41 protein-coding genes and 1 tRNA gene are annotated in these 44,098 nt (G+C 32.8%); 9 read left to right on the top strand and 33 right to left on the bottom strand.

Annotated elements, in window-relative coordinates:
• Positions 1-436: 436 nt before the first annotated feature.
• A tRNA-His gene (locus OA93_RS21660) sits at positions 437-510 on the top strand.
• A 410-nt stretch (positions 511-920) separates the two neighbouring features.
• Here OA93_RS21660 and OA93_RS21655 read toward each other — a convergent pair.
• The 6 genes from OA93_RS21655 to panB form a co-directional block, all read right to left on the bottom strand.
• Positions 921-1,775, bottom strand: coding sequence for a neutral zinc metallopeptidase (locus OA93_RS21655; RefSeq protein WP_039116177.1), 855 nt, complete (start codon positions 1,773-1,775; stop codon positions 921-923).
• Positions 1,776-1,872: 97 nt separating this feature from the next.
• The gene (locus tag OA93_RS21650) at positions 1,873-5,901 is read right to left on the bottom strand and encodes a PAS domain S-box protein (RefSeq protein WP_240474775.1); all 4,029 of its coding nucleotides are present in this window, start codon (positions 5,899-5,901) and stop codon (positions 1,873-1,875) included.
• A 94-nt stretch (positions 5,902-5,995) separates the two neighbouring features.
• The gene (locus tag OA93_RS21645) at positions 5,996-6,793 is read right to left on the bottom strand and encodes a hypothetical protein (RefSeq protein WP_039116174.1); all 798 of its coding nucleotides are present in this window, start codon (positions 6,791-6,793) and stop codon (positions 5,996-5,998) included.
• 197 nt (positions 6,794-6,990) lie between these two features.
• Positions 6,991-8,319, bottom strand: coding sequence for an aldehyde dehydrogenase (locus OA93_RS21640; protein ID WP_039116172.1), 1,329 nt, complete (start codon positions 8,317-8,319; stop codon positions 6,991-6,993).
• A 72-nt stretch (positions 8,320-8,391) separates the two neighbouring features.
• On the bottom strand, positions 8,392-9,081 hold the full coding sequence (locus OA93_RS21635; protein WP_039116171.1) for an RNA pseudouridine synthase: 690 nt from the start codon (positions 9,079-9,081) through the stop codon (positions 8,392-8,394).
• A gap of 205 nt (positions 9,082-9,286) precedes the next feature.
• Positions 9,287-10,105 (bottom strand): 3-methyl-2-oxobutanoate hydroxymethyltransferase, encoded by an 819-nt coding sequence (gene panB / locus OA93_RS21630; RefSeq protein WP_039116170.1) that lies wholly within the window; start codon positions 10,103-10,105, stop codon positions 9,287-9,289.
• Between the two features lie 455 nt (positions 10,106-10,560).
• Here panB and OA93_RS21625 point away from each other — a divergent pair, with 455 nt between their 5' ends.
• The 8 genes from OA93_RS21625 (at position 10,561) to OA93_RS21590 (ending at position 22,332) form a co-directional block, all read left to right on the top strand.
• Positions 10,561-11,904 carry a sigma-54 dependent transcriptional regulator gene (locus OA93_RS21625; protein WP_165572128.1) on the top strand — a complete coding sequence of 448 codons (1,344 nt, stop codon included), beginning with the start codon at positions 10,561-10,563 and terminating at the stop codon, positions 11,902-11,904.
• Positions 11,905-12,230: 326 nt separating this feature from the next.
• Complete coding sequence (locus OA93_RS21620) at positions 12,231-12,512, top strand: hypothetical protein (protein WP_035626556.1); 282 nt, start codon at positions 12,231-12,233, stop codon at positions 12,510-12,512.
• 517 nt (positions 12,513-13,029) lie between these two features.
• Entirely contained in the window at positions 13,030-14,751 is a 1,722-nt protein-coding gene (gene kdpA, locus OA93_RS21615) for a potassium-transporting ATPase subunit KdpA (protein WP_039116167.1), read from the top strand.
• Between the two features lie 11 nt (positions 14,752-14,762).
• Positions 14,763-16,796, top strand: coding sequence for a potassium-transporting ATPase subunit KdpB (gene kdpB / locus OA93_RS21610; RefSeq protein ID WP_039116166.1), 2,034 nt, complete (start codon positions 14,763-14,765; stop codon positions 16,794-16,796).
• A 98-nt stretch (positions 16,797-16,894) separates the two neighbouring features.
• Positions 16,895-17,461 (top strand): K(+)-transporting ATPase subunit C, encoded by a 567-nt coding sequence (locus OA93_RS21605; protein WP_039116165.1) that lies wholly within the window; start codon positions 16,895-16,897, stop codon positions 17,459-17,461.
• Between the two features lie 479 nt (positions 17,462-17,940).
• Positions 17,941-19,017, top strand: a complete 1,077-nt coding sequence (locus tag OA93_RS21600; RefSeq protein ID WP_039116164.1) for a porin — start codon at positions 17,941-17,943, stop codon at positions 19,015-19,017.
• Between the two features lie 89 nt (positions 19,018-19,106).
• The gene (locus OA93_RS21595; RefSeq protein WP_039116163.1) at positions 19,107-20,234 is read left to right on the top strand and encodes a histidine kinase; all 1,128 of its coding nucleotides are present in this window, start codon (positions 19,107-19,109) and stop codon (positions 20,232-20,234) included.
• Positions 20,235-20,613: 379 nt separating this feature from the next.
• On the top strand, positions 20,614-22,332 hold the full coding sequence (locus tag OA93_RS21590; RefSeq protein ID WP_039116161.1) for an ATP-binding protein: 1,719 nt from the start codon (positions 20,614-20,616) through the stop codon (positions 22,330-22,332).
• 245 nt (positions 22,333-22,577) lie between these two features.
• Here OA93_RS21590 and OA93_RS21585 read toward each other — a convergent pair whose 3' ends face one another.
• The 27 genes from OA93_RS21585 to OA93_RS21455 form a co-directional block, all read right to left on the bottom strand.
• Positions 22,578-24,005, bottom strand: a complete 1,428-nt coding sequence (locus OA93_RS21585) for an L-serine ammonia-lyase (protein ID WP_039116159.1) — start codon at positions 24,003-24,005, stop codon at positions 22,578-22,580.
• 297 nt (positions 24,006-24,302) lie between these two features.
• A complete protein-coding gene (locus tag OA93_RS21580; protein ID WP_039116158.1) occupies positions 24,303-24,749 on the bottom strand; it encodes a carboxymuconolactone decarboxylase family protein in 447 nt (148 codons plus the stop codon).
• Between the two features lie 78 nt (positions 24,750-24,827).
• Positions 24,828-25,400, bottom strand: coding sequence for a Crp/Fnr family transcriptional regulator (locus tag OA93_RS21575; protein WP_039116156.1), 573 nt, complete (start codon positions 25,398-25,400; stop codon positions 24,828-24,830).
• Between the two features lie 151 nt (positions 25,401-25,551).
• Positions 25,552-26,007 carry a GyrI-like domain-containing protein gene (locus OA93_RS21570; RefSeq protein ID WP_039116155.1) on the bottom strand — a complete coding sequence of 152 codons (456 nt, stop codon included), beginning with the start codon at positions 26,005-26,007 and terminating at the stop codon, positions 25,552-25,554.
• A gap of 52 nt (positions 26,008-26,059) precedes the next feature.
• Positions 26,060-26,485 (bottom strand): DUF3995 domain-containing protein, encoded by a 426-nt coding sequence (locus OA93_RS21565; RefSeq protein ID WP_039116181.1) that lies wholly within the window; start codon positions 26,483-26,485, stop codon positions 26,060-26,062.
• A gap of 28 nt (positions 26,486-26,513) precedes the next feature.
• Positions 26,514-27,314, bottom strand: a complete 801-nt coding sequence (locus OA93_RS21560) for a class I SAM-dependent methyltransferase (protein ID WP_039116153.1) — start codon at positions 27,312-27,314, stop codon at positions 26,514-26,516.
• A 238-nt stretch (positions 27,315-27,552) separates the two neighbouring features.
• The gene (locus OA93_RS21555) at positions 27,553-28,017 is read right to left on the bottom strand and encodes an SRPBCC family protein (protein WP_039116152.1); all 465 of its coding nucleotides are present in this window, start codon (positions 28,015-28,017) and stop codon (positions 27,553-27,555) included.
• 25 nt (positions 28,018-28,042) lie between these two features.
• Positions 28,043-28,801 (bottom strand): methyltransferase domain-containing protein, encoded by a 759-nt coding sequence (locus OA93_RS21550; RefSeq protein WP_039116151.1) that lies wholly within the window; start codon positions 28,799-28,801, stop codon positions 28,043-28,045.
• Between the two features lie 293 nt (positions 28,802-29,094).
• A complete protein-coding gene (locus OA93_RS21545) occupies positions 29,095-30,834 on the bottom strand; it encodes a CocE/NonD family hydrolase (protein WP_039116149.1) in 1,740 nt (579 codons plus the stop codon).
• A 65-nt stretch (positions 30,835-30,899) separates the two neighbouring features.
• Entirely contained in the window at positions 30,900-31,649 is a 750-nt protein-coding gene (locus OA93_RS24285) for a DUF3667 domain-containing protein (RefSeq protein ID WP_052259560.1), read from the bottom strand.
• A 52-nt stretch (positions 31,650-31,701) separates the two neighbouring features.
• Positions 31,702-32,394, bottom strand: coding sequence for an aspartate/glutamate racemase family protein (locus OA93_RS21535; RefSeq protein ID WP_039116147.1), 693 nt, complete (start codon positions 32,392-32,394; stop codon positions 31,702-31,704).
• A 44-nt stretch (positions 32,395-32,438) separates the two neighbouring features.
• Positions 32,439-32,834 (bottom strand): DUF5367 family protein, encoded by a 396-nt coding sequence (locus tag OA93_RS21530; protein WP_039116145.1) that lies wholly within the window; start codon positions 32,832-32,834, stop codon positions 32,439-32,441.
• A gap of 12 nt (positions 32,835-32,846) precedes the next feature.
• Positions 32,847-33,359 carry a DUF1772 domain-containing protein gene (locus tag OA93_RS21525; protein WP_039116144.1) on the bottom strand — a complete coding sequence of 171 codons (513 nt, stop codon included), beginning with the start codon at positions 33,357-33,359 and terminating at the stop codon, positions 32,847-32,849.
• 88 nt (positions 33,360-33,447) lie between these two features.
• Positions 33,448-34,305 carry an AraC family transcriptional regulator gene (locus OA93_RS21520; protein ID WP_039116142.1) on the bottom strand — a complete coding sequence of 286 codons (858 nt, stop codon included), beginning with the start codon at positions 34,303-34,305 and terminating at the stop codon, positions 33,448-33,450.
• 16 nt (positions 34,306-34,321) lie between these two features.
• On the bottom strand, positions 34,322-34,714 hold the full coding sequence (locus OA93_RS21515) for an ACT domain-containing protein (protein ID WP_039116141.1): 393 nt from the start codon (positions 34,712-34,714) through the stop codon (positions 34,322-34,324).
• Between the two features lie 340 nt (positions 34,715-35,054).
• Positions 35,055-35,813 carry a hypothetical protein gene (locus OA93_RS21510; protein WP_039116137.1) on the bottom strand — a complete coding sequence of 253 codons (759 nt, stop codon included), beginning with the start codon at positions 35,811-35,813 and terminating at the stop codon, positions 35,055-35,057.
• Between the two features lie 37 nt (positions 35,814-35,850).
• Positions 35,851-36,231, bottom strand: coding sequence for a VOC family protein (locus OA93_RS21505; protein ID WP_039116135.1), 381 nt, complete (start codon positions 36,229-36,231; stop codon positions 35,851-35,853).
• Between the two features lie 140 nt (positions 36,232-36,371).
• Positions 36,372-37,616, bottom strand: coding sequence for a beta-ketoacyl-ACP synthase II (gene fabF, locus OA93_RS21500; RefSeq protein ID WP_039116134.1), 1,245 nt, complete (start codon positions 37,614-37,616; stop codon positions 36,372-36,374).
• A complete protein-coding gene (locus tag OA93_RS21495) occupies positions 37,616-38,173 on the bottom strand; it encodes a TetR/AcrR family transcriptional regulator (RefSeq protein ID WP_039116132.1) in 558 nt (185 codons plus the stop codon). The genes fabF and OA93_RS21495 overlap by 1 nt, the downstream gene beginning before the upstream one ends.
• 136 nt (positions 38,174-38,309) lie before the next feature.
• A complete protein-coding gene (locus OA93_RS25295; protein ID WP_082001861.1) occupies positions 38,310-38,858 on the bottom strand; it encodes a hypothetical protein in 549 nt (182 codons plus the stop codon).
• Positions 38,859-38,879: 21 nt separating this feature from the next.
• A complete protein-coding gene (locus OA93_RS21485) occupies positions 38,880-39,461 on the bottom strand; it encodes a TIGR00730 family Rossman fold protein (RefSeq protein ID WP_039116131.1) in 582 nt (193 codons plus the stop codon).
• A gap of 35 nt (positions 39,462-39,496) precedes the next feature.
• A complete protein-coding gene (locus OA93_RS21480; protein WP_039116129.1) occupies positions 39,497-39,811 on the bottom strand; it encodes a barstar family protein in 315 nt (104 codons plus the stop codon).
• 7 nt (positions 39,812-39,818) lie between these two features.
• Positions 39,819-41,213 (bottom strand): alpha/beta hydrolase, encoded by a 1,395-nt coding sequence (locus OA93_RS21475; protein WP_039116127.1) that lies wholly within the window; start codon positions 41,211-41,213, stop codon positions 39,819-39,821.
• Between the two features lie 106 nt (positions 41,214-41,319).
• The gene (locus OA93_RS21470; protein WP_052259559.1) at positions 41,320-42,042 is read right to left on the bottom strand and encodes a GNAT family protein; all 723 of its coding nucleotides are present in this window, start codon (positions 42,040-42,042) and stop codon (positions 41,320-41,322) included.
• A gap of 124 nt (positions 42,043-42,166) precedes the next feature.
• Positions 42,167-42,736, bottom strand: coding sequence for a Crp/Fnr family transcriptional regulator (locus tag OA93_RS21465; RefSeq protein WP_039116125.1), 570 nt, complete (start codon positions 42,734-42,736; stop codon positions 42,167-42,169).
• 3 nt (positions 42,737-42,739) lie between these two features.
• Entirely contained in the window at positions 42,740-43,408 is a 669-nt protein-coding gene (gene ribB, locus OA93_RS21460) for a 3,4-dihydroxy-2-butanone-4-phosphate synthase (protein ID WP_039116123.1), read from the bottom strand.
• Positions 43,405-43,626 (bottom strand): DUF2798 domain-containing protein, encoded by a 222-nt coding sequence (locus OA93_RS21455; RefSeq protein WP_039116121.1) that lies wholly within the window; start codon positions 43,624-43,626, stop codon positions 43,405-43,407. The genes ribB and OA93_RS21455 overlap by 4 nt, the downstream gene beginning before the upstream one ends.
• Positions 43,627-44,098: the final 472 nt, after the last annotated feature.

The raw sequence follows: 44,098 nt of genomic DNA, 5'->3' as shown, positions 1-44,098 counted from the left end.
ATAAAGGTGTAGTACTTCTTCTGTGTTAGTACTAGAAACTATTTCAAAGTGTTCTACTAAAAAATCAGGCAGCATAAATTTTAAAAGGTCTATAGGAGTCATCTCAAATTCTTAGATTACAAAGTTCTTATTTTATTTTGACATTCCTCCCCAGGTTTTGTTCTTGATCCATTTTACCGCAAAGAGTGCAAAGGGTTACACAAAGTTTAATGAATAGCTTTGCGAACCTTTGTGTTTTTTTGTCTTTGTGTGCTTTGCGTTTAAAATGGATTCTAAAGATTCAAAGGGATAAAGATTGTCTTATGCAAAAAAGATTTAACTGCAAAGGGTTATGCAGAGGTTCATAAAGTTTAATAAATAGTTTAGTGAACCTTTTTATTTTTTTCTTTGTAGAAGTAAAGTTTTACTTTATATTTGCACTCGCTAAGCAAAAATGGTGGTTGTAGCTCAGCTGGTTAGAGCATCGGTTTGTGGTACCGAGGGTCGCCGGTTCGAACCCGGTCATCCACCCAGAAATTTAAAGCCTTGAAGAAATTCAAGGCTTTTTTTGTGCGTTTATTTGAGATTCAGAGAGTTGAGGGCGGTACAAGTGTCTTATGCAAAAGATTTTACCGCAAAGAACGCAAAGGGTTACACGAAGGTTCGCAAAGTTTGATAGATAGCTTTGCGAACCTTTGCGTTTTTTTTCTTTGTGTACTTTGCGTTTAAAATGAATTCTAAAGAGGCAAAGATTCAAAGGGACAAAGGTTTTCTGTAGATACGCACCGCAGTGCATCTACGTTGTAAAGGTTTGTTTGGTTTGTGGAAAAACAGAAATGATATTACGAGACTTCGATTCTGCTCAGTCGGACAATATTGGGTATAAAAAAAGCATGATAATTATTTATCATGCTTTTTTTATAATTTGAGATTTTATCTTCTTATCTAATTTCTGCAAAGGTATCGCCCTGACTGATGTCACCAGATTTAAACCCTTTCATAAACCAAAATTTGCGTTGTTCTGATGTTCCGTGTGTAAAAGAGTCTGGAACAACTCGTCCTTGCATTTTACTTTGTATTGCATCGTCTCCAACTGCATTTGCTGCGCTTAAAGCTTCATCAATATCGTCGGGATCTAAATTTGCCTGATTGTAATGCGCCCAAACTCCTGCATAAAAGTCAGCTTGAAGTTCTAATGCTACAGATAGTTTATTGGCTTGAGCTTCGCTTTTGCCTTCTTGTGCTTTACGCATTTTGGCCGATGTGCCTAGTAATGTTTGTATGTGATGCCCAATTTCGTGCGCTATAACGTATGCAATAGCAAAGTCCCCACCTTTGGCACCAAATCTTGTTTTTAGTTCTTCAAAAAAGGCTAAATCCATATATACCTTTTGATCTCCGGGACAATAAAAAGGTCCTGATGCCGATGTAGCTCCACCGCAAGCAGTTTCTACAGATCCTCTAAAAAGTACTAGTTTTGGATTTTTATATGTCATTCCGTTTTCCGAAAATATTTTGCCCCATATATCTTCATTATCGGCGAGATTTACTTTAACAAAGTTGCCCATTTCTTCATCTTCTTTACTTAATGGTGCAGCAGCTTCGGTTTGGTTTGATTGAGAACCTTGCATTTGTTCTAAAACTGGAGTTATTAATTGTGCATTTTCGCCTCCAAAAACATTTACTAGTAAAATTATAATTCCGATGATTCCACCTCCCACAAGAGTTTTTCCACCTCCCGACATTCCTCTTCTATCTTCAACGTTATCGCTCTGTCTTCTACCTTGCCATTTCATAATTATATGGTTTTAATGTTTTTATTCGAAATTATATGTACACGAATTTATTGATATTTTTTGAAATAGTAGCTTTTATCTTCTATTTCTTTACTATTTAGGAAATCGATTTAATTATAGCTTTCTCGATACTGCCTTTAATAATTGGTTTAGATATATAACCAGTCATTCCGGCATTGATGCAATTTTGCTTTTCATCTTTTTCTGCGCCAGCAGTAACTGCGATTATAGGAGTTTTTTTACCTGATTTTAATTTACGTATTGCTTTTGTAGCTTCATATCCATTCATGACAGGCATTTGTATGTCCATGAATATAATGTCTGGATTAATTACTTTGTGTAATCTAACGGCTTCTTCACCGTTTTCGGCATCGTAAATAATAGCATTTACAAATAGGTTTTTTATAGTGGCTCTAAGTAATAATCTATTCACGTTATTATCCTCTACAACAAGGAACTTTATTTCTCTAGTGAGTAGGTCTTTGTTTAAAGTAGAAGTGCTATTACTGTTTTCAGTCTCATTTATGAAAATATAAGGCACATATGTATCGCAACTTTTTATATCTAAATCAAAATAAAAAGTACTTCCAATATTTAGTTTGCTTTCTAGTTTTAAATGGCTGTCCATTAAACTAAGTAGTTTATTAGAAATGGTTAATCCTAATCCTGTACCTCCAAATTTGCGGGTGGTCGAGCTGTCTTCTTGTGAAAACGCCTGAAAAATTCGTTTTTTGTTTTCTTCAAGAATCCCAATGCCAGTATCAGAAACCGAAAAGCGTATTGTGTATGTATCGTTAATCTTATCGAGTACAGACACATTTAGTTTTATAGTTCCTTTCTCGGTAAATTTAACGGCATTTGCTAGTAAGTTAATCAGGATTTGTTTTATTCGGAGTACGTCAATCCAAAAGCAATTTGGTACATCTTCGTTTATGTTTAATTCTAATGTAAGTTTCTTGAGATTAGATTCGTATAATATTAAATCGACTACTTGATTGAGTATTTCTCTAATATCATATTTATCGATATTTAGTTCTAATTTTCCAGCTTCTATTTTAGAAAAATCAAGAATATCATTTATAATATTTAGCAATGATTGAGCCGATTGATTAACGGTAATCATATATTTTTGCTGAATTTCCTGAAGATTAGTTTTCATCAATAAATTTGTAAAACCAATAATTCCGTTTAAAGGTGTTCGGATTTCATGAGACATATTTGCCAGGAAATCTGATTTTGATTTATTTGCAGCTTCTGCTAATTGCTTTGCTTTTATAGCATCTTCAGTTTCTTTTTTGCTTGTAATATCAAAATAAATTCCACCAACAAAATCAATTGTATTTCCTTTTTTAATTACATCACCAAATTCTTCTACCCAAATGTATTCGCCAGATTTTCTTTGTATTCTGTAAACACAATGTATTGGTATTCCTCTTTTTAAATCATTTATTTGGTTTTTAATGATGTTTTCTTTGTCCTCTGGATGCATTAAGGAAATAAAGGATAATCTGTTTTCGAGAAACTCAGTTTTTGGATATCCGGTTAAATTCTCGATTTCATCGTTTAGGAATACTTTGGAGCCTAATTCATCAAATTTGGATAAATAAACTGTACCAGGAATATTATTAGCGATTAGCTTAAATTTTTCTTCACTTTCGTGAATTCTAGCTTCATTTCTGTTTCTTTCTAAGGTCGAAGAAACGTTATTAGCAAGCGATTGTAAAATATAAATTTCGTCTTCAGACCATTTTTTTTCATTTGTACAATCATCAAATCCTATAAAGCCAGTAAAATCGTCATTAATATATAACGGAAGTATCAAGATTGATTTGATTTCATTGGCTATTAATAGCTCTTTAAAAAACGAATCTTTAAGTTTTCTGGTTAGTGTATTTAAGATTTTTTTGCTTTGAGCCTGATTGAATATCTCATGTAAATTATCGGAGGTAAAACCTCGTAATTCGGTGATTTGCTTAGTAATTCCTTCTCTTGCCCATTTGTATTTCTGACTTACAAGATGGGTGTCATTATTTTTTTCATAATAAAACATATGATCCACCTTTGTAGCTTTTCCTATTATTTCAAAGGTTTCTTCAAACATTTTAGAAGTGCTTTTGCTTAGTAAAAACTTTTCGGTACATAAAGCAAGTGCGGATAATAGCTGACTTTTGAATTCTAATTTTTTCTCGGTCATTAACCTCATTTGCGAAGAAATTGCTAATGAAATAATATCCGAAATGGTTCGGGCAAAATTGATGTCTTCATTATCCCAAATCCGTTTGGTTTTGGTAGATTCAAAACAAAGAATACCTGTTAGTTGTCCATTCGTAAAAATAGGAACATCTAGCATCGATTTAATATCGTTTATTAAGAAAGCTTCTTTTGTAAATTCTGATATTTCTAAATGATTAAAAACATCTGGAGCATTGATGATGGTTTTGTTTTTTATTGAGTTAAAATAGATAGGGTATAATTCTCTTTTTAAAATCTTTTTTTTCTCTAGTTTGTGATTGTCTACGCTAAATAAATTAGTACAAGTAATTATATCTTCAGTATATTTCCAATGGCTAACCCGATTGGCTTTAGAAACAATTGCGGCTTCTTTTATGATCAGTTCTACAACACTATCTATGTCATCGTAATTACTGAAGTTTGTGGTCGATAATTTTTTGGAGACAGTATTGTAATCTTCAATTTTTTCATGCCTGATCTTATTCTCGTTTTCAATATTTTTTAATTTTGTAATATCTCTGGCAATACCTGAATAACCAATTATTTGGCCTGCATCATTTTTACGGATAATTACTTTTAGGGAAACCCATAATTCTTCGCTATTTTTTTTCAATAACGGAATTTCTATAGCAGGAAAATCATTTTCCTTTTTCTTTAAGTTTTCTTCCAGATTTTCATAAAAATTCACCGTATTTATGGTGTAATCAACGTGAATGAATTCTGAATAATTATGAGAAATAATTTCTGACTCTGAATATCCTAATGATGAAATTGCAAATTCATTGATGAAAGTAAAGTTACCGTCATCATCGGCTTCAAAAATTAAATCGGTAGCGGTCTGGATTAGATTTTTATATAAATCTTTAGTGTTTATTTGCTCCGTTATATCTTGTCCTATACTAATTATTAGGTCCTCTGAGAATTTTTTATCTTTCCATTGAATGTATTTATATTCTCCGTTTTTACATTTTAATTTTCGGATATAGAGTTTGTTGTCGATATAAGTTAAATGGTAATCTTCGCCAATAAACTCGGGATCTTCTGTAAGATTCCAGAACCCAATTCCCATAACTGCTTCGGGTGAATATCCTAAAATATCGATTATAGTTTCACTACAAAATAAGATTTCTCCTTTGCGATTACTGGCAATTGTAAGAGAGTTTCCTTTATGTACTATTTCGTTAGAAAACCGAAATTTGTCGTTTTCGTTTAATAAAACAGCATATTTTACGTAGTTGACAACAAATACAATAAGAGAAAAATTAATTAAAATTACAGATGTTTTTAAAGGAATAGAATGTGAAATAGTAACATCAACTAAAAACAAAAATAATAAGGCTGTAAAAAACCAATATAATTTTATAGGTTTTAAAATAGTATACGAAAAGTAATAGGCTACAACAAAACTAATTATTGGGGTTATATCATTAGGAAGAGAAATGATATTGCGTAATATATAACCAAAGAATAGTAAAAATAATACAATGAAGATAAATTGTACTTTTTTACGTAAGTATTTAACTTTACTAGTTATAAAGTAGAATAATAAAAAGAAAAGACCAATCGAGGTGTTAATGATAAGTAAGCTTTTGGGCCTAATTTTAAATAGCTCATTAACAATCTCTATTACAATAATGGTAATCCCAAAAAACAAAAAATAGAGAAGATACTCTTTATCAGTAGTATCATTTTCTTTCTCTTTTTCGATAAAATTACCTAGTTGCTTTTTTATATTGAAAAAATGATAACCCAAAAAAATAATAAAGCCCAATAAAGCCAGTCCTAGTGCAGGAAATTTAGGATTGTTGTAAGAAACAATCCATTGGAGGTTTACGTCGCTAAATAACAATAAATTATGGGCCAAGCCTGTTAGGTTTGGCCATGAGGATATCATTGTTATAAAACTACAGTAAAATACCATAGATTTTTGGTTAATTTAGGTTTAATTAAATAGATTCCTGGAGAAATTATTATATCAATTCTATCTGTTATAAAAATGTTTTTGGTCCTGATTTAGATTCTTCAATTTCGTCTAATGTATCTACACCGATAATTGCACAATAAATTGCATAGGTCATAGAATAAATAAAAGGAAGGGTAAAAACTACCCCAATACAGCATCCTATAAATCCTACCATTGCTGCGATTCCGGCAACAATTAATAACCCAATAAGAATTAGAGGTTGTTTTGAAACAAGCATAAAGCTAGTTTTAATAGCATCAATGGCATTAAAATTTCCAAAGACAATTAATGGAATTGTTAAGTAAGTAAAAAGCGAAATTAGTAATGAAATTACTGTTCCATAAATTGATAGATTTATCATTTCTGTCGCTATTGATATGGCGATACTTATAACCGATATAATAAAAGTAGCTCCTATGATATTTGTTAAGTATGGTAATTTGTAGTAATAAAAAATTGTAGCAAAATTAAATTCTTTGTCTTTATCTGCACAATCGGCCATTTTTAAAAATCCAGCAGTAAAGGGAGCAATAAATACAGCCAATAAAATCATAGATGTCATATATATTATAAGGAAATTTCCAGATAATTTTAGATGTTGTAAGTTTTCTATAGATTCTTTTGTTAGACTTCCGATTCCAAATAAAGAAATCACAATACTCGAACCGAAAATAGCAAGTACAAAGTAAAAAATAAGAAGAATAGATCCTGCGTAAAGCGCTATTTTTTTATAATTTTCGAAAGCATGGTTAAATACATTTGAAAAGTCTAATTGATAACCAATTTTGTTGATTTCTTCTATTCGTTGTTGCGTACGATTCATAATTTTTGAAAGTAGTTATTCGTTATATTTTGGATTTTTTTTAGATTATCTTTTTATAAAATATCAGAAGTAAATATAGTATATTTTTTAAGTCGGCAAAGTTAAAATCGGGTTTTTAGCAAAATGATTTAACGCAATTATCTGATTTAGTTACGGAAAATAATTTTGATTAACTGATTGTTTAAACTAAGATAAATTTAGATCCAGTCTAATAATTTTTTAATAGTCGCTAATTTATCTTTATATGGTGCATATCGCATTGGTAAATCGAGCCAGTTGGCTTTTTTTACAATGCTTTTATGATGAGAGAAAGTATCAAAACTTAATTTGCCATGATAGGCTCCTAAGCCACTATGACCAACACCTCCAAACGGAAGCCTGTTATTTGAAAAATGAACAACGGTATCATTAATGCATCCTCCGCCAAATGAGTAACGTGTAATTATTCTTTTTGTAAAATTCTGGTTGTCACTAAAAACATATAAGGCAAGAGGTTTTTCGTATTGCTCGATAATGTTTTTTATATCAGCTTCGGTTTTGTAAGCAAGTATAGGTAATAATGGTCCGAAAATTTCTTCTTGCATAATATTACTTTCCATACCTGGTTCGTCGATAAGAGTTGGTGCGATATAAAGTTTTTTCGCATCGGTATGTCCTCCAAAAACCACTTTGCCAGGTTCGATCATGCTATCTAATCGTACCCAGTTTTTGGTATTTATAATTCTGGCAAAATCTGGTGATTCTTCGGGATTTGCGCCGTAAGCTTTATTAATTTCATCTTTTAGATATCCTATAAAATGAGTTTTCATATCTTTATGAATCAAGATGTAATCGGGGGCTATACAGGTTTGTCCTGCATTTATAAATTTTCCCCAAACAATTCTTTTTGCCGCTAGTTTTAAATTGGCAGTTTCATCTATAATACATGGGTTTTTTCCGCCAAGCTCCAGCGTAACAGGAGTAAGGTGTTCTGCAGCGGCTTTTGCTACAATTTTCCCAACGGCTACACTTCCTGTAAAAAATATATAATCCCAACGTTTCTCTAAAAGTTTTTGCGAAACATCAACTCCTCCTTGTACCACTTCGACATGATTAATGTGAAATGTTTTCTGAATGATTTCGGTTATAATTTCGGCAGTTTTAGGAGTAAGTTCTGATGGTTTTAAAATGACTTTGTTTCCTGCTGCTACAGCTGATATTAATGGGCATAAAGCTAATTGAAAAGGATAATTCCAAGGAGCAAGAATCAATACTTTTCCGTAAGGTTCTTTGTAAATATAATCGGTAGAAGGAAAGTTAAGTATCGATGGGAAAACACGTTGTGGTTTTGCCCAACGATAAATATTTTTAATGGTATCTTTTAATTCCGAAATAACATAATTGGTTTCGGTTAGAACGGCTTCAAAAGCAGGTTTTTTGAAATCATCATACAAAGCTTTAATGATTAAATCTTCGCTTTTTTGTATGTTGAACAATAGTTTTTTAAGCGTCTCTTTTCTGTAACCGATGTCATTTTTATAGTCCATTTTAAAATCTGCTTAGTTTTTACTATGCAAGTTAATTTTAAAATTTTAAATAAAAGTGATTTTATCTAAAAATCATATGGCATTCCATATCACTTCATCTGGAGTAGGAGCAATAATGGTAAGTGGTTCTTTGGTTACTGGATGTATAAAGGTTAATTTTCGGGCATGAAGATGTATTCCTCCATCAGGATTACTTCGGTCAAAACCATATTTTAAATCTCCTTTTATAGGTGATCCAATAGCCGATAGTTGTGCTCTAATCTGGTGGTGTCTTCCTGTATGTAAATTAATTTCGAGGGCTACGTAATTCTGAAGTTCTTTAAAAACTGTATAATCTAAGCTTGCCAATTTGCTATCTGGAACTTCTTTTAAATGCGCTTTTGAAGTATTGTTTTTCTCGTTTCTTTTTAGAAAATGAACCAATTTGGCGCTTGTTTCTACAGGCTTATTCTTTACAACAGCCCAATAGGTTTTTTGAGTTTCGCGATTACTAAACAATTCGTTCATACGCGTTAATGCTTTGCTTGTTCTGGCAAAAACTACAATTCCAGTTGTAGGACGGTCTAATCGATGTATTACACCTAAAAATACGTCACCAGGTTTATTGTATTTGTCTTTTATGTATTCTTTTACAACATCCGATAGTGGTTTATCGCCTGTTTTGTCACCTTGTACAATATCGCCTACGCGTTTGTTTACAACAATAATATGGTTGTCTTCGTGTAGAACCTGGAGATTATCTTTATTGGAAATGATTTTCATAGTTTATTTTTGGAGTTCCTAAGTGGCTAAGTTTCTAAGATGCTAAGAAGAAACCTTAGAACCTTATTTCTTTAGCATTTTAGGACCTTAAAGAAGTTTGGCTAAAGCCTGATTAACTTAAAATATTCCTCCTGCTTTAGCAGGAGGCTATTCAATTTTAAAACCTTTGAACCTTTGTTGCTTAGAACCTTAGTGCCTTAAAAAATTAATATTGCTCACCAGAGTTAGGGAAATCTCCAGATTTTACGTCATCAACATATTGGCTAATTGCAGTTGTCATTCCTTCGTATAAGTTCATGTAGCGTCTTAAGAAACGTGGACTAAACTCATTGTTCATTCCTAACATATCGTGAATTACAAGAACCTGACCATCTACCTGACCACCAGCTCCGATTCCGATTACAGGAATAGAGATGCTTTCGGCAACTTTTTGAGCTAAATGTGCAGGGATTTTTTCAAGAACTAAAGCAAAACAACCAATTTTTTCTAGCAATTTTGCATCTTCAATTAGTTTTTCGGCTTCGTCTTCTTCTTTGGCACGAACGGTATATGTTCCGAATTTATATATTGATTGTGGTGTTAAACCCAAATGTCCCATAACTGGAATTCCTGCGTTTAATATTTTTTTAATTGATTCTTTAATTTCTTTTCCACCTTCTAATTTTACTGCGTGACCACCGCTTTCTTTCATGATTCTGATAGCAGAACGCAATGCTTCTTTGGGGTCTGATTGGTAACTTCCGAAAGGTAAATCAACAACAACCAAAGCTCTTTCGATAGCTCTTACTACAGACGATGCATGATAAATCATTTGGTCTAAAGTAATTGGTAAGGTAGTTTCGTGACCAGCCATTACATTCGAAGCTGAGTCTCCTACAAGGATTACATCGATTCCGGCAGTATCAACAATTTTGGCCATTGTATAATCGTAAGCCGTAAGCATTGAGATTTTTTGCCCATTGGCTTTCATCTCAATTAATGATTTGGTAGTAATTCTTTTGTAATCTTTTTTTGCTACAGACATTGTAATCTATGATTTAGTACCGATAGAATCGGGATTGATTTATATTTTGAATCTGTAAAAGTAATAAAATGAATTTTTTTAAAATGAATTTTGGTAGGGAATATAAAAAATGAGAAGTAAAATTAATTGAGAAGAGTATATGCATTAAGTTTTGAATTGTCTCTAGCTTTAACTGGAGTCAATTCAAAACTCGTAGTAACTGAAAGTATCTCTGTGCTATCGTTCTGTTGATATTTTAGGGTCTGAGCAATCTGTTTTGTTTCTAGCCCTGATGGGAACGGCATCCTTTTATGGCTGTCCCGATTGCTATCGGGATGCCATAAAAGATATAGTGTACAGCGGGATTAGCTCCTAAATAAAAGGGTAGATTGTTTTATGCTAAAAAAGTATTTGGAAGTATTTAATTGACAAATGGGTAAAATAACTAATTTTGAAAAACTAATTCACAAATCCCCATTTTGAAAAATATTCTTATTATTGACGACGAAGAAAAATTACGCCATCTTCTCGCCAGAATTATACGCTCGGAAGGTTTCGAAGTTTTTGAAGCAGCAGATTTAAAATCGGGCTTCAAAAAGTTAGAACATAATGATATTGATGCTGTGTTGTGTGATGTAAAACTTCCTGATGGAAATGGTGTTGATTTTCTTCAGAAAATAAAAGCGGCTTTCCCGTTTACAGAAGTTATCTTATTGACGGCTTTCGGTAAAATTTCTGATGGTGTTCAAGCCATGAAAAATGGCGCTTTTGATTATATCGTAAAAGGTGATGATAATGATAAAATTATCCCGCTTTTATACAAAGCTTTGGAGAAAGTACAATTGCAAAAGAAAGTTAAACAACTTGAAAAGCGAATCTCCGATAAATACTCATTTGATAATATTATAGGAAAATCTAAAGGGCTTGAGCAGGTTATCGATTTGGCTCAAAGGGTTTCTAAAACAGATTCGACTGTGCTTTTGATGGGAGAAACCGGAACTGGTAAAGAGGTTTTTGCTCAGGCAATTCACGAAAACAGTAACAGAGTTGGTAAGTCGTTTGTGGCTTTAAACTGCAGTACTTTTAGTAAAGAAATTCTGGAAAGCGAATTGTTTGGACACAAACAAGGTGCTTTTACGGGAGCGATTAAAGATAAAAAAGGATATATTGAGGAGGCTAATGGTGGTACTTTATTTCTGGATGAGATAGGAGAGATGCCATTAGAACTGCAAGCTAAATTATTACGTGTTCTGGAAACAAGCGAATACATTCAGCTTGGAGATACGAAGCCAAGAAAATCGAATTTTAGATTAATTGCAGCTACCAATCGAGATTTAAAGTTAGAAAGTGAAGAACACCGTTTTCGTTCGGATTTATATTTCAGGTTGAATATTTTTGAAATTAAGATTCCGCCTTTGCGAGAAAGGGTTAAGGATATTTTGCCGTTGGCACATTATTACGTAAAGCAATTTTCTGAAAAAATAAATAAGAAAGCTTTATCTATTGATGAAGGGTTTATGCAAAAAATGGAATCGTACCAATGGCCAGGAAACGTTAGAGAATTAAAGAACGTTATTGAGCGCTCAGTTATTCTGGTAAATGGCGATGTTTTAACTCAAGATGTTTTGCCTTATGAAATGCAACACCAAGTAGTTAAAACGAATAAAAGTGTGTCGGCTTTTTCTATGCAAAGTGTAGAAAAATTGCATATTCAGAAGGTATTTAATTATACAAAAGGTAATAAAGCCGAAACGGCACGATTACTCGAAATAGGGATTGCAACTCTTTATCGAAAATTAGACGAATATAATATTCAATAATAACTTAAAATTCCAATGCTGATAGTTATCGGGATAAATTCCAAATTCCAATTTAAAAATTCCATCGGAGCGATACATATTTTGATTACGTAATGTTTGTCTACTAATTTCTAATTTTTCTATAAATATATTGTCCCAATGGGACTCAAAACTAAAAAATTAAAATCCTTATCATTTCAATAAAAGCCTATCATTTTGATAGGCTTTTTTTATGCCTGAATTTTAAGTAAATTTGATAAGGTGTTAGTTTATAGTGTATTGTGTTAAAAGTTTTTTTTTGGAATGTATTTTGGCATAAGGGAGGAAGAACAAAAAAAATCATTCTTATGAAAAATCAAGTCACCACGATTTATAAGCAAGCTGAACGGTTTGCCGAAATCACTAAGACAGCAATCATTAGCGGGAATATTGTCAGAGCAAAAAAATGTCTGGCGCTTGCCGAGCGATTATATACTACAGGGAGTTACGAAACTAAAAGTGCCATTTCGAACGTATACGTTTTCTCGGTTTCTTCTTTCATGGAATTACGGCATTGTACGATTTCGGATTTATTTCCAAAATCATTGAAGGCTGAATATATAAAGCAAATTAATGCGTCGGGTGTCTAGGAAAGACTGATAGAGTCAAGAGAATAGGGTTAAGAGAATAGAGCCAAGAGAATAGAAACAAGATGTTAGGAGGTAGAAGAAAGACTAAAGTTGTTTTTTGAAATCTATTATCTATAAATGTTTAATCTATAATCTTTAAGTCTTGCCTCTTGTTTCTCCTCATCTTTAAATCTTGCCTCTTGCTTCTCCTAGTCTAGTTTCTTCTAATCTCGGAGTCTAAAAAATAATAATCCAATAATCTAAATAAATCAAAACCTATGTTAATCCCTATTCTTTTACTCGCACTGGCAGTTTTGCTCTTTGCGATTTGTTTTAAATCTGTCGAATTTTTTGAAAAAATTTAAATCATGACTGCATTATTTATTATTGCCCTTGCCGTTTTCGGCTATTTGGTTTACGTATTAATCAAACCCGAAAAATTTTAATGATGTTAAAAGTTATAAGTGAGATGTTAGATGTTATACGTCGGTCTCCTTTTACAAATCACATCTGACATTTTACTAAAATTTAAAAAATTATGAACACAGAATTATTTGGCGTCATCAGTATTTTTATCATTACGATAGTTTTAGCCATTCCTTTGGGAAAATATATTGCTAAAGTTTATTTGGGTGATAAAACATTACTTGACCCGATTTTCAATCCAATTGAAAAACTTATTTTTAAAATCAGTGGAATAAATTCCACCGAAGAAATGAACTGGAAGCAACACTTAAAAGCACTTTTAAGTATAAACATGGTTTGGTTCTTTCTTTGCTTCTTTATTTTATTGTTTCAAGGGTCACTATTCTTAAACCCCGATAATAATCCATCGATGAGTCCAGATTTGGCATTTAATACTGCCATTTCATTTATAGTAAACTGTAATTTACAGCATTATTCGGGCGAAAGCGGTGTGTCTTATTTATCACAAATATTCTTGATGTTCTTGCAATTTGTTTCGGCTGGTGTCGGAATGGCTGCTGCAGCAATGGTTTTTACTGCAATGAAAGAAAGATCTACGGATAAATTAGGTAACTTTTATAATTATTTTATCAAAAGTTGTACTCGCGTTTTATTACCATTAGCTGCTATTGTAGCTACTGCTTTGGTATTTAGCGGTTCACCAATGACTTTTGAAGGTAAAGATGCTATCACTACTTTACAAGGTGATAATGTAGAGGTTTCTCGTGGACCTGCTGCAGCATTTATTGCCATAAAACATATAGGTACAAATGGTGGTGGTTTTTTTGGGGCTAACTCGGCTCATCCGTTAGAAAATCCTACTTATTTTACTAATGCTGTCGAATTATGGGCTCAATTAATTATTCCGTTTGGGATGATTTTCGCCCTAGGTTTTTATCTAAAGAAAAGAAAATTATCATACGTTATTTTTGGCGTTATGACGGTTGGATTCTTATTACTGGTTATCCCAACGGTTATTAGTGAAATTAACGGAAATCCTGCTATCGAAAGAATGGGAATTACCCAGGCAACAGGAGCAATGGAAGGCAAGGAGGTTCGTTTAGGGCCAGCTATTTCAGGTTTCTGGAGTATTGCAACAACAGTAATTTCTACAGGTTCTGTTAATAGTATGCATGATAGCTCGATGCCAGTATCTGGTGCTATGGAATTGCTTGCTATGATGGTTAATGCATTTTATGGTGGTTGTGGTGTTGGTATTCTTAACTTTTATGTTTTCATTATTCTGGCAGTATTTATTTCTGGTTTAATGGTTGGTCGAACACCTGAATTTTTAGGAAAGAAAATTGAAGCTCGGGAAGTTAAGATTGCTGCTTTTGTTGCTATTCTTCATCCTTTATTAATATTATCAGGAACAGCTTTGGCTTCGTATTTTGCTGCACATGATACAGCAATGGGATGGTGGTTTAATGGGAATGCAACAGGTTGGTTAAACAACCCGGGAAATCATGGATTTTCAGAAATGTTATATGAATATACTTCTAGTGCAGCCAATAATGGTTCTGGGTTTGAAGGTTTAGGAGATAATAATCCGTTCTGGAATATTACTACAGGAATTGTATTACTATTGAGTCGTTTCATTCCTATAATCGGGCCATTGGCTATTGCAGGATTATTGGCTAATAAAAAATATATCCCAGAAAGTGCAGGAACTTTAAAAACAGACACTTCTATTTTTGGAGTAATGGTTTTTGCAGTAATTGCAATTATCGCCGCCTTATCATTCTTCCCAGCGTTGGCTTTAGGTCCATTGGCAGAATATTTTACATTAAAATAATATAAAAGAAAATGACTAACAATAAATCCAATTCATTGTTTGAAAGTAAGCAGGTAAAAGATGCCTTAGTGCAATCTTTTGTGAAGCTTAATCCAAAATTGATGATTAAAAATCCGGTAATGTTTACCGTAGAAATTGGGACTGCCATTATGTTTGCTGTTTGTATTTCCATTTTGATGGGAGCAAACGATCAAGGTAGTTTTGCATATAATTTAATTGTGTTTTTAATTTTACTAGCAACTCTTTTGTTTGCCAATTTTGCCGAAGCAATTGCCGAAGCAAGAGGTAAAGCTCAAGCCGATAGTTTAAGAAAAACACGGGAAGAAACACCAGCAAGACAAATCCTTGCTAATGGAGAAATCAAAAATATTAGTTCTTCGGAATTAAAAAAAGGAGATGTTTTCGTTTGTGAAGCTGGAGATTTAATAGCAACTGATGGTGAAATCATCGAAGGTTTGGCAACTATTGATGAAAGTGCGATTACTGGAGAAAGTGCTCCTGTAATTCGTGAAGCTGGTGGTGATAAATCATCGGTAACTGGAGGTACAAAAGTATTGTCGGATAAAATTAAAGTAATCGTAACATCTGAGCCTGGCGAAAGTTTTCTTGATAAAATGATTGCTTTGGTTGAAGGAGCAAGCCGTCAGAAAACGCCAAACGAAATTGCATTGACTATTTTGTTGGCAGCATTTACTCTAATCTTCGTGATTGTTTGTGTTACCTTAAAACCATTTGCAGATTATGCTAATGCGCCAATAACAATTGCTGCTTTTATCTCTCTTTTTGTATGTTTAATTCCAACAACAATTGGAGGTTTACTTTCAGCAATCGGAATTGCGGGAATGGATAGAGCGTTGCGTGCTAATGTAATTACAAAATCTGGAAAAGCGGTAGAAACTGCTGGAGATATTGATGTATTACTTCTTGATAAAACAGGAACGATTACTATTGGTAACAGAAAAGCAACTAATTTTTATCCTGCTAAAGGTGTTACAGAAAAAGATTTTATAGAATCTGCAGTATTAAGTTCTCTTGCAGATGATACTCCTGAAGGAAAAAGTATTGTAGAGTTGGCTGGTTCAACTGTAGCTCAAAACTTATCTATTGAAGGTGCTACTTTAATTAAATTTACTGCTGAAACCAGAACTAGTGGTGTTGTCTTAAAAGACGGAACTAACATTAGAAAAGGGGCTCAGGATGCTGCAAAAAATATTGCACTTCAGGCTGGGAATAATTTCCCTGAAGATATTGCTCAAAAAGTAATTGATATTTCGTCTAAAGGTGGAACGCCGTTGGTAGTGGTTAAAAATAACCAAGTACAAGGGGTTATCGAATTGCAGGATATTATTAAAACTGGAATGAAAGAACGTTTTGACCGTTTGAGAAAAATGGGTGTAAAAACGGTAATGGTTACCGGAGATAATCCTCTTACGGCTAAGTTTATTGCTGAAGCTGCTGGTGTTGACGATTTTATTGCCGAAGCGAAACCTGAGGATAAAATGAACTACATTAAAAATGAGCAACAAATGGGTAAACTTGTCGCGATGATGGGTGACGGTACGAATGATGCACCGGCTCTTGCGCAAGCAGATGTAGGTGTTGCAATGAATAGCGGAACTCAAGCTGCTAAGGAAGCCGGAAACATGGTCGATTTAGATAATGACCCAACTAAGTTAATTGAGATTATTGAAATTGGAAAACAGTTGTTGATGACCAGAGGTACACTTACAACATTTTCTATTGCAAATGACGTAGCGAAGTATTTTGCTATTGTTCCTGCACTTTTTATCACTGCGATTCCTGCTTTACAAGGTTTAAATATCATGCATTTGCATAGTCCTGAGAGTGCCATTTTATCGGCTGTGATTTTTAATGCGATTATTATCCCAATATTGATCCCGCTTGCGTTAAGAGGTGTTGATTATAAACCAATCGGGGCGAGTGCAATCCTTAAAAGAAACTTGTTGATTTATGGTTTAGGAGGATTGATTATTCCTTTTATCGGAATTAAATTAATTGATTTGGCAGTAGCTTTATTTATGTAATCTAAAAAAAGGTTCTGAGATACTAAGTTACTAAGGTTCTAAGGTTTTTCTTAGCGTCTTAGAAGCTTAGTTCCTTAGAAACTCAAAAAATAAAAACAATGAAAAATATATTTTCAATAGTAAAATTTACCCTACTTACGGTGGTTCTGTTTGCAGTTATTTATCCTCTGGCAATTTATGGTATTGCTCAGCTTGCACCTAACCAAGGTAAGGGAGAAACTATTTCGGTTAATGGTAAAGTGGTAGGGTATCAAAAAATAGGTCAGAAATTTGATAAATCTAATTATTTCTGGGGACGCCCTTCGGCTGTAGATTATAATGCTGCTGGTAGTGGTGGAAGCAATAAAGGACCAAGTAATGCTGATTACTTAGCTGTGGTTCAAAAGAGAATTGATACTTTCTTAATTGTTCATCCTTATTTAAGAAAATCAGAAATTCCTGCCGATATGGTTACTGCTTCAGGGAGTGGTTTAGACCCAAATATTTCCCCTCAAGGCGCTTTGGTTCAGGTGAAACGGGTTGCTAAAGAAAGAAAATTAGCTGAGGATAAAGTTAAGGCTTTGGTTGAATCTAAAATTAATACTCCTAAGGTTATGGGAACCGCAATGGTAAATGTTCTGGAATTGAACATTGCTCTTGACGAACTTTCTAAAAAAGGTTCTTAGGTTTTTATCCTGCAAGGTTTCTAAAACCTTGTAGGTATGATATTCAGTAATCAGTACTTAGATATCTAACAGGTTTTGGAAACCTGTTAGGATAACAAAAATACTTGTAAATATGATGATTAATACTAAACCCAACAGTCCCGAAATTTCGGGATAAAAACCTGTTGGCAAGGTTGCTAGTGCCTTGTATGTATGAAAATTTATGGACAAAATATAGATAGACTTGTAGTTGTTTTATCTGAGTTTGCCCTTTATTACCTAACAGGTTCCGAAAACCTGTTAGGATGACTAAAGCCCTTGTTGCCCCAAGTGTTTTAGCCTAGATGGAAGCGGTATCCTTTTTCTGTCCGCCGCGGCGGACAGAAAAAGATATAGCGGACAGCTGGTCCCGAAGCTTCGGGAGCTCCTAAAAAAAACTAATAACAAATAGAATAATTAAGAGAACGAGATTATTTCGTTTCTCGCAATGATAAAATAAAATGAAAAAAATAATACTTACAGCTTTAATAGCTTTCGGATATACAACAATGAATGCTCAGGAAGAATCTAAAAGTCCGTTTACGTTTTCGGGTTATATAGATACTTATTACAGCTATGATTTTGGAAATCCTGATAATCATACTCGTCCAAGTTTTCTTTATAATTATAACAAACACAATGAGGTAAATTTGAATTTAGGTTTGGCAAAAGTGAATTATGCTAAAGACAATGTTCGAGGGAATTTTGCAATTATGGCTGGAACTTATGCAGAATATAATATGGCTGCTGAACAAGGCTTATTAAAAAATGTTTATGAAGCTAATGTGGGAGTAAAAATCTCAAAAGAGCATAATCTTTGGGTTGATGCGGGAGTTATGCCTTCGCACATTGGTTTTGAAAGTGCAATCGGGAAAGATTGTATGACTTTAACCAGAAGTATTCTTGCGGAGAACTCTCCATATTATGAGGCGGGTGTTAAGTTAGGATATACATCTAAAAGTGAAAAATGGTATTTGGCTGTAATGTATTTAAATGGCTGGCAACGTATCCAGAAGGTTGAGGGAAATCAGACTCCGGCTTTTGGAACACAGGTTACTTATAAACCAACTTCGGCAGTTACATTAAACTGGAGTACATATGTTGGGAATGAACAACCGGATGTGGATAGAAAATGGAGATACTTTAATGATTTTTACGGACAGTTTAAAGTGTCTGAAAAAGTAAACCTGATTGCAGGTTTTGATATTGGATTGCAGCAAGCTACTAACGGAAGTTCTGATTATGATGTTTGGTATTCGCCAATTGTGGTGGCTCAATATAAACCAACAAATAAAATTATGGTTGCTGCAAGAGGAGAGTATTATCAGGATAAAAAAGGGGTAATCATTGCAACTGATACTCCAAACGGTTTTAAAACGTATGGTTTCTCGGCAAACTTTGATTATTTAGCCGCAGAAAATGTAATATTTAGATTAGAAGCACGAACTTTGAATAGTAAAGATGATATCTTTTTAAAAAATAATGATCCAACAGATAGTAACGTATTTATAACGACTTCTTTGGCAATTACTCTTTAGACTTTAGGCTATAAGCTTTAAGCAATAAGCTTTTTTAAAAGTTTGTATTGCTTAAAGCTTACTGCTTATAGCATAATGCAAATAAAATTATGGATAACGAAAAGGAAAATAATGTTAAGCACTTTCTCGATTTAATTCAGAAATCCCGTAAAGGAAAGTTTAAGGTCTACATTGGCATGAGTGCTGGTGTAGGCAAAACTTTTCGTATGCTACAGGAAGCGCATACATTATTAAAGAATGGAATAGATGTAAAAATCGGATACATAGAAACGCATAACCGTAAGGAAACGCATGAATTGCTGGATGGTTTGCCTGTGATTCCGCGTCGTTCTATTTTTTACAAAGGAAAGCAACTGGAGGAAATGGATGTGCAAGCCATAATTAATTTGCGGCCAGAAGTGGTTATTGTAGATGAGTTGGCGCACACAAACATAGAAGGTAGCAAGAATGAAAAGCGCTGGCAAGATGTTCTGGAGATTTTAGAATCTGGAATAAACGTGATTTCGGCAGTTAATATTCAGCATATCGAGAGTTTAAACGAAGATGTAAAACGGATTACCAATGTTGATGTTAAAGAACGGATTCCTGATAATGTACTGCGATTAGCGGATGAGGTTGTAAACATCGATTTGACTTCGGAAGATTTAATTGACCGATTAAAAGAAGGGAAAATTTATACGGAAGATAAAATCCAGACTGCGCTGAATAATTTTTTTAAGTCTGATCAGATTCTACAATTGCGAGAATTGGCTCTTAAAGAAGTAGCGAGTCAGGTGTTGCGAAAAGTAGAAAATGAAGTTCCTAAAACTCAGGCGCTGCGACACGAAAAATTATTGGCATGTATAAGTAGTAATGAGAGAACGGCAAAGAATATTATCAGAAAAACGGCTCGATTGGCTAGTTATTATAATAGCGATTGGTATGTTTTGTATGTTCAGTTACCAAGAGAAAGCAGTGATAAAATAGCGCTGGATAAACAACGCCACTTAATTAATAATTTTAAATTGGCGACTCAACTCGGTGCCGAAGTAATTAAAATAGAAAGTACCAATATTACTGATACGATGCTTAAGGTTGTAGAACAAAAAGAAATTACAACGGTTTGTATTGGGAAACCTCATTTTAATTTTTTTAAGGTAATTTTGGCGACATCGATTTTTAGACGTTTATTGACTCGTCTTTCTTTATCGAATGTTGATCTTGTTATTTTGTCTTAGGTGTTGAGAGTTGTTAGATGTGGAGAAGCAAGATTTGAGATTTTTGACGTGAAAAGAGTTACCATATAAGTTATGTAAGTTCATTTAAGTTGTTTGAGGAGAGTTACTTTATAGTTTTAAAGTATTTTAGGAAACTTATATTTTCTTAAATGTCTTATATTATATGTTTAAAAAAGATTAATGTTGTTTGATGTGAAGAGATTAACCATATAAGTTATGTAAGTTCGTTTAAGCTTAGTTTTGGATAGGCTTATATTTTCTTAAATGTCTTATATGTTTAAAAAAAGATTAATCACTTAAGTTATGCAAGTACTTATTAAGCTGTTTAGAAAAGTTAGATACTTGGATAAAAAATAAAATGTTTTGTAAATCATAGGAAATGAAAATTAAAACAAAATTAAACTTGGGCGTGGGATTGTTATTTTTAATGATAATTATCCTTGCATTAGTTAGTGCCTTTTATATTTTTTTGATAAAAGGAGATACCGAAAATATTTTGAAAGCCAATTATAACACATTGGAATATTCTAGAAATATGCTCACTTCGCTTGATGAAATAAGTGGTAATGAAGATAAAGCAATTGTTTTTTTTAAAGACAATTTGGACAAACAAATTATCAATGTAACCGAAGCTGGAGAAGATAAGGTAACGACTAATTTACAAATGAGTTTTAATAAATTAGAAAATAACTGGGAGGATCAAGCTGTTAAAAGTCAGATTCGTCAGGATATTTTTGCAATAATGAAACTCAATATGAATGCCATAAAACAGAAAAGTGATATTGCCAAACAAACTGCCGAAACAGCTAATTTTTCGATTGCAATTGTAGGCACACTTTGTTTTTTGATTGCTTTTAATTTACTAATTAATTTGCCTAATAATATTGCAAATCCCATAAAGGAATTGACCGAAAGTATTAAGCAAATTGCGAATAAAAACTATTCAGAACGGGTGCATTTTATGAATCATAACGAATTTGGGGATCTAGCAAAATCGTTTAATACAATGGCCGAAAAACTCGAGGAATATCATGATAGTAATTTGTATAAATTATCATTTGAAAAGAAACGACTGGAGACTTTAATAAATAATATGCATGACCCAATTATTGGGCTTGATAATCAAGGGAAAGTTTTATTTGTAAATAATGAAGCACTTAAGATTATTGGAATGAAATCAGAGGAAGTAATTGGAGAATTGGCTACAACGCTGGCTTTGAAAAATGATTTGATGAAATCTTTAATCATCAATGATCTCGAAAGTACAAAAGCACACCCGATGAAGATTTTTGCCGATGGTAAAGAAAGTTATTTTGATAAAGAGACTGTTAATATTACTATTACGCCAACAGGTGAGGATAAAACGATTAATATTGGCGATGTAATTATTTTACGAAATATTACGCTGTTTAAGGAACTTGATTTTGCCAAAACTAATTTTATTGCAACTGTTTCGCATGAATTAAAAACGCCTATATCATCTATTAAATTAAGCCTTCAGTTATTAGAAAAGCCGAACACGGGAAGTATTAATGAGGAGCAAAAACAATTAATAGATAGTATTAAGGATGATAGCCAACGCTTGTTGAAAATTACGGGTGAGTTGCTAGATATGGCACAACTGGAAACAGGTAATATTAAGCTAGATATTGGACAATGTAGTCCGTATAAAATTATAGATTATGCTCTTGAAGCAGTAAAAGTACAAGCTGAGCAAAAACAAATTGAATTGATTGTTGAAAGCGAACCTAATCTTGCAGATATAAAAGCTGACTCGGAGAAAACAACTTGGGTGATGATTAATTTTTTAACGAATGCTATTAGATACTCTTATGAAAAAAGTAGTATTACAGTTAAACTGAAAAAAGAAAAAAATCAGATTGTTTTTGCAGTAGTCGATACTGGTAAAGGAATCGATAGCCATTATAAATCCAAAGTATTTGATAAGTTTTTCCAGATTCCGGGAAGTCATAAATCAGGAACGGGATTGGGATTATCTATTAGTAAAGAATTTATCGAAGCACAAAACGGAACAATTGGCGTAGAAAGCGAGTTGGGATTAGGAAGTTCGTTCTGGTTTAAACTTTTGAAAGCGTAGTTTTTAGTGTTCAGTACCAGTTTCAGTTTTCAGTTTCAGTTGTTTGCGGGTAAAAAAAAATAGTATTCAGTTGCAGTTTTTAGTACCAGTGACAGTTTACAGTTTTGATAATTGTAAAGGTATAATTAAAAAAAGTGTTCAGTACAATCTGTAGTTTTTTAAAACTGCGACTGCAACTGAACACTTTTTTTATTGAATACTGAATACTGTGACTGTAAACTAAAACTGAAAACTGCGACTGAATACTAACAATCCGCCATATTCACGGCAATTGCTAATCCTCCTTCGGAGGTTTCTTTGTATTTAGAGTTCATATCTTTTGCTGTTTGCCACATCGTATCAATTACTTTATCGAGAGGTACCTTTGCATTTTTAGAGTCTGTTTCTAGTGCTAATTCGGCTGCATTGATGGCTTTTATAGCTCCCATTGTATTTCTTTCTATACAAGGTATTTGTACTAATCCACCTATTGGGTCACAGGTTAATCCTAAGTGATGTTCCATGGCAATCTCAGCAGCCATTAAAACTTGTGCTGGAGTTCCGCCCATTAATTCGCAAAGTGCTGCTGCTGCCATAGATGACGAAACACCTATTTCGGCTTGACAACCACCCATTGCGGCAGAAATTGTAGACCCTTTCTTAAAGATACTTCCTATCTCGCCAGCAACCATCAGGAATTGTTTGATTTCTTTTTCGGCTGCATCATGGTTTTCGATTACCAAATAATACATTAAAACGGCAGGAATTACACCAGCACTACCATTGGTCGGGGCAGTAACTACACGTCCTAAAGCGGCATTTACCTCATTTACGGCAAGTGCAAAACAACTTACCCATTTTAGGATTTGACGAAATTTAACCTCAGTTTTTCTTATTTCTTCTAGCCACGTTTGTGGAGAATTATAGTTGGATAAACCGATGAGATTTTGGTGCATATCAAATGCTCTACGACGTACATTTAGTCCACCAGGAAGTATTCCTTCAGAATGGCAACCGATATACATACATTCGAGCATGGTATTCCAAATACGCATTAATTCGTTATTAATGAATTCTTCAGAACGCATCGATTTTTCATTCTCATAAACAATCTCCGAAATGGATTTGTTTTGAGTAATGGTATATTCTAAAAGTTCTGCTGCGTTTTGTATAGGAAACGGAAATGCACATTTTATCTCCGATTTTATTTTAGCATTTTCGCGTTCTTCTTTCACTACAAATCCACCACCGATAGAGTAGAAGATAGATTCGTATTCGGAATCATCTTTGGCGTAAGCCGTAAATTTTAAACCATTGGCATGAAAAGGCAAGAATTCTTTATTGAAAACAATGTCTTGTAAAAAGAAAAACGGAATGGTTATCTCGTTTCCAAGTATAATTGTATTGGTTTCTTCGATAGATTTGATAATTCCTGCAATGTCGTTTATAGGAATATATTCGGGATCCTGACCGCTTAATCCTAACATAACTGCCAAATCTGTAGCATGACCTTTTCCTGTTAAAGAAAGAGAGCCATACAAATCGACTTTGACACGAGTGATTTGAGAAAACAGATTTTCACTTTTTAATTCAGCAAGAAAACGTTCTGCTGCACGCCAAGGTCCAAGGGTGTGTGAACTTGATGGTCCTACACCAATCTTAAGCATATCAAATACCGATATACATTCTTCCATTATACTATAATTTTATTATCACAAAGATAATTGAATAACGCAATGAAATTAAAAGAAAAATTGTTAATGTTGCGTATTTATTAAAATTTGTATTTAATATTAATAATTTGGCAATAAAATAATAATGTAAAAAGTATTGATTATAATTTTTTGATTATCTTAAAATAAGGGTTTTAACAATAACGAGTAGGAAAAATCAGTTAAATAAGAAAGAAAAGATGTTTTTGTCAAACCATTAAGAGATTAAGTAAATTAAGAATTAAAACTTAATATCTTAATGGTTGGAACCTTTAATTTTTAACGAGTTAAAGCTGGTTTCATTTCGGTTGTAACCCCAATTCTGTTCCAGGCATTTATTGTAATAATCGCCATTATAATATTTGATAAATAGTTTTCATCAAATAAACTAGCTGCTTTTTGATAGGTTTCGTCTGAAACTCCTCCATTACTTATTAATGTAATTTCTTCGGTCAAAGCCAAAATTGCTCTTTCTTCTTCAGTATAAAAATCTACTTCTCTCCAAGCATTCAATAAATAAATGCGTTGTTCGGTTTCGCCATATTTTCGGGCATCTTTTGTATGCAAATCGATACAATAAGCACAACCGTTTATTTGTGATGTTCTAATTTTTATTAATTCGTGATGTGTGTGGGTTAAAGGAGTTGAGTCTAAATAGGTATTCAAATCCAATAATGGTTTTACAGCAGTTGGTTGAGTCTGTGCAATTTTAATTCTCTTGCTCATGATTTCTTTGTTTTTAATTATTAAGCAAAGATATTTATAGGAACCATGAAAAATCTTAAGCTGGTTTAAGAAATGAGATTAAAGTGCGTTTTTTCTTATCTCGCTTAAATATTCCGGAGTAAGATTTAAGTAGGATGCTAACATATATTGCGGAATTCGTTGCACAAACTCAGGAAATCTGGTAATAAAATGCTGGTAACTTTCTTCTTTTGTAAAGTCGTATAAATACTTCATTCGCAATTGGGCAGCCGAATAAGCTCTATGCAAAACAAGTCGGAAGTAGCGTTCTAGTTGAGGTAATTGGCTAAAAACTTTTTCCTGATTGTGATAATCAAAAACATAAACTTCGGTATTTTCGATTGCCTGAATGTAAAACTGTGATGGCGATTGTGTATCAAAACTCATATAATCGGCAATCCACCAGTTTTCGATTGCAAATTGTGTGATCTGTTCTGTTCCTTTATCATTGATAAAAAAGAAACGTAAACAGCCTTTTTCTACAAAATAAAGCGAAGAACATATTTGTCCTTCTTCTAGTAAATAACTTTTCTTTTTTAGGGTAATCGGCTTCATATTAGCCAGAACTAATTGGGTTTGTTCATCGTTTAATTCGACGTACTTTTTTATGTGTTCAATTAGTTTTGGTTGCATTATTGTTTATATAAGTGTTGTAGTTATAAATTCTCGCAAAGACGCCAAGTCGCAAAGAAAGCTAAATTTTAACTTGGCGTCTTTGCGACTTTGCGAGAGAATCTAGAAAATTAAAGCATTTTTTTGAAATTAACTGATATGAGTAAATTCACTAAATAGCTATAAAAATAGGCACTTCGGCATTTTCTGGATTGGATGCCTTTTCTCCGTATATCTCAAAATCGGCAGTATATTTTCTGTTAAGATCAGTATTCCAAATTTCTATCCATTTCTGGATTACAACACCGTCGGCTAAATTTCCTTTGGCTGTAAATTGTTTGTAGGTTTCTTTTGCAATGGTTTTTCCAATCATTCCGGTTGGGATATTCTCTAAACTTGAAACTTTACAGCCTAAAATTGTTGTGTATGGTTTTGTATAATCCTTTTCATATTCGGTGTAAACAGCATAGATTGAGCTATCTATTTTATTTGGAATATTTTCGATTGTATTTTCAGACATAAATTTGTTCCAAAGCGCTGGAATATCCGTTGCAGATTGTTCTTTTTCATTGGTAGTTCTTATCGATAATCCGATAATAAAAAACTCTTCGATAGTAATTAATTCCATGTTTTTTGATTTCAATTTATATTGTTATTCTATGTAAAAGTAGCACAAAAAATTATGCTGTTAATGCTAATGTTGTTGCTAAAATCGAAATAAATAAGCATAATGGTGAAAAGTATTTGGTATCCATTTGTGCAAATTTTGTGGTTTTGACTTTTTTAAAAAATCCAACGTATTTGAATTCGCCAATTGCTCTCACAATAAACAATATCGAAATAATCCAAAGTCCATATTCTTGTAACCAATTAGGCAAACTAAAGACTATTATTTCTGATTTTATTAAAATTAAAACCGAAAGACTCAGTAATGCAATTGCAACTACCATACATTCTTTTAGTTTCGGATTGATAACTTTTTCATTGTTTGCGGTTGTTGGTATAGCGGCATCATTTCCCCATTTTCCACCAAATCCCCAAAATATATGAATTCCTGCCAGGAATAGAAAGATGGTTACTAGAATTAATCCAATTGCTGTTTGCATAATGTGATGAGTTATATTTTTTTGTCTACTACTTTTTTGTGGCAACTATCGAATATACCATTGGGATTTTATTGTCCAAATGTTTTATTCTGTATTTTTTTGGTTCAAATTCGATGGTGTTATTGAAGCAATTATATGGCGAGTAATCATATTCATTTAGGGCATTTAGTTCTAGTCCGTTTTTTATCAGACTATTTACAACTTCGCTCATACTATGATTCCAACATACGTACTCTAGTTCTATTGGAGCTTCTCTATCTGCGTAGGTTCCTTCTTGGGTTTCTATTATTGCTCCCGAATTGAAATAATTATATCCTACTTTTTCAAAATTATCATCGAACATCCAAACTACTGGATGAAATTCTGCAAAGACTAATTTCCCATTCGGGTTAAGGAAATCAGAAATTAATTTTGCCCATTTATCAAGGTCTGGCAACCACGGGATTGCTCCGTAACTTGCAAATACGATATCGAATTTCTGGTTTAAATGGTTTGGTAAATCATAAATATCACAACATATAAATGTAGCTTCAGCATCAGCTTCTTGAGCAAGTTTGTTGGCGCTATCTATTGCTTTGTCAGACAAATCGACTCCCGTAACATTTGCGCCAAGTCTTGCCAAAGAAATTGTGTCCTGACCAAAATGACATTGCAAATGCAGGATTGATTTTCCTTTTACATCACCAAGTAATTCTAACTCGATACTATTTAATGAAGTGTTTCCTTTTAGGAAACCTTCTAAATCATAAAAGTCAGATTTAAGATGTGACTCAACCCGACTATTCCAAGATTGTTTATTAACTTCTATATAATTGTTTTCTAAGCTCATTTTGTTGATATGAATTAAAATGTGTTTTTTGCAGGTTATCTATAAAAAGGAACGCGGATGAAACGGATTAGCTAAGGCGAAAATAGGATCCCGAAGCGTCGGGATTGCGCCCTTTGCGGTTAATTTTTCCGCCACTCCCGATAGCTATCGGGATAAAAGGATTACATGGTTTTTTTATGCTTTGCAACCTTTGCGTAAATCATTGCGACTTTTGCGGTTAATTTTTCCGCTCCGTTTTTTATGTATTAAAAGCTTCTTTAGGAAATTTATCGGCTATAAGATTCAGGTTGATATTATGCTCTAAATAGGCTTTTAGCCCGTCTAGAACAGTGGTAAATCCGCCTGTAGAATCTTTGATTGTATTTAAAAGTTCGTCGCCTTCTTTATCAAAACCATAATTTTTGATAACCACATAAGTTGTATCGTCTGTTATTTTTCTGAATTCAAAATCAACGGTTGTTTTAGGTTCGTTCCATTCGATAGTAATCTTTTCGTTTTCGATAATTTCTTTTACAAAAACGGTAGTTGATACTTTGTACATTTCCCATTCCCAGATTATATTTTTGCCTACAGCCAGTTTATCACTTCCTTTTGTAAACCAAAAGTTCTTGGTTACATTCGGGTCTATAAAAGCATTAAAAACAATTGCAGCTGGTTTTCTTATCAGCATTTGGGCTTCAACAGATTTTGGATTACTACTCATATCTATATTTTTTCTAGTTATGTTTTTAGAATTTTGCGTATAAAAGGATTCTTTTGAACGCGTATAATGATGGCGTTTTACTAAACCTTTTTTCTATTCTCTTTTTAAATTCTTTGATGAATTGTTCTTTAATTGCACCTTCTAATCTCTCGAAATAGGGAACTAATGTTGAGCCCAAAATAAACTCATATAATTCGTCATGCGACTTGGCTATCATAGGATATACCTTTTGGTAAATAACTATATCTGTACCGCCATTCTCGAATAAAATTTGAGCATAATCGTCCATTGTAAGAACAGGAGAAAGTCGTTTCCAATTATTCAATGCGCTTTTATATGGTTCTTCCTGCACTAATTCGATTACAATCTGATTGAGTAAATTCTCGTTCTGACAAGGCATTTGGATTGCTAATTGTCCATCGGGATTTAATAATGATATAATTTTAGGAAATAATTTTTCGTGATTATCAACCCATTGAATGGATGCATTTGCAAAAACTAAATCCCATTTTTCTCCCGTATTAATTTGTTCTTCGATTGTTTTTTGATCAAATTGTATCGAAGTAAATTCTTTGGCTTTCTCCAGCATTTCTTTCGAGGAATCGATGCCTTTTACTGAAGGATTGGTTAGCTTTTCGGATAGCATATTGGTTAACTCTCCAGTTCCGCAACCTAAATCTACGACTTTCATATTTGGTTTATCCTGAATATGGGCAATCAAATCGAAGAAAGGTTTGTATCGAAGTGTTTTAAACTCGTTGTATTTTTCGGGATTCCATGCCATAATTTTCAGCGTTTTTATGTAGTAAACGAAGTTAAGGAAATTAAAGTTTTTATTTAGTTAAAAACAATAAACTGTGGTAGAGAAATTAACCGCAAAGGGCGCAAATTGTTTTGAATCTCTGACTGAAAAAAGGGACGCGGATAAAACGGATTCGCTAAGGCGAAAACGCGGATAAAAACGGATTTTTTTCTATTTTTTTAATCTGTTTTAATCTGCGTCTTTACTTTTGTAAATCCGTTTTATCCGCGTCCCATTTATAGATTATCTATGGCAGCAAATAGAGGTTATCTTTCCTAATCTTTCCAGATTGGAATTTTGACAAAACTATCGTTATACCATTTTATTTTTAGAGGTTCTTTGGCATCTTTAATGGTTTCATCGCTTACGTCTTTACCAGTTCCATAATTTAGTTGGGCGAAAGCATTTTTATTTACATTTATTACCACAACCAAGCGGCTTCCTTTGCTTAATTGCTTGCTTACTAATCTGGTATTTGTAAACGGGATAGATTCTATTTTGTTAGGAACAAGAAGATTTCTGGTTGTAATATCTTTTGCATAACTGGCTCTGCCTAAAAAATAGGATAAGTGAAAGTATTCGCCGTTAGGCATCAATTCATATAATACTACACCTAAATCCATATCTTTTTTGTTGATAAGCGCTTTTATTTCGCCTTCAAAAGCACCATTAACCAAAATAGGTTTATCAAGGGGTTCGCTTATAAAAAAATAGCCATTTATAGTATCGAGTTCTTTACGAATTATTGGATCTGGGTAATAGTCATTATTACTAATTTCTCTGTTGGCAAAATCTACTTCCTGAGGTAAGAACCCAGATTTGGCTGGTTTTTTATCTGATAATAGATATTTATCTTTCGATTTGGTATTGGTTAAATATAATTTAAGAAAACCGTTACTCATTTTTTCTAATGATGGTGCATGTCTCCATTCATTAGCACCCATTACTTCATAGTTTATTTTATCTTTTAAAACGGCAGGTTTAGGACCACCTTTAAGAATGTAGTTAAACCATTCGTAGGTTAGTTTCTTGGTATTAAAAATCGCTATAGGGTCAACTTTATATTCGTTTATGGTAGGGTCTCCACCTTTTTGAGCACCAAAATGTCCATAAGGTCCGATAACAAGATAATGCTCAGCATTTTTATTGTATTTAACGTGCTCTCTTAAATAGTATAAACTAGATATTTGGGAATCGTTATAATAACCATCGATGGATAAAATAGGGATGTTTATTTGGGCAAATTCATCTTTATATGGAACCATATCTTGCCAGTATTTGTCATAGCCAGGATGTAATAACCATTTTTGTAAATATTTATTTGGCGTACCATCAATGCTGTCAATTTTGTGATAAGCAGTACCTGAATTCCACCATTTGTCCTGCATGGTTCGGAAACGTTTCCTGTCGTATCCTACAACTGTATCTAAGGTTTTATTATTGGTTACATAAAATGCCCATTCGTAATTAGGATTTATAAATACGCTATTTTCCATTGGTAATCCCATTCCTGGTCTGTTGGCAACATAAGGAACGATTGTTTTAAGTGCTGGATGCAATTTTTTTGCCGATGCCCATTGTGTAAAACCGTTATAGCTACCGCCAAACATTCCGATTTTTCCGTTACACCATGATTGCTTGCTTGTCCAGTCAATAACATCATAGGCATCTTTGCCATCATGCTCATACGGAAATATTTCGTCGGGACTTAATCTTTTCCCTCTTGAATATGCTATAACTCCAACATAACCATTATCTGCGGCTTCTTTTAAACCTTTAATATCTCGATCGCGTACATAGATTGTAAATTGTAAAATAACGGGTTGTGGTGTCGTTATTCCTTTTTTGCGAACTACAATTGCGGAAATTAATGCTCCATCTCTGGTTTTAATTAAAACATCGTCCTGAATGTCATAAAGCATTTTGGAATCTTCAGGTTTTGTACCATTTGCTTGTTGTGCTGATGTGTTGAGAACGATTAGGAAGAGAAACATAAATTTCAGAAGTACTTTCATTAAGAATTATTTTAAAGTTTGTTTAGGTTGTTAAATATTTAAATGTTAAACATGAAATATGGTTATTAATTGTGTAATTTGTTTAAAATTGTGATAATTATGGATAAAATTAACACAGAGCTAACAAGGAATATTACGTGACTCAATACAGATAATAGAAAAGCTTTGGTTTTAGTGAGTTTATTAAAAAATTGAACATTTGTCCAATAAATTAATATGATATCTATAACATATAGAATTTGGGTTATGGTTTTTATATTGGGAGTTCCATTATAATAATAAAGCAACGGAAATAAAGCAATATGTACAAAGAGTCGTTGCGAGGCTTTAAAGGTGTTGAGTATAAAATATTCGATATAGTTGTATCCTTGTTTTCTAAATGCGATATATGTTCCCAATGAGTAAAATGGTATTGTTGCTAATGTTATCCATGAAAAATGAGTCGCGACCCATTCATTTGCTGCTTTGGGATTAATTATCGATAGTGTCTCACTATCTGTGGGAGCATCGGCAATTAGGTTGATATGAAAGTAATGATAAAGAACTCCATAAAGAGTTGCGAGAATAATTACTAAGGAAAGTGGTTTAAAATGTTTAATTCGTTTTCCTTCTATAAACTCTCTTATGGTATTTCCGGGACGCGTAAAAAGTTGTTTAGCGGAGTATAAAATACCTTTATCAAAATGAATTAATCCGTGTTGGATTTCATGCATCAGGAAATGGAAATCGAGTTTGTGAGTTTCGGCTGGCTGTCCGCAATTACTACAATAATGTCCTTTAAAATGCTGATTACAGTTCTTACAGATTATATTCATCTTGATTATTTATTATTTAATCATTTATTTATGCTGCTTTATATGATAAACTTTATGTATTTAATGAAAATGCTACTGCAGCTTTCGAGTGTAATAATACAGTATCAAATGTTGGGATGGTTACATCTTCGGGTTTTATAACAAGCGGAATTTCGGTGCAACCAAGTATGATTCCTTCGGCTCCGTTTTGTATCAATTTATCAATAATTTCCAGGTATCGTTTTTTGGTTTTTTCAGTAACAATTCCTCTTCCTAATTCTTCAAAAACTGTCATGTGTACAAAGTCCCTGTCTTCATCATTAGGGATAAGTGTTTCGATACCTCTATCGGTAAGTTTAGATTTGAAAAAATCAAGTTCCATTGTAAATTTAGTTCCCAGTAATCCCACTTTTTTTAGTCCAGTTTTTTCGATTTCTTCGGCTGTTACTGTGGCAATATGAATTAGTGGGATTCCGATTTCTTTTTCGAGTCTATCAGCAATATGATGCATAGTGTTGGCACATAATACAATTGCCGTTGCTCCCGAAGATTTTAAATGTTTGCAAGCTTCATATAGCATCTGAAAAGTTTTCTCCCAATCATTATTATCATTATTTTTTTTGATGTCTTCATAATTAAATGAATAAATAATACATTGAGAAAAGTTTAATCCGCCCAATTTTTCATTTATTCCTTCATTAATAAGTTTGTAATAATCGACTGTAGATACCCAACTAATTCCGCCAATAAGCCCTAATGTTTGCATATTTTGTTTAAACTTTATATTGTTTATACTGATTTAAAAACTAATTATATGTTTTGTAATTTGGTTTTAATCTTTAATTTCCAATAAAAGTATACAATAGTAACCACCTCTGCAACAAGAATCCAGAGGAATTTACTAGTGAAAAAACTATGGTAATTTCCCTGATTCGGGATTATGGTAAAAGGTACAGTTATGAGTACATCTAGTGTTAAAGCAGTTGTAACTATAATTAAACCGAGAATGAATCCGTTGGTTTTATTTCCGTTTTTATAGAAAATATAAGCACCAAGAATTGTAAATGGAATTGCCAATGGTGCAACAACTAAGAATTGTTGTAATGCAGAATCTTTAATGTTTGGAAGATAACTTAATATACCGAAAGTACTAAATATTAATAGCCAGATTAACGCTCCAACTAAAATTGCTCTGATTTTTTTCATTTTATTTTAATATTAAAAGTTACTATTTCTAAACAAACACACTATAATTAATAAGAAGAATGATAGTGCTGATGTTATGGTTCGAACCAAATGCAGATTATTCCATTTAAGTTCAAATTGATCTCTCAAATTTTTGGCATTTTCCAGAGAAATATTGGTTAAGTCAGTTTTGTCTAAAAGATTATTTAGCGGAATATTGCCCATAATTGTTACCAGAAATACGCCTACAAAATATAGTATTGCTGCAATTAGTAATAACCAGAAAATATAAGGATGATTAGATTTATAAAGATAAGCTGTAGCAAAAGATAAAAATACTGGCCCCATAATTATCACTAAGAATAATGGGTTTACAATAGTACGGTTCATGTTCTGGAAAGCTCTTAGATAATTAATATCATCAAGCCTGCCAATACCTGGAGTTATAGCATTAGACCAAGTAAAAAAGATCCCAGCCAGAAGTCCGGTTAATAATGTGGTAAATAATAAAACAATAGTTTTTGTGTCGATAATAAATGGTTCCATGATTATGATGTTTAGTTAACAAAATAAAATTAGAACTATTGATTATCAGTTGTTTGTTTTAAAAGGATTAAAGTTTGTTCGAAAAGAATTATTTTTTTAGTTCGCTTGGTCGTACTCCAAATTTTTTATGGAAAGCATTCGAGAAGGAACTTAAACTTTCGTATCCCACAAACCATGCAGTTTCCTGAATGTTCTTGTCGGTATTGCTTAATAATTCATGCGCTTTATTTAGTCGTTGTTCCTGAAGGTATTTAAATACAGGAATACCAAAAAGTTCTTTAAAATTCTTTTTGAGTTTGTTGTTGTTAAGACCAATTTGCTTAGATAACTCACTTAATGAGGGTGGAGTAGCAATATTTTGGGTCATGATTTCTTTTGCGTGAAAAAGTTTATCACGGTCAATTTTGTTGGTGGTTTTTTCTTTTTCGGTAGCAAGATGTGCAAAGAAATGTGCCAGTAATTCGGTTATCTGGCTTTTAAGAAACATTAATCTTGTGTCTCCTTTGTATTGGGTATTAAATATTTTTTGAACTGCATTTTGCATATCGGGTGACATATAAAAACTAGGACCTTCTACAAAATTGGCTTCGGGATTAAGGAGTTGTTGTAAATACTCAGAGAAGATTTCGCTTTCACGTTCTGGCAGCATATTAAGATTTTTTATCTTCATAAATACGCTAATAGATTGTAATGGTTTATTAGGCGAAATTTTATGTGCAAATCCGACTTTGCTGTTTCCAAAAAATGAAATTGCAATTCCTGTGGTATTGTTTATAATTATACTATTGTTTTCATACGTAATTTCCAATTCGACATTTCCTGAACCATAGAAAGCAAAGCCAACAGCATCTCCATCGATTTCACATTTTTCGATAATCGTTTTATCAGCATTTGATTGCTCTATTAAAACGACGAAGTTGTTTATTTCTATGATATCTGTTGTCATCGAATACTAATTAATTCTATTCAGAAAATTTATTTAAAATAGTAATGGCATTGTCTGTATCTTTTTTATTTACAAAGATATGGTCGTGATAAAATGCAGCTACAACATTGCAACTAATGTTATTGTCTGATAACGCTTTCGCGAAAGCGGCAGTTAAACCCACAGCTTCTAATGATGAATGTACAGTTAGCGTTATCCACGACATTACAACCGAATAACTTAGTTTAAGTTCATCGGCAATTTCTTTTTTTATGATTAATGTAATGCCTTCACTTTCTGTAAATGACATTACAATATCTTCGAGAGCTATATTTTCAAGACTTTTAACGGTACAAAAAACATAATCACCAACATTGTGTTTAGGTTTCATGCTTTTGAGTAACTTCTCTAAATCTTTTTCTCCAGACATTTTTAATGGATTGTTTTTATTTTATTAACCCTTTGGGCGCAATTATTTTAAACACATAGAAACATAGATTTAGCACTCTCAAAAATAGACGTTTCACTTTATATACAGCCGCATAGTAACTATATCTTAGATGCACTGCGGTGCATCTCTACCTTCAAATGTATTATCTCAACTAGTTACTATGTGAGAGAAATGTTTTTCTTTTTGTATCCTTTTTTGCACATAAAATCTGTGTTTCTATGTGTTAAATCAATTCTATAATTACATAATTATTTATTAGTCATATGCAATGCAATCCTGTTTCCTTCGCAGTCTTTAAATTCAGTGAGTACGATAATTATTATTCGATTCGTTTTACAACATTATCAAGATTATCAACTACTAAATTTAAAACGATTTTGTTATTAGGGAATTCTTTTTGCATTTCACTTCTTAATAGGACAAAAGGAATTTGTGATTCAGGGATGTCTTCAATAGTTTGATTACATGGAATAGAAACTTCATAAGTAGAATTACTCTTTTTTATGTACACATATTTTTTAGTTGTATTTTCAAAAAATGCATTTTTTTCAAAGCCTTCTGCTAGTTTGTCTACTTCTGTTACGGGTATATTATCTTGATAAACAATTTCGTTTTTCATAACGCCATATTCTTTTGTTATTCCATCAAATTGTTCATTTTCTGTAAATAACACTACACATATAATAACACTAAATGTGATTAAAAGGGCAATAAAGCTGATTCCAATTGTTCGCCACCAACCAAAAAATGAACCACCAGAATTTATATGTTCATTTATTTTTTGTCCCTGAAAATGTTGTACGAAATAAAAAGCTATTCCAGTATATATTAAAGGGATTATCTGATTTGGGACTTTTACATCTTCAGGAATTAAAAAAGCGCCACCAAATATTGCTATTGTGGCTATAATAGCTATTATCCATGTTGTTTTTGCTTTTTTTGTGTCATTAAATGCCTTAAAATTCTCAGCTATCAAATATCCAGCTGCAAGTGGTCCTCCTAAAAATGTTCCAACCCAGATAGCTCGGTCTTTATAAATTTTTTGTGTAGGCACTTCATTCTCTTTTAATTCTTCCATTTTTATTGTAAAGTATTGTTTTGTATAAGTTGTTATATTATTTATTAGCCATATGTAATGCAATTCTATTTCCTTCGCAGTCTTTAAATTCTGCTACAGAACCATATTCACCATTTGATGTTATTGGAAATAAAACTTCGGCACCATTTTGCAATGCGAGATTTAAAGTTTCCTCGATATCCTCTGTATTAAAATAAATAAGTGTTCCGTTTATCGTTGGGTTGTATATTTCTCCTTTTGCTAAAGCTCCCGTGATTCCGTTATTGCCTTCGGTAAGAGGGAAAAATGCCATTTCGTTATCATGAATGGTATCACGTTCAAAGTCAAAATTAAATACTGCCGTATAAAATTGCATAGCTCTTTCTATATCGGTTACAGGAATCTCAAAATAGACTACAGGATTTGATTTGTTTTTCATTTTATTGTTTGATGATATATTTTATTACCAACGAAGTTATGGAAATTTTTATTTCGATTTGGTATTGTAATGCTATATATAGAAAAACCTCGTTTAAATTACTTAAACGAGGTTGCTGCATTTTGATTTAATTACTAAAATCAGTCTGTAAATTTTTTAAATATTGAACTTGCTATATGTCCACCAAAGCCGAACGTATTGCTCATTGCATAATTAACTATTCTTGGTTGTGCTTTACCGAGTGTCAAATTAAACTTATTTAAAAATTCAGGTTCTACCGTTTGTGTATTTATTGTTGGAGGAACAATATTTTCCTGAATAGCTTTTATACAAGCAATTGCTTCAATTGCTCCTGCTGCGCCAAGTAAATGTCCAGTCATTGATTTTGTTGCACTAATATTGGCATTTGGATTTATTCCAAATACTTTTTCCATTGCCTTAAGTTCACTCAAGTCGCCAGTAGGAGTTGAGGTAGCATGAGCATTTATATAATCGATTTTGTCTGATGTTATCTGAGCTTCCTCAAGAGCAAGTTCCATTCCTAGAATAGCACCTTCGCCGTCTGGGTGTGTACTTGTTAAGTGATAAGCATCTCCAGCTAATCCACCGCCAACAATTTCGGCAAGAATAACAGCATTTCTTTTTAATGCATGTTCATAGCTTTCTAGTATAATGGCACCAGCACCTTCACCCAAAACAAATCCGTTTCTTGTTGCATCAAATGGGCGTGATGCTTTACTACAATCCTCGTTTAATGTTGATAATGCTTTTGAGGCATTAAAACCTCCAATAGATGATTCTGTGACAGAAGCTTCAGAGCCACCACTAATTATCATATCGGCTTTGCCCCAACGAATGTAATTAAATGCATCAATGATTGCTGTATTACTAGCAGAACAGGCAGATACTGTGGTATAATTAATTCCGCGAAGCCCGTATTTAATTGAGATTGCTCCCGAAGCAATGTTAATAATCCTCTTTGGAATGAAAAACGGGCTAAATCTAGGTATGCCATTACCTAATTTATATTCTCCAATTTGTTCTTCGAATGTTGAAACGCCACCATCACCAGAACCCCAAATAACTCCAATTCTGTTTTTATTTAAAGAATCAAAATCAATATTTGCATTTTTGATAGCTTCGTCTGTTGCATATAATGCGTATTGAGTAAAAAGGTCATATTTTCTTATTTCATTTTTCTCAAAAATGTTTTCGGGATTAAAATTCTTAACCTCACAGGCAAATTTAGTTTTGAAATTAGTAGTGTCGAATTTTGTTATTTCAGATGCGCCACTAACTCCGTTGATTAGCGAGTGCCAATATTCCGAAACATTATTGCCAATAGGGGTTACTGCTCCCAATCCTGTTATTACTACTCTTTTCATTATTTTTTAGATTTTAGTTCTTTTAGAATTGTCTCTTTTACAATCACAAAATCATTCTCGTTTGTAAGTCTTGACAGTTGTACAATTGCAACCATATTTGTTATTATCATCAATGCCTTTGTTCTCGGTGAAGATTCAAAATCAAATATTTTAAGTTCTTTTCCTTCAGTTAGGACTTCGGTTAACCAATTAATAACTAATGCTGCAAATATTTGTAGTTCTGATTTTATGGTTTCATCGAGAGTGTTTAAGTCTGTTGCTAATGAGCCAACAATACAGACTTTGTTCTCCTGTTTTATTTGAGTATGTATTGCCAGGAAAGCTTCAAGTTTTGTTAAGGGAGATTCATTGGCAACTTTTTCTTTTAAAGTTTCATATCTCTCGATATGTTCTTTGATTGTTGCTACTCCAAGGTCTGATTTTGCAGGGAAATGATAATGTATCGAAGCAGTTTTTATACCGATATCATTAGATATATCTTTAAAGCTAAAAGCATTGTACCCTTTTTCTCTTATCAATTGATCTGCTTTGTCTATGATTGCTTCTCTTGTTGTCATCGCTTTTTTTAACAAATATACTACCTATTAGTAGATAGGCAAATTAATTGCTATTTATTTTTAATTATTTTAGCAATCGACTAACATGTTAGGTATTAAAGAGTTTGATTGGTTGGTTTATTCTGTGTTGGGATTTCTATTTCACTTTGGTCATATACATATACCAATTCCATTCCCAAGATTCTCCATTATCGGCAGACATTGCCTGACTCCAAATAGGATTGTTTTTGTCTCTGGCATCCCAACGAAATAGTTGAATTACTTTTTTTCCTTCATAAATATCTCTTGAAAAGAAATGACCTACTTTTTTTTCGAATGAACCAATTACGGGTTTATCTAAAACTCCGGTATTCGAGTCGGACCAATAAATACTCCACAGTTTTGTTTCGGGATTAAATAATCGTACCGTCATTCCTTCAAAAGGAACACCATCAAATTCAGCCAGAAAATTATCGATATTACCAATTCCCTGAAGAATCTTGTACATTTCCTGTGTTGATGGAAATTCAATCCATTCAGTACAATTCGAAAATCGGTATTTTAGTTTTTTATTTATAATATTAGATTTTCCCTGAAAAAAATCAAAATCATCTTTGGATGAAGTAGGGGAAGGTAGGATTATTAATTCTCCGTGTGCATTAAAAATCAATTTCGGAATTTCTAAATTTAAATTATCTACAGGCATGTTTTTTGATTTTTAAATGATTTATTCATTTCCTTTTTTAATCCATTTACCAACTTCTGGAGCCACGTAATTTTTCATTTTAAGGAGCAAATCCTCTGAATCTGTACTTACGAGTATCATTTGTTGGTTTATCTCTTTTAAGAAACCTTCATTTACCATTTTTAGTATAAATTCTAATAACAAATCGTAAAAACCATCAATATTTAAAATCCCGATTGGTTTTTTATGAAGACCAAGTTGCGCCCAGGTAAGCATCTCAAAAAACTCTTCCAGAGTTCCAAATCCGCCTGGCAAAGCAATTACGCCATCGCTTAATTCGTTCATTTTGGTTTTTCTTTCATGCATGCTTTTTACAATAATTAATTCAGTTAAATTATCGTGTGCAATTTCTTTCTTCATTAAGAAGTCTGGTAAAACACCAATTACTTTTCCGTTTTTATTTAAAACTCCATCTGCAACTGCACCCATAAGTCCAACTTTGGCTCCGCCATAAACTAAATCGATATTATTTTCGGACATTGTTTGTCCAAGTTTAAAAGCTTGAGTTTCGTATTCTTTTTTGTTTCCAAAGCTTGATCCACAAAAAACGGTAATTCTATTCATTTGTTTAATTGTAAAATGTATTATGTAATCGGTAATTAGTTTTTCTGAGTAATTAAATCTACAAAGTCCGCCTTTGTAAGTAATTCGATTATAAATTGAAAATCTTTTAAACCAAATATTTTATTTAAATTTTCTGTTCCTGTTATTTCTATAGTACATTCTCCTGGATATCCTGGACCAGCAGCCGAAATAGCATCATTAAATGCATCTAAGTTTTTCCCAAAATGTTTAGCCGATTCTGGGTCGATTTCTTTTGCGTAGGCATTCCAGAAATCTTCACGACTGTTGCAAACACTGCCGTTGATGAATATTTTTCGTTTGCTATTTTGTGCTGCTGATTTATTTTTCATCTAAAAATTATTTCGTTTGTATTTTTATCCAATCCAGAATTTCGTTCATAGCTGTTGGAGAAAATGTTTGTTCTATTGTTGCATATTCAGTTGGCAAACCAGTTTTACATTCCTGAAATAAATGATTCAGGTTTGGTAATTCTTTGGTTGTTATATTTTTATTTCCTCCTTTTAAAAGGGCTTCTTTTATGGCGGTTAGGTTTTCTTTTGGTGCAACTTGTAAATCTTTTGCTCCATTAAGTGCTAAAACGGCACATTTTACTTTCTCTAATGTTGGTGCTGGATTGTAGGTTACAAAAGTTACCATCCAAGGAGTTAGTATTTTATCTGTTAGTATTTTAACGTATTCTGCCTCAGTCATTGCTGCGGGTTTATTAGGATCGTTTTTAGAAACTTGAGTTATGTAAGCAGTTAGATCCGTTTTTAATTGTTCAGGGCTTTTAGATTTAGCGATAATATTAAAAGTTGTTTTGTTTGTTTCTTGTGCTTTCAGGATATCGGCTTGACTCATTCCGGCAGCTTCTGCAATTAATTTTTGCTGTAATAAAAGTAATTGGTTTCCAGGAAGTCCAGGGCCAGCGAGTAAGACAATAAAATTGATGTTCTTAGAATTTGCAGCAATAATTGGAGCAATTAATCCTCCCTCGCTATGACCAATTAATCCAATTTTTTGTTTGTTAATTTCTTTTCTGGTTTGCAAATAGTTTACTGCAGCCAGAGCATCTGTAGCAAAATCTAAAGAAGTTGAATTTTTAAAGCTACCTGTAGATTGTGCTGTTCCTCTATCATCATATCGTAAAACCGCAATTCCGTTTTTGGTCAAAAAGTCCGATAATACTAAGAAAGGTTTGTGTCCTGCTAATTCTTCATCACGGTTTTGTGCACCACTTCCGCTTATTAAAATAACAACAGGAAATACACCTTCTTTTTTAGGTATAGTCAGTGTTCCTGCTAGTGTTATTCCTGCTTTTTCATTTTTAAAAGTTACATCTTCGGAGTAATATGGATATGGTTTAGTAGGTTCTTGTGGTCGTACCAGTTTTTCTTTTTCAACTTTTTCTCTCGATAAATTCATCGGAAATGCATGACCTGCTTGTTTAAAACTACCAACTATTTTATTGTCTTTGCCAAGAATACCTTCATATTCGATTTTAGCACTTTCAATGGTAAATTTTAAAGTTGAGTTCTCAAAAGTTGTTGTAGTTACCGGAATATCTTTTGCACCTTGGTCAGGACTATCCATTGTTGATTTAAAACCAGTGTCGACTTTATTGATATTAAAGACAATTCTTAATTGTTTTCCCTGAACATTTAAAAGACCATTCCATTGTCCTGTAATATCTTGTCCAAAAACGGTTAATGTGGTTAAAAAAATTAGTATTGTTACTATGTAATGTTTCATTTGGTTGGTTTTTTTAATAAATGGTTAGTTTATATTCTATGATTTAGTTAATAGACGATTAAAATGTATTCTGTTACAGAAATGATGTAAAAAGATTATTCTTTTTTTAATTTATTTTCCAATTGTCTTTAGATACTATCATATTGAGCGAGATCCAAACTTCTTCCTGGACTATGATTTCGCTTATTTTGTTTGGATTTATGACAAACCCCGATTTCTCATAACATTTAATTGCCTGTTTATTCCAGTCGTAGACATTAAGTTCTACTTTCTCTACATTTAATTCTTCAAAAGAATATTGTACAAGAAGATTAACTATTTTTTCTCCAATTCCTTTTCCTCTAAATTTTGCATCACCAATAAGTATTCGGCAAAGTTTAGCCAAATTATCTTCGGATTGATATATTTCGGCATGTCCTAGTACTTCTTTGGATTCGGTGTCAATTACTTTAAAAGGAATTCTATTTTCTTCTTTTAGATAATTATCTAACTGCTCAGTTGTTAATGGAAATTTAAAAATTGGACCTGAAAATTGAACTAACATTTCTTCATTATCTGCCCATTTTATTAATCTTTCAAAATCGGTATTATCGAATTTTTCTAGTTTTATCATTGTTTTATTTCCTTTAAAAGTACTTGGAGAATCCTGCGTGATTTCTAAATATAAATCTTGTGTTACAAGGTATTTTGCCATTAAGAAAGGCTGAATATTTGCGGTCCAGATATGTTTAATCCTATCGTCTCTCAATGTAATCTGACCTTGAGGAATTTCGACCATTTGCAGGCTAATGGCTTTATTATTTGATATGTCGATACTATCCTGATTCATTGATGTTTGAATGCTTTTGCAATTGTAAACGAAGTTATGAAAAATATAGGTGCACATTTAAACAAAAAAAGGCAATTACCAGAAACTAGTATTGCCTTTTTGTATTTTGAAAATTGAATAATGTTTAAGGTTTAGATTTTAACCTGCTTAGTGTTTCTTGCGAAACGTTAAGAAAGGAAGATACAATCTTGTTAGACAAACGTTGTGTGATTTTAGGGTTGGTGTCTAGTAATTGCTTGTATCTTTCGGTTGCATTTTGGGTTAAGAACGACATGAGTCTTTTGGTATTTGTTACATAAGCCATTTCCATATAATGCCTGTAAAAACTTCCCCAATTAGGTATAATTTCCAGCAAATGATAAAAATCCTGACGCGAAATATAAAGTAATTCTGTTGGTTCTAATGCCTGAACAAATTCTAAAGAAGGTTCATTTAGCACAAAGCTAGATAAGGCGGTTACAAAATTACTTTCGAACCCTAAGTATCGTGTTGCTTCTTGTCCTTCTTCGGTTATAAAAAATATACGCAAGCAACCATTGCAAATAAAATACATTCGTTGGGTGGTTTGCCCTGGGAAAACCAAGAGCTCATTTTTCTCGACTTCTATAGGATTAAAGTAACTGATTATTTTCTCCAGTTCTTCGTCTGTAACCGTTGATACCTCTTTTATATATTCGATTAATTGCTCTTTCATGTTTTAAATAAAATCTTTAACAAATTTACGATAATGTACAATATCTGCTATTGTTAAAACTACCAATTGATGCTTTTGGGCAAATGATAAAATCTCGGGTAGTCTTGCCATCGTTCCGTTAGGATTCATTAATTCGCATAATACAGCTTCAGGTTTTAAACCAGATAATTTCATTATATCTACACTTCCTTCAGTATGTCCGTTGCGTTGTAGGACACCATTATCATTTGCTCTTAGCGGAAAAATATGTCCAGGTTTTACTAAGTCAGAAGATTTAGCATTTTCTGCAGATGCGGTTCTTATGGTTTGAATCCTATCTGAAGCCGAAAGTCCTGTTGTAACTCCCTCTTTAGCTTCTATAGTAACTGTAAACGGTGTCTGAAAAAGACTGGTGTTTTCTTTTACCATATAAGGTAATTCTAATTCATCGGCTTTTTCGTTAGTGAGGCAAAGGCATACAATTCCGCTACATTCGCGTATCATTAATGCCATATCTTCGACTGACATATGTTGGGCTGAATAAACTAAGTCGCCTTCGTTCTCGCGGTCTTTGTCGTCTAGTAATAAAATTCCTTTTCCGAGCCTAAGTTCATTAATTGCATTTTCAACGCGTTCTTGACTAGTTGTACCAAATGATACTAATGGGTTTTCGTTTTCTATTTCGGTAATCATTTTGATGTTGTTTTTTGGGCTAGCTTTCTAGCATTTGGAATAATTATAAAAGCGGTACTATAGGCAACAGGAATTATGACGCCCCAAGCTTTTAGGAATTTGAAGAGCCAATCTTCTCCAAAGCTATAATTGCGCATAAACCCCACAAACGCCATAATGAGAGCTATAGGAGTAATAACAAATAAAGTGTTGGTGTATTTAAAATACTTTTTGTTCATTTTTAATTAATTATTAAATTTTTGAAGGAACAAAATTGTTTAAATAAGAAAAGGAAAACATTGATGTACATCAAAAAAAACAAAAAATCTATCCTATTTTTATTATAGCCCACGGTTTCAACCGTGTGATACGGATTACGATAATGTATTGCGTTCCAACGGTTAAAACCGTTGGCAATGTTATAGCATGTTATTTTTGTTGGCAATCTGTTGCCGAGCCAATGCTAACGCGAGCTCAATGTCATTAAGTTAAGCTCTTTTCTAGCAAATTGTTTTAAAGAAGCAAAGAATTAAACGCAATATTGTCATTTCTGTAAAGGTTACTTATTTCGGTAACGGATTAATCATTTCGATTGGTTTTTTTCCGTCAATTCCTTGATGTGGTCTTTCATGATTATAATAATATAAATATTGTAATAATTCTTCTTTTAATTCTTCTTGTGTATCGAAATCTGTATCTCTTAATAAATCA

It is taken from the genome of Flavobacterium sp. KMS (genome assembly GCF_000813005.1).
Classification (GTDB): Bacteria; Bacteroidota; Bacteroidia; order Flavobacteriales; family Flavobacteriaceae; genus Flavobacterium.
This window is presented reverse-complemented; position numbering and strand designations above follow the sequence as displayed.

What these genes read in the sequence shown, in the direction of transcription:
- OA93_RS21655 (WP_039116177.1), bottom strand. Translation starts at nt 1,775, where the DNA reads ATGAAATGGCAAGGTAGAAGACAGAGCGATAACGTTGAAGATAGAAGA.
- OA93_RS21650 (WP_240474775.1), bottom strand. Translation starts at nt 5,901, where the DNA reads ATGATATCCTCATGGCCAAACCTAACAGGCTTGGCCCATAATTTATTG.
- OA93_RS21645 (WP_039116174.1), bottom strand. Translation starts at nt 6,793, where the DNA reads ATGAATCGTACGCAACAACGAATAGAAGAAATCAACAAAATTGGTTAT.
- OA93_RS21640 (WP_039116172.1), bottom strand. Translation starts at nt 8,319, where the DNA reads ATGGACTATAAAAATGACATCGGTTACAGAAAAGAGACGCTTAAAAAA.
- OA93_RS21635 (WP_039116171.1), bottom strand. Translation starts at nt 9,081, where the DNA reads ATGAAAATCATTTCCAATAAAGATAATCTCCAGGTTCTACACGAAGAC.
- panB (WP_039116170.1), bottom strand. Translation starts at nt 10,105, where the DNA reads ATGTCTGTAGCAAAAAAAGATTACAAAAGAATTACTACCAAATCATTA.
- OA93_RS21620 (WP_035626556.1), top strand. Translation starts at nt 12,231, where the DNA reads ATGAAAAATCAAGTCACCACGATTTATAAGCAAGCTGAACGGTTTGCC.
- kdpA (WP_039116167.1), top strand. Translation starts at nt 13,030, where the DNA reads ATGAACACAGAATTATTTGGCGTCATCAGTATTTTTATCATTACGATA.
- kdpB (WP_039116166.1), top strand. Translation starts at nt 14,763, where the DNA reads ATGACTAACAATAAATCCAATTCATTGTTTGAAAGTAAGCAGGTAAAA.
- OA93_RS21605 (WP_039116165.1), top strand. Translation starts at nt 16,895, where the DNA reads ATGAAAAATATATTTTCAATAGTAAAATTTACCCTACTTACGGTGGTT.
- OA93_RS21600 (WP_039116164.1), top strand. Translation starts at nt 17,941, where the DNA reads ATGAAAAAAATAATACTTACAGCTTTAATAGCTTTCGGATATACAACA.
- OA93_RS21595 (WP_039116163.1), top strand. Translation starts at nt 19,107, where the DNA reads ATGGATAACGAAAAGGAAAATAATGTTAAGCACTTTCTCGATTTAATT.
- OA93_RS21590 (WP_039116161.1), top strand. Translation starts at nt 20,614, where the DNA reads ATGAAAATTAAAACAAAATTAAACTTGGGCGTGGGATTGTTATTTTTA.
- OA93_RS21585 (WP_039116159.1), bottom strand. Translation starts at nt 24,005, where the DNA reads ATGGAAGAATGTATATCGGTATTTGATATGCTTAAGATTGGTGTAGGA.
- OA93_RS21580 (WP_039116158.1), bottom strand. Translation starts at nt 24,749, where the DNA reads ATGAGCAAGAGAATTAAAATTGCACAGACTCAACCAACTGCTGTAAAA.
- OA93_RS21575 (WP_039116156.1), bottom strand. Translation starts at nt 25,400, where the DNA reads ATGCAACCAAAACTAATTGAACACATAAAAAAGTACGTCGAATTAAAC.
- OA93_RS21570 (WP_039116155.1), bottom strand. Translation starts at nt 26,007, where the DNA reads ATGGAATTAATTACTATCGAAGAGTTTTTTATTATCGGATTATCGATA.
- OA93_RS21565 (WP_039116181.1), bottom strand. Translation starts at nt 26,485, where the DNA reads ATGCAAACAGCAATTGGATTAATTCTAGTAACCATCTTTCTATTCCTG.
- OA93_RS21560 (WP_039116153.1), bottom strand. Translation starts at nt 27,314, where the DNA reads ATGAGCTTAGAAAACAATTATATAGAAGTTAATAAACAATCTTGGAAT.
- OA93_RS21555 (WP_039116152.1), bottom strand. Translation starts at nt 28,017, where the DNA reads ATGAGTAGTAATCCAAAATCTGTTGAAGCCCAAATGCTGATAAGAAAA.
- OA93_RS21550 (WP_039116151.1), bottom strand. Translation starts at nt 28,801, where the DNA reads ATGGCATGGAATCCCGAAAAATACAACGAGTTTAAAACACTTCGATAC.
- OA93_RS21545 (WP_039116149.1), bottom strand. Translation starts at nt 30,834, where the DNA reads ATGAAAGTACTTCTGAAATTTATGTTTCTCTTCCTAATCGTTCTCAAC.
- OA93_RS24285 (WP_052259560.1), bottom strand. Translation starts at nt 31,649, where the DNA reads ATGAATATAATCTGTAAGAACTGTAATCAGCATTTTAAAGGACATTAT.
- OA93_RS21535 (WP_039116147.1), bottom strand. Translation starts at nt 32,394, where the DNA reads ATGCAAACATTAGGGCTTATTGGCGGAATTAGTTGGGTATCTACAGTC.
- OA93_RS21530 (WP_039116145.1), bottom strand. Translation starts at nt 32,834, where the DNA reads ATGAAAAAAATCAGAGCAATTTTAGTTGGAGCGTTAATCTGGCTATTA.
- OA93_RS21525 (WP_039116144.1), bottom strand. Translation starts at nt 33,359, where the DNA reads ATGGAACCATTTATTATCGACACAAAAACTATTGTTTTATTATTTACC.
- OA93_RS21520 (WP_039116142.1), bottom strand. Translation starts at nt 34,305, where the DNA reads ATGACAACAGATATCATAGAAATAAACAACTTCGTCGTTTTAATAGAG.
- OA93_RS21515 (WP_039116141.1), bottom strand. Translation starts at nt 34,714, where the DNA reads ATGTCTGGAGAAAAAGATTTAGAGAAGTTACTCAAAAGCATGAAACCT.
- OA93_RS21510 (WP_039116137.1), bottom strand. Translation starts at nt 35,813, where the DNA reads ATGGAAGAATTAAAAGAGAATGAAGTGCCTACACAAAAAATTTATAAA.
- OA93_RS21505 (WP_039116135.1), bottom strand. Translation starts at nt 36,231, where the DNA reads ATGAAAAACAAATCAAATCCTGTAGTCTATTTTGAGATTCCTGTAACC.
- fabF (WP_039116134.1), bottom strand. Translation starts at nt 37,616, where the DNA reads ATGAAAAGAGTAGTAATAACAGGATTGGGAGCAGTAACCCCTATTGGC.
- OA93_RS21495 (WP_039116132.1), bottom strand. Translation starts at nt 38,173, where the DNA reads ATGACAACAAGAGAAGCAATCATAGACAAAGCAGATCAATTGATAAGA.
- OA93_RS25295 (WP_082001861.1), bottom strand. Translation starts at nt 38,858, where the DNA reads ATGCCTGTAGATAATTTAAATTTAGAAATTCCGAAATTGATTTTTAAT.
- OA93_RS21485 (WP_039116131.1), bottom strand. Translation starts at nt 39,461, where the DNA reads ATGAATAGAATTACCGTTTTTTGTGGATCAAGCTTTGGAAACAAAAAA.
- OA93_RS21480 (WP_039116129.1), bottom strand. Translation starts at nt 39,811, where the DNA reads ATGAAAAATAAATCAGCAGCACAAAATAGCAAACGAAAAATATTCATC.
- OA93_RS21475 (WP_039116127.1), bottom strand. Translation starts at nt 41,213, where the DNA reads ATGAAACATTACATAGTAACAATACTAATTTTTTTAACCACATTAACC.
- OA93_RS21470 (WP_052259559.1), bottom strand. Translation starts at nt 42,042, where the DNA reads ATGAATCAGGATAGTATCGACATATCAAATAATAAAGCCATTAGCCTG.
- OA93_RS21465 (WP_039116125.1), bottom strand. Translation starts at nt 42,736, where the DNA reads ATGAAAGAGCAATTAATCGAATATATAAAAGAGGTATCAACGGTTACA.
- ribB (WP_039116123.1), bottom strand. Translation starts at nt 43,408, where the DNA reads ATGATTACCGAAATAGAAAACGAAAACCCATTAGTATCATTTGGTACA.
- OA93_RS21455 (WP_039116121.1), bottom strand. Translation starts at nt 43,626, where the DNA reads ATGAACAAAAAGTATTTTAAATACACCAACACTTTATTTGTTATTACT.